A 57,671-nucleotide genomic window follows, 5' to 3' on the forward strand; every position below is an offset into this window, starting at 1 on the left:
AAGCCTTGAACTGTACTACAGATAAATTCATAAATAGATTTGAGTTTGTAGAAAAAAGTGCAATGAATTTAAATAGAAAATTAGAAGACATGACACTTGAAGAGATGGATGAATTTTGGAATCAGGCTAAAAAACAATAAAATTGTGGAAGGAAATTTGTCAAAAATCTAGAACTTTTATCAGAAAGATAGGAGTCTATATTATAAACATTTTTAGGAGGTAAATATCGTGAATAAAGCTGAATTAGTATCAAAGATGGCAGAAAAAAGTGGATTAACAAAGAAGGAAGCAGAGGCTGCGTTAAACGCATTTATGAGTTCTGTTCAAGATGCACTAGTAAATAATGAAAAAGTTCAATTAGTTGGATTTGGAACATTTGAGACAAGAGAAAGAGCTGCTAGACAAGGAAGAAATCCAAGAGATCCAGAGCAAATTATAGATATACCAGCTTCTAAAGCACCAGTTTTCAAAGCTGGAAAAGGATTAAAGGATACAATAAATGGATAATTAGAAATCTTGTGAAAAAGTGTGGATAAATTTACCACACTTTTTCTATAGAGCTAAGGAAGGTGATAATTATGAGATTAGATAAGTTTTTAAAAGTATCTAGGATTATAAAGAGAAGAACTGTTGCTAAAGATGCATGTGATAAAGGAATTGTCACTATAAATGGAAAAGTCGCTAAATCTTCTTCAGAAGTGAATATTGGAGATACACTAGAAATACAATTTGGAGAGAAGAAGATGAAGTTTAAGATAAATGAAGTAAGAGAGCATGTATTAAAAAATGATGCAAAAGAAATGTACGAAATTTTAGAATAAAATTAATAGTCCTCTAGTATATTAATAGTAGTATTAGTGAAATATTTACTGGGGGGATATTATGGAACAGAACATAACTTTGAAAGATAGATCAAAGCTGGTTATTTCAGGAGTCGAGCACATATATTCTTTTAATGATAAAAGAGTAGAGCTTAAAACTTCTGTAGGCGAGATGGTAATTGAAGGCGAAAACCTAGATATGAGCAAGCTAAGTATAGACGAAAATATAATTAGCATAGATGGAACTATAAATTCTATGGTATATGCAAAGCCTAAAAAGCCACAAGAAAGTTTTTTGAAAAAGGTATTTAGATAGATGATACCTTTTACTCAAGATGTAAGTATTTTCTACGCTACTATTTATGGTGGAATACTCATAGGAGTGTTGTTTGATTTTTATAGAGGCCTGAGAGGGAGTTTTAAATTCATCAATTATTTTGCAATAATTTTTGATGTATTGTTTTGGTTTCTGGCAACCATTATAATATTTATAACAATAAACCTTACAGAGTTTTTTAATTTAAGATATTACCATTTTGTGGCTTTGTTTATTGGTTTTATTTTATACTATAACACCATAAGTAAAATTGTTTTATCAATTATCAATAAAATAATTCGTTTTGTGAGGAATTCTTTTAAAAAAGTTACACACTACATAGTCAGTTTTTTAAACAATTTGTATTACGTTATAATCTATTCACTACACCTACTATTTGATATTATATTTTATATACCAAACATATTTATGGCAACAAAAAAAAGTATAAAGAGAAAATCAAATAAAAAATCAAAAAACAAGAAAAAATCAAAATCTAAGAAAAAAACTAAAACTAAAAAAAGGGTGTAGGAAAAATGAACTTAAGAAAAAAATTTTCAGGACAAATTATTGTTATCAGTTTATTTTTAGGAATATCAATTTTTAGTATAATGACAGGATTTGTGTTTGAGTACGAAAAAGCTAAAGAATATAAAACAGAAATAGCAAGTCTAAATAAACAATTAAAAAAGACTGAAATACAAATAAACAGCTTAAAGAAAGATGAAAAATCATATGAAGGAGACTTAGAAGAAATAGCTAGAAAAAGGTTAAACATGGTAAAGCCTAATGAAACCGTTTATGTAGATATAAATCGCTGATTAAAACTGGCTAATAAGTCTACAAGAATATTGATTTTAAAATTTAAGATTAAATAAAAAAGTCATTCAGTTTAAGGATGACTTTTTATTTTGATTAAGGAGGAATTTTATAATGAAAATAGGAGCTATTGATATTGGGACAAACTCAATGAGATTGTTGATAGTAGATTATGTAGATGGAAAACTTATAAATAGAAAAAAATTTGTTAATACAACTAGAATTGGGCAAGGCGTAGATAGCGAAGGATATATAAAGGAAGATGCGATTCAAAGAAATATAAAAGCATTAAAAGAATTCTCTGACAAGTGTAATGATGAAAAATGTGAAAATATTTATTGCATGGGGACATCTGCCCTTAGAGATAGTAAAAATGGAGATTACTTTGTTAAACTAGCAAAAGAAGAAGTTGGTATAGATGTTGATATAGTTACGGGTATAGAAGAATCAAATTTGGGCTTTAAAGGTGTTTTAGAAGGTATACAAGAGGATAATGATATTATTGTTATAGATATTGGAGGAGGTTCAACAGAGTTTATTGTAGGTGATTCAGATGGAATTAAATTTAATAAAAGTGAAAATGTAGGAGCTCTTAGAATGACAGAGAAATTTTTAAAACACGATATCATTGAAAATGAAGAGTTTGAAGCTATGAGTTCATTTATATATAATGAAATTAGTGAGACTTTAAATTACATAAAAGAAAAGGGATTAAAAACTCTTATAGGTATAGGAGGTACAATCACATCATTGTCAGCAATGAATCAAGAATTAGAAATTTACTCTATGGAAAAAATACATAACAGTAAAATATGCAAAAAAGAAATAGAAGAAATTCTACAAAAATTAATAAAGATGACATTAAGTGATAAAAAGAACTTAAAAGGGCTACAAGAAAAACGTGCGGATATTATAACTGCTGGTGTAAAAATATTGAATATAATAATGGAAAAATTAGAAATAGAAGAAATAACCGTAAGTGAATACGATAATTTGGAAGGCCTAATATGTCAAAAGTCAAAAAAAATGTATTAATATTTTTTGATATTTGGAACCGATTATGACAAAAAAAATTACTCCTCTTTGTTACAATTCTTAATATAAACAAAAGAGGAGGTTTTTTTATGCAAAGAAGTGTAGCAGTTGTAAAGAACAAAACTGTAAAACCAAATGTCATAAAATTAATAAGCGGATATATTGATTTTACTACGGTGGCATTCGCCGTAATGGGATTTTTACTTAGTAGGTCTATTATAGTAGACTCTGTAGCTCCTTTAGGAATTGCCTTTTTTATATGTGCATCAAAGATTGATAAGTATAAGATACCTGTATTTATATCAACATTAATAGGAATATTGTTATCATTCAATGATTTTGGAAATGTAGCAAAATATGCTGTGTGCCTTACAATATTTATGGCATTAAATAAGAAACTAAAACTATTAGATTCAATTGCCAAAATGGCGTTTATAGGTGCAGTAGTATTACTTCCAATTTCCATGGGACAAGCTTTCTTTTCAGATAGGTGTGTATATAATCTGCTTGTTGCAGGTGTAGAAGCAATAATAATGTTTATATCTATATATGTATTTTCTTATGGTATAGGTTTAATGGCCAATGTCAACAATAGGATGTCTGTACGGACAGAAGAAGCCATATCAATAAGTTTACTGCTAACCTTTAGTATAATGGGGATAGGAGATATATCTTTGTTTGGAATATCGATAAGGACCATTTTGTCAACTGTATTGATATTACTGACCTCAATAGTAGGTGGAGCTACTATGGGAGCATCTAGTGGTGTAATTATTGGTGTGGCATCTATTTTAAATAATATGACATCAGCTATTTATATGGGTATATATTCTTTTTCAGGATTAATAAGTGGTGCATTTAATAAGATAAACAAATATTTCTGTATATTAGGATATATTCTAAGTTGGACAATAATATACCTATATACTTCTGGTATTACTTCAAACATGATGCAACTAAGAGATATATTGTTAGGGTGTTTGATAGTGCTTGTGTTGCCAGAAAGATTATTCAATAAGATTGAAAAATTAATAAAAAGTAATGTAGCTTCAAATGAAATTGTATACGATTATATTATGAGAAGCAAAAACTTAACGAATAGTCGATTAAATAGTATATATAAAACTTATGATGACCTTGCAGATACATTTGATAAGATAAGAGAAAAGGATAAAGTGTTAGACCAAAGAGACATAGCGAATGTAATAGATATGATTCATAATGATGAATGTAAAAGTTGTAGTATGAGAAGAATGTGTTGGGAATCAAGATTTAATCATACATACACTATGATATATAATATTCTTGAAAAAATTGAAGAGAAAGGAGAATTAAGTGTAAACGATATACCTAAAAATTTTAGAAAGGAATGTATGAAGCCAGAATCAATAGTGAAAATATCAAATCACTATTATAAAATGTTTGTATTAGATTATGATTGGAGTGTGAAGTTTTCAGAAAGTAGAAAATTAATAGCAAACCAGATAAGAAGTATTTCAAAATCAATTAAATCGCTGTCTCAGGACTTAGAGGGCGATATAATGTTGGATATAGAGAAAGAAAAAAATATATATGAACAATTAGAGAGATATGATATAACTGTTGATAAAGTAAGTTACTTAACAAAGAGTAACAGCGAATTTGAAATATCAATAGAAAAGAAGACTTGTAACGATGGTTGCATGTGTGAAAATAAAATTGTAGATATAATTTCAGACCTAGTAGGAGAGAATATGTCTGTTAGAAAAATAGGATGTCACTGTTTAGGAGGTAAATGTAAAGCAACATTTGTTAAGTCTCAAAAATATAAGGCTGTTACAGAAGTTTCAGCAATGTCTAGGGATGGACATATCCTTTGTGGAGATAATTACACATATATGGAGATAAATGATGGTAAATATATGATGGCTATAAGCGACGGTATGGGAAAGGGTAAAAAAGCTTATGAAGAGTCTTCTGCTACTATTGATATACTAGAAAAAATGATAGATGCAAAGATTAAAGATGAAATAGTCATAGATACTATAAATAATATGTTGTTATTAAAGTCTTCAGAAGAAATGTTTTCAACTCTCGATTTAGGTATTTTAGATTTAAAACGAGGTTGTTTAGAAACTATAAAGATGGGAGCATGTTCTACCTATATAAAAAGAGAGGATGGAGAAGTTGATTTAATATCATCATCATCTTTACCTGTTGGTATATTATCAGATGTAAAGATTGATAGAAAAAATGTAAAAGTTAAGGAAGGTGACTATGTTATAATGGTTTCTGATGGAATTGTAGATGCAGGAAGAAATAACAATTTAGGCGATAATTGGTTAATATATTTCTTAAAAAACATAGAAACTACTAATCCAAAGGAAATTTCAAATTTAATATTAGATAGAGCATTGGAGTTACAAGCGTTACAAATCGAAGATGACATGACTGTTCTAGTTACAAAAATATGTACAAAATAAAATTTATAAATTTCTGTGTATAATATGTGGATAACTTGTGTATAATATGTTAATAGACTTTTGAAAAAAGTAAAGTTATTAACAAAAAAAACGTATAAATCAACAAAATTTGTTGATAAGTATGGCATAAATGTTAATAAAATGTAAAAAAATAAAAAATAAAAGCTATTATCAAAAGAGATTCATGTTGAAATAACTAAATTTCTAAGCAAGTAAAGCCTGTGAATATGTTGATTATTATGTGGATAACTATTAATTCGATATTTATTTATATAGTATGAATAATTGAATAATATATCTAAAAAAAGCCATCCTATTATTAAGTAAACTTATTGAAAGGATGGCTTTTTATGAATAGGAAATTGTGCAAAGCAATAATACCTTTATTTATCTCTATTTTTTGCATGTTAATAATAAGTATAAAAGCTGACCAAGGATATCAAAAAAATAATGATAGAGCAATTACTGTCATGAATAATGATACTGAAGATGATGCTGAAAAAAAACAAGAAATAGATTATGAAAAAACATGTTGGAATTTACAGTCTCTATTTAAAAGTGATGACCAATGGAAAAAAGAACTTAAGAGTTTTAATAAAGATACAAAAGAACTTAAAAATTACATAGGTAAAGTTACAAAGTCACCAACGCATTTGTCTTTTGCGTTAGATATCAAAGAGAAACTTGATATAAGATTAAATAAACTTTCTGCCTATGTAAAATTAAAACAAGATACTAATAAAAATTCATATAAATATTTAGATATGAGTGATAGTATGGGTAAATCTTATGGAGACTATATGGGGATTTGCTCAGATTTAGAGTTAGAGATATTAAAATTATCAAATAGAGATTATAAGAAGATTATTTCAAATAAAAATATAAATAGAAAATATGGTGTATATTTAAGAGATATAAGAAGAAATAAAGTACATTATTTGGATGATAAATCAGAAGATATTCTAAGTAAAGTGTCTTCAATAAGTAGTCTTCCAAGTCAAGTATATGAATTATTTAGAAATATGGATAGAAAAACTAATCTGACACCAGCTCAATATGCAAGTGAATTGGAATCTCCAGATAGAGAAAATAGAAAAAAAGCTTATCAAGATGAACTCATTACTTATAATGATAATATAAATACAATTGCGGGCTTGATTACTGGCCAAGTTAAAAAGAATATATTTTATTCTCAGGAAAGAGGTTATGAGTCGTCTTTAGAAATGTATTTAGAATCTGATAATGTAGATGAAAAAGTATACAATAATTTAATAAGAACTGTAAACAGTAATATGGATAGTTTACACAAATATATAGACTTAAGAAAAAAAGTCTTAAAGTTGGATAAGGTTCACTCATATGATATGTCTGTACCTATAGTTAAAGCTGTTGATAGTAATATCAACTATGAAAAGGCACAAAGTATAGTATATTCAGCATTATCACCTTTGGGAAAAGAATACAATGATGTGGTATACAAAGCGTTTAATGAAAAATGGATAGATGTTTATTCACATGAAAATAAAGTAAGTGGTGGATATTGCTTATCTGTCTATGAAAATCATCCATATATACTTTTAAATTATAATAATTCATTAGGCTCAGTTTCAACTTTATCACATGAATTAGGTCATGCTGTATATGAATATTTAAGTTCTAAGAATCAAAATTATTTTAATTCAAATCCATCTATATTTACTCATGAAGTTGCGTCTACTACTAATGAGGCATTGCTTTATGAGATGCTTATAAGAGAATCTAAAAGTAATGGAGAGAAAGCCTATTATATAACACAATATCTAGACTTAATAAAGGATACTCTTTATACACAAACTATGTATGCTGAATTTGAAAAAACTATACATGAATTAGTAGAAAAAGGAAAAAGTGTAAATGCATTAGTGTTAAACGATGCTTGGGGACAACTTCTTAAGAAGTATTATGGGCAAAACTATGAATTAGACCAATTATCTAAGGTCGGATGGGCAAGAATCCCACATTTTTATAATAGTTTTTATGTCTATAAATATGCTACAGGTTGTAGTGCAGGAGTGAGTTTCGCCCAAGATATACTAAAAAATGGCTCAGATAATTATATAAATTTTCTTAAAAAAGGAAGCTCAGATTATCCAATAGACTTATTAAAAGGAAGTGGGATAAATTTAACTAATACAAAACCTATAGAAAATACAATAAAAAAATTTGACAGCTTAGTAGCAGAACTTGAAAAGCTATTATAAAAGATTTATTATAATCCACATGGAAAATATATCGAATTAATGTTAAAATATACTAAAAGTTTAAAGTCCTATTATATAATAGGACTTTTTATCTATTAATTAGTGGGAGATGATTCTATGCAAGTTAAAGTTAAAAAAGCTGTAATACCAGCAGCAGGTTTAGGTACTAGATTTTTGCCAGCGACAAAGGCACAACCAAAAGAAATGTTACCAATAGTTGATAAACCAACTCTACAATACATAATAGAAGAGGCTGTAGCTTCAGGAATAGAGGAAATACTAATAATAACAGGCAGAAATAAAAAATCTATTGAAGACCACTTTGATAAATCTGTAGAATTAGAACTTGATTTAGAAAAAAAAGGTAAAAAAGAGTTGTTAGAAATAGTACAAAACATATCTAACATGATTAATATACATTATATAAGACAGAAAGAACCAAAAGGACTGGGAGATGCGATTTATTGTGCTAGACACTTTATAGGTGATGAGCCTTTTGCTGTAATGCTAGGAGATGACATTGTAGACAATGATGTGCCTTGTTTAAAACAATTAACAGACGCATATGAAGAGTATAGAACTACAATATTAGGTGTGCAAAAAGTGAATCCAGAAGATACTAATAAATATGGTATAATAGAAGCTAAAAATATAGAGGGCAGGGTTTATAAAGTAAAAGATATGGTAGAAAAACCAGAATCAGGGAAGGCACCTTCAAATATAGCTATTTTAGGTAGGTATATAATAACTCCCGAAATATTTGATATCCTTAAGGATTTACCTCCAGGCAAAGGTGGAGAAGTACAACTTACAGATGCTTTAAAAGTATTATCTAAAAAGGAAGCCATGTATGCATATAACTTTGAGGGTAAGAGATATGATGTTGGTGATAAATTAGGATTTTTAGAAGCGACTGTCGATTTTGCTCTAAAGAAAGAAGACCTTAAGGAAGATTTTATTAAGTATCTAAGACATGTTTGTAATGAATTTGATAAAGATGTCAATGTGTTATACAATAATACAAATGAAGAAATAGATTCAAATAAGATTTGTGAAATTAAGGAACTCGAAATTCAAAAATAATTAGGAAAGGTGATGTAGTGTGGCAAAATCAGGTCAAAAAAAGATTAATAGAATAATAGCTGTTGGGATTGTGGGTGTTCTTGTATTAACAAGTATAACAGCTGTTTTAAGTATGATTGCAGCTATGTTATAGAAATAAATAACTACTGTGGTATACATAAATATAAAAACCATATATAACTTGATGTAGTCAAAAATTTACAGAATTCTAGTTATATATGGTTTTTAGAATTTATAAAGATAAAAAATAATTTTTATAACAGTTGCATATTTTAAGGGAAAATATTATTATAAGATATAAATATAGTGATAAATTTATAGAAGCGTGCTAAGATTGGACTTGAGATATAATAAATATAATGGATAATAATGTTTTAAATTTTATTTATTGACCATAATGTATAAATAGTGATATTATTAGACTTAACTGTTTGAATAAAACTTTTCTTTTTCATGCCTTCAATTTCCAAAAAAAGTATATATATAAATGAATATATAGATGAGGAGGATTTTTTTGATTTTAGATGATAAAGTATTAGAAGGATTGGGTAGTAAAACATTAGTTGAACTACGAGAAATAGCAAAAGAATTAAAAATAAAATCAATTACTACATATAAGAAAAATGAGCTAATTGAGATTATAAATTCTAAGAGCAAGAATGAAGTAAAAACAAATGAGATAAAAGCAAATGAAGAAATTAAAGATAAAGATAAAAATGAAAATATAAAAGAAGACATGAAAAATAGAAAAGAAAATATAGAGAACGAAAGCATAGAAAAAGAAGTTGAATATAAGAGCCCTGCCAAATCATATAACAAAAAAGAAATAGATAATCAGAATATTTCCCAAAGCCAAGATAACAGAAACCAAAAAAATGATTATAATAAGACATCAAGTACAAATGATTACAATAAGACATCAAGTACAAATGATTACAATAAGGCATCAAATACATGTAATAGAATGGTCAGAAATAATAATAAAAACTATTATATGCCTAAACAAGTAGATGAATCTAAGATAGTAGATGAATTTAACACATCAAAGGAAGATGAAGTAGTCGGTGTACTTGAGATTTTACCAGATGGATTTGGTTTTTTAAGAGGCTCAAATTATTTATCTACTGAAGGAGATGTATATGTTTCACCATCTCAAATAAGAAGATTTAATATGAAAACAGGAGATAAGATTAAGGGTATAACTAGACATCCAAAAAGTGGAGAAAAGTTTAGAGCACTTTTATATGTTCAAAAGATAAATGATGAGAACCCTGATACAGCTATACAAAGAAATGCATTTGAGACATTGACACCAATCTTTCCAGAAGAACGACTTACACTGGAAACAAATAGAAATGAGATAGCTACAAGAATTATAGATTTAATTTCTCCTATAGGTAAAGGACAAAGAGGATTGATAGTTGCACCTCCAAAAGCTGGGAAAACAATTCTTTTAAAAAGTGTCGCAAACAGTATAGCTAAAAACCATCCAAATGTTGAACTTATAGTCCTTCTTATAGATGAAAGACCAGAGGAAGTTACTGATATGAAGGAGTCTATTGAAGGAGATGTTATATATTCTACTTTTGACCAAGTATCAAGTCATCATGTTAAGGTTGCAGAAATGGTATTAAATAGAGCTCAAAGACTAGTTGAACACGGTAAAGATGTAGTAATCTTACTAGACAGTATAACTAGACTTGCAAGAGCATATAACCTTACAATATCTCCTACAGGTAGAACTTTATCTGGAGGTATTGACCCTGGTGCACTTCATGGACCTAAAAAATTCTTTGGAGCTGCCAGAAATATAAGACAAGGTGGTTCTTTGACAATACTAGGAACAGCACTAGTTGAAACTGGCTCTAGAATGGATGATGTAATTTTCGAGGAATTTAAAGGTACAGGAAATATGGAATTACATTTAGATAGAAAATTAGCTGAAAAAAGGATATTCCCTGCAATTGATATTTATAAGTCTGGGACAAGAAGAGATGACTTATTGCTTGATGATGAAGAAAAAACAGCTCTTTGGAGATTAAGAAGAGAAATGAGTAATAATTCAGTGATGGAAATTACAGATAAAGTCATTGAACTTATAAAAAGAACTAAAGACAATAAAGAATTTGTAAAATCGATAAAGAGTTTGTAAAATCAAGGAATAATTGTAAAAATAGATTATATAAAGTAATAGAAAAATCACTTGAATGGCATAATAAGTTGTGCTATAATAATGTAGTTGATAATGTAAAAAGAAAGTTAATATAATTAATTTTTTTAAATAAAGAGAAGAGGTGACTATAATGCAAAAGGAAATACAACCAAAATACAATCCAGTTGAAGTGCGTTGTGCTTGTGGGAACACATTTGTTGCTGGTTCAACTAAGGACGAAATAAAAGTTGAAATATGTTCAGAGTGCCATCCATTCTATACAGGAAAACAAAAGAACATAGAAAAAGGTGGAAGAATCGACAAATTCAAAAAAAGATTCAAAATGGACTAATTTTTATAAAAATGGAGTTGGAGGAAGCCAACTCCTATTTTATTACAAAAAAAGATTCATATTCTACTTTAAATTGTCTTTTTGTATTATAATAATAAATATGTTAAATCAAGTATTTAAAATGCAATTGAATGAGGTGAGTGGATGGGAAAACAATCTGTAGGTGGTCAAGCTGTTATTGAAGGTGTAATGATGCAATCAAAAGATAAAAGAGCTGTAGCTGTTAGAAAAAGTGACGGAGAAATAGCCTTAAAAGAAGATAGAATAAAAAGTTGGGTAAGAGATAAGAATATAGATAAGATACCTTTTATTAGAGGTTCTTTTGTTATGATAGATACAATGATTCAAGGAATAAAGAGTTTGAACTTTTCTTCAGAGTTCTTTATGGAAGAAGCTGAAGAGGACAAATTTGATTTATTTATGAAGAAGATTTTTAAAGACAAGGCAAATGATATACTTATAGTCTTTTCCTTGGTTATAGCGATGATACTTTCTGCTGGTTTATTTATTTTTATACCTACACTAGTAGGAGGGGCTTTTTCTAAGGTAATACCTAGTGATTTTATGCTCAATTTAATAGAAGGTATTATAAGGATAGTTATATTATTTGCATATATAGTATTAATTTCTAGAAGTAAGGATATAGAAAGAGTATTTCAATATCATGGTGCAGAGCATAAATCTATATATTGTTATGAAAATAATTTGGAACTTACAGTAGAAAATGCTAGAAAATTTAAAAGGCTTCATCCTAGATGTGGTACAAATTTTTTATTTATAGTTATGGCTGTATCAATAATATTGTTTGCATTTTTTGGTTGGCCAAATCCAATACTTAGGATATTTATGAGAATCATATGTGTTCCTATAGTAGCAGGATTATCTTATGAAGTAATTAGAATTCTTGGAAGATATGACAATGGATTCACTAAGATTATTGCATATCCAGGTATGATGTTGCAATACTTTACAACTAAAGAGCCTGATGATGAGCAGTTAGAAGTAGCTTTAGAAGCATTAAAGGCAGTAGTAGATTAAAGAAAAGGGTATTTATTATGACGATAAAAGATATAATTATTAAATATTCAGAGGAATTTAAAGATATAAGTGATACTCCAAGACTAGATACAGAATTGTTATTACAAAAAGCATTAGGTGATGTTGATAGATTGTATATTCACTTAAATCTAAATAAGGAATTAGCTGAAGAACAGAAAACAAAATTTATAGGTTTTGCAGAAGAAAGAATAAATGGAAGACCAATAGCATATATAGTTGAAAAGAGAGAGTTTATGGGGCTAGATTTCTTTGTTAAGGAAGGAGTATTAATCCCAAGACCAGATACAGAAACTTTAGTAGAAGAAATAATTGAAATATGTAAAGATGGAAAAAATGTAAGCATACTAGATATAGGTACTGGTTCAGGTGCTATTACAGTCAGTTTAGCAAAATACATTGAAAATTCCAATGTGACATCTTTTGATATATCAGAAATAGCTCTAGAAATAGGAAAGAAAAATGCTATTATAAATGAAGTTGATGAAAAAATAGAGTACATCAAATCAGATTTATTTACAGCATTAAATGATAGTAATATAAAATTTGATATTATAGTTTCAAATCCACCATATATAAAAAAGCAAGATATAGAAACATTACACACACAAGTTAAGGATTATGAGCCATATAATGCGCTTGAGGGTGGAGAAGATGGATTGGATTTTTATAGAAAAATAACAGAACAAGGAAAGAAATATTTAAATGAATGTGGAATATTAGCATATGAAGTTGGTCATAATCAAGCTGAAGATGTAATTAATATTATGAAAAGTAATGGATATAAACAAATATATACAAAGAAGGATATACAAGGCATTGATAGAGTTGTTATAGGCTACAATATATGATATAATCAACAATTGATATGTTACATTTAATCGAGGTGAAAGTATGTTAAAAAAATTAGAGGTATTGGAAGATACATATAAAGACTTAAGTGAAAAAATAGGTGATCCTGATGTAATAAATGATCAAAAAGTTTGGCAAAAGTATATAAAAGAACATGCTGACTTAGAGCCTATTGTCATGAAATACAGAGAGTATAAAAGTGTTTTAGATAGTATAAAGGAATCAAAAGAAATTTTACAAGAAGAGTCAGACGAAGAGTTAAGAGAATTAGCAAAAATGGAGTTATCTGAAATGGAAGAAAAAGTAACTCCAATAGAAGAAGAAATAAAAATACTACTATTACCTAAAGACCCTAACGATGATAAGAACGTTATAGTTGAAATTAGAGGTGGAGCTGGAGGAGATGAAGCAGCTCTATTTGCAGGTGATTTATTTAGAATGTATTCGAGATATGCTGAGAGAAGAAGATGGAAAATAGAATTATTAAGTGCTAGTGATACTGGAGTGGGTGGATATAAAGAAGTATCTTTTATGATAAAAGGTAAAGGAGCTTACTCAAGATTAAAGTATGAATCTGGAGTTCATAGAGTTCAAAGGATACCATCAACTGAATCTGGTGGAAGAATACACACATCAACTTCTACTGTTGCAGTATTACCAGAAGTTGAAGATGTAGAAGTTGACATAAATCCAAATGACTTAAGAATAGACGTTTTCCGTTCTTCAGGTAATGGAGGGCAAAGTGTCAATACTACTGACTCTGCTGTTAGGGTAACACACATACCTACAGGTGAAGTAGTATCTTGCCAAGATGGAAAATCACAATTAAAAAATAAAGAGCAAGCTTTAAAAATATTAAAAGCTAGACTTTACGATAAAGCATTGGCAGAACAACACAAAGATATAGCAGCAGAAAGAAAAAGCCAAGTCGGAACTGGTGACAGATCAGAAAGAATAAGAACATATAATTTCCCTCAAGGTAGAATAAGTGACCATAGAATAAATTTAACTTTATATAAGCTAGATGCATTCTTAGATGGGGATATAGATGAAATGATAGACGCTTTAATTACTGTTGACCAAACAGAAAAAATGACTGCAATATAAGGAATGTTTTAAAAGAGCTGTTTCTTTCTAGAAATTATTTTCTATTTTGAAACAGCTATTTTGCATTTTAGGTCATGTTATCATATTCTACTGTATATAATTGTTATATACAAGTACAGGAGGGTTATATGATACTAAAAGTAACGATGATTGGACTTTTGGCAGGTGTTATAGGGACAGGATTAGGGGGAGTCATATCAGCTATCTTCAAAAGAGAAGTTGATAAATACCTAAATTTCTTTATGGGATTATCTGGCGGAATAATGTTGGCTGTAGTAGTATTTGATTTGATGAAAGAATCTATGGATAAAATGGGAGTAATCAATACAGTTATATTTACATTTGTTGGAGCTCTCATAACTATGTACATAAAAACAAGATTGGATGTATCTGGAAGCATGGCATCTGGATATCTTATATTCATAAGTATATTACTACATAATTTACCAGAAGGATTAGCTATTGGTTCTTCTTTTATGTCAACTGAAAGTTTAGGTATCACTCTTGCTATAGTAATAGGTCTACATAATATACCAGAAGGGTTAGCTATGGCATTGGGTCTGGTATGTAATAAAATGAGGATGAGTAAAGTTATTTTATTTACAATAATAGCTGGATTACCTATGGGTCTAGGAAGTTTTTTAGGTGTTTATTTTGGAGGAGTGTTTACTTCTCTTATAGGTGTATTTCTTGCTACAGCAGGAGGTACAATGATGTATGTTGTATTGGAAGAAATTTTTCCACATTCAAAAAGTGTGTATTGTATAGTTGGTTTTTTGTTAGGTACAATAATTGTAAACTATATCTAAAATTAAAATGAAAGCAGGCATACGAAAGATGAAGACTATTATAAGTAATATTGATATAAATAATATTGATTATGAGGAAATAAAAATACAATCAAAACTTCTTAGAGAAGGTAAAACGGTTATTTTTCCAACTGAGACAGTGTATGGATTAGGTGCAAATGCATTAGATGAAAGTGCAGTAAAGAAGATTTATGAAGCTAAAGGAAGACCTAGTGATAATCCGCTTATAGTCCATATTTATGAAAAAGAAGAAGTTTGTGATTTAGCTAAAGATATAAGTAATAAAGCTAAGCTTGTTATGGAAAAGCTTTGGCCAGGGCCTATAACCATAATACTAAATAAAAAAGATATAATTCCATATAGAACTAGTGGAGGGCTTGATACAGTTGCAATAAGAATGCCTTCTCATATTATTGCCAGGGCAATAATAAAAGAAGCAGGTGTACCTATTGCAGCTCCTTCTGCAAATATATCAGGGAGACCATCTCCAACAAAAGCGAAACATGTATATGAAGAAATGAATGGAAGAGTTGATGGAATAGTTTTAGGAGGAGATAGTAACTTTGGATTGGAATCGACTGTATTAGACCTTACAGGTGAGATTCCTATGATATTAAGACCTGGAAGTATAACTAAAGAAGTTTTAGAAGAACTTCTTGGCGAAGTAAGGCTTGACCCATCATTAAGTAAAAAAGAAGATAATCAAAAAGCCAAGGCTCCAGGAATGAAATACAAGCATTATTCACCAAATGCAGATGTATATATTATATCTGGAAAAAGAGAAAATGTAGCAACAAAGATTAATGATATGATAAAATCTAATAAAGAAAAAGGTCTAAAAACAGGTGTAATGTGTATTAGTAGAAATAAAGAGTTTTATAATGGAGAAGTAATAGATTTGGGAAGTACTCTTGAGGAAGTAGCAAGTAATTTGTTTGATGCTCTAATAGAAATGGATAAAAAAGGTATAGATGTCATATATTCAGAGGAATTTCCTAAGAGTGGTGTTGGACAAGCAATTATGAATAGATTACTTAAGTCAGCAGGATATAAAGTAATAAAAGCTTAAAAGGGAGTTGTGAAATATGAATATACTTATTGTATGCACAGGAAATACTTGTAGAAGTCCCATGGCTGAAGTTATATTAAAGAAAGTTATTGAAGAGTCTGGAAAAAATATTGAAGAATATTGTATATCTTCAGCAGGTATATCTACAGTGAATGGTATGGATGCTTCTAAAAACTCTATAGAAGCTTTAAAAGAACTTGGAATAGATTTATCAAAGCATAAAAGTAGAGTAATCACTAAAGATTTAATAGATAAATCAGATATTATACTAACAATGACTAAATCTCATAAAGAAATTTTAGTCCAAGCAGTTCCAAAATGCAAAGAAAAAGTGTATACTTTTAAAGGGTTCGCAAATCAGGATGAGTCAGATATATCTGACCCATTTGGTGGAAGTTTGGATACTTATAGAGATACTATGAAAGAAATAATATATTCTGTCAACAAAATAGTAAAAAATATATAAAATGGAGGATAAAGAAATGAAAATAGGATTAGGCTGTGACCATGGAGGATATAATTTAAAAAAAGAGATAATAAACTATTTAGAAAGAAAAGGTATTGAATGTGTAGATTATGGAACTAATAATGCTACAGATTCTGTTGATTATCCTGCTTATGGAGAAATAGTTGCAAATGCAGTTATAGATAAAGAGGTAGATTATGGAATATTATGCTGTGGTACAGGGATAGGTATATCTCTAGCTGCCAATAAAGTTCCTGGAATAAGATGTGCAGTTGTGTCAGATGTATTTTCTGCAAAAATGTCAAAAGCACATAATGATGCAAATATGTTGTCATTAGGTGAAAGAGTTTTAGGTAAAGGTTTAGCACTTGAAATAGTTGAGGCTTGGATTAGCACAGATTTTGAAGGTGATAGACATGCTAGAAGAGTAAATATGATTAAAGCAATAGAAGAAAAACACAATAAATAATAAAAATTACAGTTTTATCAGGAGGAATTATCAAAATGAGTAAAGTGGTAGAGACAAACCATCCATTAATACAACATAAATTAACTTTAATGAGAGATAAAAATACTGGTTCTAAGGATTTCAGAGAACTTTTAACTGAAATTGCAATGTTAATGGGATACGAAATAACAAAAGATATACCATTAAAAGATATAGAAATAGAGACGCCTATTCAAAAAACATCATCTAAAGTTGTTGCAGGTAAAAAATTAGCTATAATTCCAATTTTAAGAGCAGGGCTTGGAATGGTAGATGGATTAGTAAGTTTAATGCCAGCAGCAAAAGTTGGTCATGTAGGATTATATAGAGACCCAGAAACATTAAAACCAGTTGAATATTATTGTAAACTTCCTCAAGACATAGGAGAAAGAGATATAATAGTAGTTGACCCTATGCTTGCTACAGGAGGTTCTGCTGTTGCAGCAATAGATTTACTTAAATCTAAAGGAGCTAAAAGTATAAAATTAGCTAATTTAGTAGCTGCTCCAGAAGGAATACAAGAAGTACAAAAATATCATGATGATGTTGATATATATGTTGCATCAATTGATGAAAAATTAAATGAACATGGATATATAATTCCTGGTCTTGGTGATGCTGGAGACAGATTATTTGGAACTAAATAAAAATTAATAACTATAAATATTTATTGGGAACTTTCTTATATAGTAAAAATTATTTAATATAAGGAAGTTCCTTTTTATATGTATTTTCTCAGAATAAGAATTCTTGAATTGATAAATTTCTCGAATTGAGAATAAAAAGCTTTTACCAATTAAAAAAGAATGGCTATTTTACACGAGTTTATAACTTATTAATAACTTAAAATATGGCATGTTAGTTGCTTACGATTAAATTGATATGTATTAATTGAGTTTAAATTAAAATATTAATGATATTATTGGGAGTGATAATACATGACAAATTGTATAGTAGTAAGAGGAGCTGGAGATTTAGCAACAGCAGTTATATATAAATTACACAATAGTGGTTTTAAAGTGGTTGCATTAGAAATAGAAGAGCCTTTAGCTATACGAAGACAGGTTTCTTTTTGTGAGGCTGTCTATGAAAAAGAAGTTACTATTGAAGGTGTAGAGTGTAAACTTTGTAAAAACGAAGACGAAATCGAAAAAACGTTATCTCAAGATAAAGTAGCACTTATTGTAGACCCAAAAGGGGAAAAATTATCTAAGATAAATCCAGTTGTTTTGATTGACGGAATATTAGCCAAAAAAAATTTGGGTACAACTAAAGATATGGCTCCACTTACAATAGCTTTAGGGCCTGGATTTTGTGCAGGAGAAGATGTTGATGTGGTCATAGAGACAATGAGAGGTCATAATCTAGGAAGAATAATAACTAGTGGTAGAGCTGAAAAAAATACAGGAATACCAGGTGCAATAAAAGGGATTTCCAAAGAAAGAGTAATGCACTCAGAACATAGTGGAATAATAGAAAATGTATGTAAGATAGGCGATATAGTTGAAAAGGGTGATTTACTTTGTTATATTAATGATTATGGAAAAAAATATGAAATTAGAGCAACAATATCTGGAGTTCTTAGAGGATTACTAAAAGATGGAGCGAAAGTAAATAAAAATTTAAAAATATTAGACATAGACCCTAGAAAAGAGGAAGTCAAGAATGCTTTTACGATATCAGATAAAGCTAGATGTATAGCTGGAGGAGTTTTAGAAGCCATATTAAAAAATGGAATCTATCCAATAAATTAATTTATAATAAATAAGACTATTAATATTTCATTAAGGTGATATAATAAATTTAATAGATTAAGGAGAGCATATAACGGGTATTTAAAATTTAAATGGTAAAAATGCTCTTTTTTTATTGGACATTCAATTGACATGTGTATATAATATAAAAATAAGTATTTATTTAGGAAGAAATCTAATAAATATATATGAGACCAGTACATAAACAAAGAGGAGAAAAGTAAATTATGAGACCATCATGGGATGAATACTTTATGGAAATTGCAGAAGTGGTAAAAAAGCGTTCAACTTGTATTAGGAGACAAGTCGGAGCTGTTATTGTAAGAGATAAACAAATTCTAACAACTGGATATAATGGTTCTCCAAGAAATCTTGAACATTGTGAAAATATTGGGTGTAAAAGACAGGAACTAAATATTCCTTCAGGAGAAAGACATGAACTGTGTAGGGCATTGCATGCTGAGCAAAATGCTATAATACAAGCTGCTCATAATGGTATTAGTGTGGCTGGAGCAACTTTATATGTTACTACAAGACCTTGTGTTTTGTGTGCAAAAATGTGCATAAATGCAGGGATATTGAAAATTGTTTATGAAGGTGATTATCCAGATGATATGTCTACAGAATTGTTAAAAGAAGCAGGAATAGAACTTATAAAATTCTAGTAGATAAATTTTTTAGTGAATAATTTTAGGGTGACAATAAATGATAAAATTTGACACTGAAATACATGCTCATGAAATGATTAAAAGAAAGTGTTTGAAAAATAATCAGATTAGTAGTAAGATATATTTTATAATTAAATAAATTTATTATATAGATTAATTACATGTTATTTATTTTGTAATAATGAGGGATACTATTTATGAGTAAAAAAAATACACATATGGAAATTGCAAAGCTGTTTAGTTTAATAAGTCAAATAGGATTGATGATTGTAATATCAATATTAGGATGTACTTTCTTAGGAAAATTTTTAGATAGTAAATTAAATACAAGTCCAGTTCTAACAATAATATTTTTACTGTTAGGGGTTGGAGGTGCTTTTAGTGGTGTTTATAAAACTCTAATAGTATATACACGAAGGAAGTGATATATTGGATATAAAATTACTTAACCAAGTAAGGTCAGTAACAAAGGGTATAGTAATATTTGATGTAATTTTAATTGTGCTAATGTTGATAACATCAACATTAAGTAAGCCAGTATTTTTAGGACTTATATTTGGCTCTATAATAGCTATGTTAAATTTTAGATTATTAGCAATATCACTAGAAAAAACAGTGTCATTGCCAGCTGGAAAAGCACAAGCTTATGCATCAGCACAATATACCATTAGGCTATTTATAATGGCAGTTGTTCTATTTGCTTCAGCTAAGGTTCCACATTTAAATATAATCGGAACAGCACTAGGATTATTGAGTACAAAGTTTGTCATATTATCAAAAAACTTTATAAATAAATTAAAGAGGAAGGAGGCGTAAGTATGAGTCAAGCGCATTATTATCTCATAGGAAATTTTAAAATTAGTGAAACAATACTAGTGAGTTGGGGAATAATGGCCTTTTTAGCGATAGCATCTTATTTTTTAACTAGAAATTTGAAAAAAGTTCCAACTAGTAAAGTTCAAATATTTTTGGAATTTGCAATAGGTGGTCTTGCTAAAATGGTTACAAATGTTATGGGTAAAAACACAGTAAAAAGAATGCCATATATGATACCATACATAGGAAGTTTGTTTTTATTTTTCGCGTGCTCAAATTTAAGCCCATTACTTGGATTAAGATCACCAACAACCGACCTAGATACAACTGCTGCATGGGCAATGATTACATTTTTTATGATTTATTTTGCAGGAGTTAAATTTAAAGGAGTATCATACTTTAAAGAATTGGCTCAACCACTTGCCATAATGTTACCAATTAATATTATAGGTGAGTTAGCTAGACCAATATCATTAAGTTTCCGTCCATTTGGAAATATTTTAGGTGGAACAATTATAATGGGTCTATTTTATCAACTTTTAGGTTTTATATCTAGTCTAATACCAGGATTATCAATACCGATTGGACAGATATTAATACCAGTTCCATTACACTTGTACTTCGATTTATTTGCAGGATTGTTACAAGCATATATATTCATAATGCTAACAATGGTGTTTATATCAAGTGCAGGGGAATTAGATTAAGAAATCAACTTATATTAAGATAAAAAATAAAAAACAATTTAAATTTTTAAATTTTAAGGAGGAAATAATTATGGAAACAGCAATAGTAGCGGCAGCATCAGCAATAGGAGCAGGAATAGCAGTTGCAACAGGTATAGGTGCAGGAATTGGTCAAGGTGTAGCAGCAGGTAAGGCAGCAGAAGCAGTAGGAAATCAACCAGAAGCTAAAGGTGATATAACTTCAACTTTATTACTAGGTGTTGCTATAGCAGAGTCTTCAGCAATATATGGCTTGGTTGTATCAATAATACTTCTATTCGTAAATCCATTCTTCAAATACTTAGGAATGTAGATTTAGTCCTTAAATATTTTGAGATAGGTTTTATAGATAAATCATCTCAAACTTATAATCATGAGATGAATTTTATCATCTCGTGATTATAAGTAGTTATGATTTATGGAAAGGAGGATAATTATGGAAAAAGCACTAGTAGGTATAACATGGGAATTTGTATTCCAAATTGTTAATACTTTTATAATATTTTTACTTCTAAGAAAGCTTTTATTTAAGCCAGTTTTAAATATAATCCAATCAAGAGAAAATGATATTAAAAATGACTTAGCAGAAGGCGAAAAAGCAAAAACTGAAGGATTGGCGCTAAAAAAAGAATATGAGTCAAAAATCAATTTTGCTAAAGATGAAGGTCAAGAAATCATAAAACAAGCAACTATAAGAGCAGAGAAAAAATCAGATGACATAATAAGTACTGCAAAACAAGATGCTCTTGATATAAAAGATAAAGCAAGCAAAGATATAGAACAAGAAAAACAAAAGGTTATGAATGAAATTAAAAGTGATATATCAAATATAGCACTACTTGCGGCATCTAAAGTTATTGAAAAAGATTTAGATAAATCTAAACATGAAGAATTGATAGAAAACTTTATAAAAGAGGTAGGGGAGGCTAAATGATAAACGTAGTAGCAAATAGATATGCCGAAGCCCTATTTCAATTAGGAGAAGAAGAAAATTCAACTGATATATTATTTAAAGAATTAGAAAAAGTAGTAGATATGATGACTAAAGTTAGCAAAGATTTCTACAAAGTTTTAAAATCACCATTAGTTTCAAAATCAGAAAAGAAAAACTTGGTAGAAATCATTTTTGATAAGGAAGTAAGTTCTAACATAAAAAACTTCTTAAAAGTTTTAGTAGATAAAGACAGAATAGCGTTTTTGGAAGACATAGAGTTAGCTTATAAAGACTTATTAAATAAGAAAAATAATATAACTGATGGTGTTGCAATAAGTGCGATTCCAATGAGTGAAACAGATATTAAAGAACTTGAAGTTAAACTTTCAAACAAATACAACAAAAATGTTACTATAGAAAATGTAGTTGACAAGACTATACTAGGGGGAGTTCTAGTTAGAATTGGAAATGAGCAAATAGATGGCACTGTAAAAACTCGTCTAGATAAGATGAAAGAAAAGCTATCTGAAGTAATATCTTAAGAATGGCGGTGAACCCATGAACTTAAAACCTGAAGAAATAAGTTCTATAATTAAACAGCAAATAAAGAATTATGAGAATAAAGTTGAATTGACAGATACAGGTAGTGTTTTAACAGTTGGGGATGGTATAGCTAGTGTATATGGATTAGAGAAAGCTATGTCTGGTGAGTTACTAGAGTTCCCAGGTGAAGTATATGGTATGGCACTTAACTTAGAAGAAGAAGTAGTTGGAGCTGTTATACTTGGAGATGACAGTGGAATAAAAGAAGGCGATATAGTTAAGAGAACTGGAAGAATAGTTGAAGTTCCAGTTGGAGAAGCTTTAATAGGTAGAGTTGTAAACTCTCTAGGTCAGCCAATAGATGGAAAAGGACCTATAGCTTGTACAAAAACTAGACCAGTTGAATCTGAAGCACCTGGTATAATAGATAGAAGATCTGTTTATGAGCCATTACAAACAGGTATAAAATCAATAGATTCAATGATACCAATTGGTAGAGGTCAGAGAGAGTTAATAATAGGTGACAGACAAACTGGTAAAACATCTATAGTTGTTGACACTATATTAAATCAAAAAGGAAAAGATGTTATCTGTATATATGTAGCAATTGGGCAAAAACGTTCTACTATAGCTCAATTAGTTAGTTCATTAGAAAAAGGTGGAGCTTTAGACTATACAATAATAGTTTCAGCAACAGCATCTGAATCAGCACCACTTCAATATATAGCACCATACGCTGGAGCAGCTATGGGTGAAGAATTTATGTACAATGGAAAACATGTGCTTATAGTATATGATGATTTAAGTAAACAAGCCGTTGCATATAGAGAAATGTCATTATTACTTAGAAGACCACCAGGACGTGAGGCATATCCTGGAGATGTATTCTACTTACATTCAAGATTACTTGAAAGAGCAGCTAAGTTATCTGATGAATTAGGAGGAGGCTCAATGACTGCCTTACCTATAATAGAAACTCAAGCTGGAGACGTTTCTGCATATATACCAACAAATGTTATATCTATAACAGATGGTCAAATATACTTACAACCAGAATTATTCTATTCAGGTGTAAGACCAGCAGTTGACCCTGGTATATCAGTATCAAGGGTTGGTGGTTCTGCGCAAATTAAGGCAATGAAAAAAGTTGCAGGTACATTAAAACTTGCATATTCACAATATAGAGAGCTTGCAGCATTCTCACAATTTGGTTCTGACTTAGATGAAGATACTAAAAAGAGACTTGCTCAAGGTGAAAGAATCGTTGAGATATTAAAACAAGGTGAGCATCAACCAATAAAAGTTGAAAATCAAGTTATGATAATATATGCTGTTATAAATAATCATTTGGAAGATATTCCAATAGATAATATAGCTAGATTTGAATCAGAATTGTATGCATTTGTAGATAATAATTATCCAGAAATATCAAGAAAAATATTAGATGGAGAAGACTTCACTCATGATTTAACAGATGCAATAAATGAATTTAAAGAAAAGTTTGTTGTTGAAGTATAATCCTTTTTAAAAAAGGAGGTAAATTAATTGGCAGGAGCTGGAATTAAAGCGATTAAAACACGTATGGGGAGTGTTGAAAGTACAAAACAAATAACTAAAGCAATGGAACTTGTTGCATCTTCTAAGCTTAGAAAAGCAAAAGAAAAAGCTGAAGATTCAAGGGAATACTTTAATACTTTGTACGATACAGTAAAGGATATTGCCCAAACAACACGTGGAGTTAGAAATGAATTTTTAAAAGTAAGAGAAGTAAAAAATAAATGCTATATAGTAGTGGCTGGAGATAGAGGTCTTGCAGGTGGATACAATTCCAATGTATTAAAGGAATCTGTATCTCACATGGAAGGAAAAAAAGAAACAGTTATCACAGTAGGAAAGAAGGCTCACGAGTTTTTTTCTAAGAGAAATTACAATATAGCAAAAGATATAAATAGTGTTGAAGCTTGTGGATATGAAGAAGCGATAGAAATTTCACAAACTGTTATTGACCTGTATAAAAAAGGTGAAGTAGATGAAGTTTATATAGCTTATACAAAATTTAAATCAGCTTTATTACAAGAAGTTGAAGTTTTAAAATTGCTTCCATTGGTGTTTGAAAAAGATACAGATGACCAAGCCATTGTAATAAAAGAAGAAAAACAAAATAAATCGAAAGTACAATATATACCATCAGCAGAAGCAGTCTTAAGTTATATTGTGCCTCAGTTTGTATCAGGTACAATATATGGTGGGATTTTAGAATCTTTTGCATCAGAGCAAGGAGCTAGAAGAACTGCGATGGAATCAGCCACAGATAATGCGAATGAAATGCTATCTAATTTAGAGTTAAGTTATAACAGAGCAAGACAGTCAGCTGTAACTCAAGAAATAACAGAGATAGTTGGTGGAGTTGAAGCTCTAAAATAGGGAGGTTAGGAAATGGCAAATGTAGGTGAAATAGTACAGATTGTAGGAGCTGTACTAGATGTTAAGTTTGATAATGAACAAAGCCTACCTAACTTATTAAATGCGTTAGTAATAAAGTTAGGAGATAAAGAAATAGTTGCAGAAGTTGCTCAACATATAGGTGATGATACAGTAAGATGTATCTCTATGAGTGCAACAGATGGACTTGTAAGAGGTATGGAAGTTGTAGATACAGGAGGACCAATAAGTGTTCCTGTTGGAGATGAAACTCTAGGTAGAATATTCAATGTTCTTGGAAAACCAGTTGATGGAAAGCCAGCTCCAAAGTCTGCGCCTAAGTTACCTATACATAGACCAGCACCAGCATATGACGAACTAGAAACTACAGCTGAAATACTAGAAACAGGTATTAAGGTAGTTGACTTGCTAGCACCATATCTAAAAGGTGGAAAAATAGGTCTATTTGGAGGAGCAGGAGTAGGAAAAACAGTTTTAATACAAGAACTTATAAACAATATTGCCAAGCAACATGGTGGTATTTCTGTATTCTCAGGTGTAGGAGAAAGAACAAGAGAAGGTAATGACCTTTATGGAGAAATGAGTGAGTCTGGAGTTATAAACAAGACAGCTCTAGTATTTGGTCAGATGAACGAGCCACCTGGAGCAAGAATGAGAGTTGCTTTAACTGGACTTACAATGGCAGAACATTTTAGAGATGAGCAAGGACAAGACGTCTTACTTTTCGTTGATAATATATTCCGTTTCACACAAGCTGGTTCAGAAGTTTCAGCACTTCTAGGACGTATGCCATCAGCCGTTGGTTACCAACCAACATTAGCTACTGAAATGGGTGCACTTCAAGAGAGAATAACATCAACTAAGAAAGGTTCAATAACATCTGTTCAAGCAGTATATGTACCAGCAGATGACTTAACTGACCCAGCACCAGCTACAACATTCTCTCACTTAGATGCAAAAACAGTTTTATCTAGACAAATATCATCACTTGGTATATACCCAGCGGTTGACCCTCTTGAATCTACATCAAGAATTCTTGACCCTAGTATAGTAGGAAAAGAACATTATGAAATAGCCAGAGGAGTTCAATCAATACTTCAAAGATATAAAGAACTACAAGATATAATTGCCATACTTGGTATGGATGAATTATCTGATGAAGATAAGTTAATAGTTGCACGTGCTAGAAAAATACAAAGATTCTTATCTCAATCATTTACAGTTGCAGAGCAATTTACAGGAAACCCAGGTCAATATGTTCCTGTTAAAGAAACTGTAAGAGGATTCAAAGAGATACTTGAAGGTAAACATGATGACTTACCAGAGTCAGCATTCCTGTTTGTAGGTACAATAGAAGATGCTGTTAAAAAAGCGAAGGGAAGTATGTAGTCATGGCTAGTGAATTTTCATTGAAAGTTGTAACTCCAAATGATACGTTTTATGATGGAGAAGTTGAAATGATAGTAGTTAGAACTACAAAGGGAGACAAAGGGGTATTGAAAGGTCATATACCGTTTGTTTCAGGCATACCTGTAGGAACTTTGAAGATAAAAAAAGATGGAAATTTTAAAGAAGCAAAAATATCAGAAGGATTTGTTAATGTAGACCAAAATAAAACTGTCATATTGACAGAATCTGCTGAATGGATTTAATAATTTAATATAAAACATGAAAAGTCATTTTTACTAAAATTATTTTTGGTCAAAATGACTTTTTTTATAATTTTGGTGTTAATAAAATAACAAAAAATAAAGTATAAAATATAGTGGAAGTGTAGTGATAGTAAATTCACAAAGTGTTTAAATTTACTGCAAAATTATGTTGCAATTAATAAGATAAAGAAGGTTTAGATAGATTATATAGAAGTGAAAAAATATTCATATAAGAAATCTATATAAAATTTTTATAAAATTTAAAAAATTTGCTTAGTTGTGTAGTATAATAAATAATATAATAGATTTACATAGATTATTTATTATAAATAATTTTAAAAGTTACAATTCTATTATAATGATTATTAAATTGGGATAAGTAACATAAACTAAACAATAATAGGTATTATCAATAGTAAATTTATAAATTCATTATTAAATGAAAAGAGCTATTATAAATTTTCTGGAGGAAAAATGGATATATTTGATATTGGAGTAGACATAGTTGAAATTGACAGAATAAAAAAAGCTGTAGAAAAAAATAATCGGTTTTTAAAGAAAATATTTACAGATAAAGAAATTGAATATTTTAATTCTAAAAATTTTAAGGCAGAAAGTATAGCTGGTAATTTTGCGGCTAAGGAAGCTATAAGTAAATCTATGGGTACAGGAATCAGAATGTTTAACTTTAAAGATATAGAGGTTCTCAGAAATGAAATGGGAAAACCAATAGTAAAAACTTATAATAATCTGGCAAAAATGTGCATAGATTATAATGTTTTAGAAATAAAAGTTTCAATATCACATTCAAAAGATTATGCTATAGCAAATGCGATAACTATAATTAAGGACTAAGGAGTGATTACATTATGATGGATAAAACAGCAAAAGAAATAATGACAACAGATGTAATAGTAGCAAAACAAGATGATAGTATAGCAGATGTAGCTAATATGCTAATTGCGGAGAAAATAGGAGGATTGCCAGTTGTAGATTCAGAAAATAAAGTTGTTGGAATAATTTCTGAAACAGACATTCTTAAAAAAGAAAAGTATATAGAAGCACCTCTATATATAAATTTATTACAAGGGCTGATTTTTTTAGATGATTTAAAAAAGGTAGAAAAAGACATAAAGCAAGTAGCAGCTTATAAAGTCGGAGAACTGATGTCTAAGGACATAATAAAAGTTCATGAAGATGATAAGTTTGACGATGTGGCTAATATAATGATTAAAAAATCAATAAACAGAGTTCCTGTAGTAGATGATGACAATAAACTTAAAGGTATAATTTGTAGATATGATATAATAAAAGCTTTATATAATGAATAGACTAAAGTAGGAGGTGTGATGTGAGAAAAAAGTGGACTATAGTATGTATTATGTTCTTGGCACTGGTTATAATTGTAATAGGATGCCAAAAACGACAGTCCACAAAAGAAGAAGTATACAAAGATTTTCAAAAGCAGATTTCTGATATGAATTCTTACAGTTGTAAAGCTGAAGTAGAAGTAGTTGGAAATAAGAGCCCACACAATTATGTTTTAATTCATACTTATAAAAAAACTGATAACTATAAATTAGAAGTAATTTCCCCAAAACACTTAAAGGGGAAAAGTATAGAGTATCAAGGTGATAAAATATTAGTTAAAAATCCAAATATCAGTGATATAGTGGAATTGCCTAATACAGGAAAAAATAATCAATATCTTTTTATAGGAGACTTTATAAAAAATTATCTTCAAAACGAAGAGATGAAAATAAAGTTATCCAAAGGAAACTTGGTTTTAGAGACTTTTATTCCTGGGGATAATAAATATTTTAATAAGCAAGTATTATATGTAAATACTGACACAAAGAACCCTGAAAAGATGGAAGTATTAGATAATGAAGGAGTGCCAAGATTTACAGTAAAATACAGAGATTTTGAATACAGAAACTAAGGGGGACTAAAGAAATGCAAAAAATAACAGTGCCTACATGGGCAGAGATAAATCTAGATAACTTAAGATTTAACTTAAAAAATATTAAAAATTTATTAGAAGAAGATATTAAAGTTTGTGGAGTAATAAAAGCTGATGCATATGGACATGGTGCAGTAGAAGTTGCAAAATTATTACAAAAGGAAAAAGTAGATTATTTAGCAGTAGCAAGAACTGCTGAAGGAATTGAGCTTAGACAAAATGGTATAACACTTCCTATTTTGAACTTAGGATATACTCCAGATGAAGCTTTTGAAGATTCTATAAAAAATAAAATAACTATGACAGTTTATTCTTTAGAAACAGCACAAAAGATAAACGAAATTGCAAAATCTTTAGGAGAAAAAGCCTGTGTTCACATTAAAATAGACTCAGGAATGACTAGAATAGGTTTCCAACCTAATGAAGAGTCAGTACAGGATATAGTAAAATTAAATAAATTAGAATATATAAATTTAGAAGGTATGTTTACTCATTTTGCTACAGCTGATGAAGTAAGTAAAGAGTACACTTATAAACAAGCTAATAATTATAAATTTATGTCTGATAAGTTAGATGAAGCTGGTGTAGAAATAGCTATAAAGCATGTATCAAATAGTGCAGCTATTATGGATTGCCCTGATTTAAGATTAAATATGGTAAGAGCAGGAATAATATTATATGGTCATTATCCATCTGATGATGTATTTAAAGAAAGACTAGAACTAAAACCAGCCATGAAATTAAAATCAAAAATCGGACATATAAAACAAGTTGAACCAGGTGTAGGAATAAGTTATGGACTAAAATATACAACTACTAGTATGGAAACAATAGCTACAATTCCAATAGGATATGCGGATGGATTCACTAGAATTCAAAAGAATCCAAAAGTTCTTATTAAAGGAGAAGTATTTGATGTAGTTGGTAGAATTTGTATGGATCAAATAATGGTTAGAATTGACAAAGATATAGACATAAAAGTTGGAGATGAGGTTATACTATTTGGAGAAGGTGAAGTTACAGCTGAACGTATAGCCAAAGACTTAGGAACTATAAACTATGAAGTGTTATGCATGATATCAAGAAGAGTTGACCGTGTTTATATGGAAAATAATGAGCTTGTACAAATAAACAGTTATTTGCTAAAATAAAACCATGATATTATAATCTGGGAGGCGATTTTGTGTACGATAAGAGTAAAGAAAAAATAGAAGTTACTTTACCAGACTCTCTGATTTCTGAAGTTGATAGTATTGTTCAGATGGAGAACAGTAACAGAGAAGATTTTGCAAAAGCTGCTTTTCAGTTCTATATAACTCAGAAAAAGAGAATTCATATTAAAGAATCTATGAAAACGGGTTATAGAGAAATGGGTCAAATTAATCTGTCATTAGCTGAACTAGGCATGACAGTTGACGAAGTATCTTCTGATGATAAAAATGAAGGGAAGATTGCCCAAGGTGAGTACTAATTGTGAAATAAAGCGTGGTGATTTATATTACGCTGATTTAAGTCCAGTTGTTGGTTCAGAACAGGGAGGAGTTAGGCCTGTTCTGATAATACAAAATGATGTAGGTAATAAATATAGTCCTACAGTTATAGTATCAGCTATAACATCTCAGATTAATAAAGCCAAATTACCTACTCATGTAGAGATAAGTTCCAATGAATATGGTCTTAATAAAGACTCAGTGATTCTTTTAGAACAAATCAGAACTATTGATAAAAAGAGACTGAGGGAAAAAATTGGTTGTCTAGATGAAAATATGATGATAAAAGTAGATGATGGGCTTCAAATAAGTTTAGGATTGTTTACTTTTTAAAGAGGGGTTTGTCTTTTGTTAGACAATCCCTTTTTTCTTTAAAAATATTTCATAGAGTTTAATTTTAGTGGCCTAAGCTAATAAAATCAAAAATAACGCAAAAAAATAGCATAAAAGTGATATAATAAGATGGAATTGATATAAAATTACAAACTCAAGGGAGGTAATTACATGAGAGACCATAAAGGATTAAATGAGATTGCGCGTATCATAAGAAGAGATATAGTCTCTATGATACATAGAGCCAAATCTGGACATCCAGGAGGGTCATTATCGGTAGTTGAAATACTTACTGCGTTATACTTTGATGAAATGAATGTGGATTCTTCAAAACCTAAAATGGAGGATAGAGATAGATTTGTATTATCAAAAGGACATGCTGCACCAGCATTATATGCAACATTGGCTGAAAAAGGTTATTTTGATAAGGAAGAATTAAATGGACTGAGGAAAATAGGAAGAATGTTACAAGGACATCCAGATATGAAAGGAACACCTGGCGTGGAGATATCCACAGGTTCTTTAGGGCAAGGTTTTTCGGCTGCATGTGGGATGGCTATGGCATCAAAATTAGATAATGCACCATGGAATGTATACACTTTACTTGGTGATGGAGAAGTTCAAGAAGGGATAGTTTGGGAAGCTGCTATGAGTGCTGCACATTATAAGCTTGATAATTTAATTGCTTTTTTAGACAATAATGGACTTCAGATAGATGGAAACATAGAAAGTGTAATGAACTTAGGTTCAATCGTTGATAAATTTAAGGCTTTTGGATGGAATGTAATTGAAATAGATGGTCATGATTTTGACCAAATATTTGCTGCTCTTGATATAGCTAAATCAACAGTTAAAAAGCCTACAATGATAATTGCAAAGACTATAAAAGGTAAAGGAATATCTTTTATGGAAAATCAAGCAGGGTGGCATGGGACAGCTCCAAATGATGCAGAACTAGAACAAGCCTTACTTGAATTAGGAGGTGCTGACAATGAATAAAATGGCAACAAGAGAAGCATATGGTAAAGCTTTAGTAAAATTAGGTCAAATAAATGACAATGTTGTAGTGTTAGATGCAGATTTATCAAAGTCTACAAAGACACATGATTTTTATGAAGCATTTCCAGATAGATTTTTTAATATGGGTATAGCTGAACAAAATCTAATAGGTGCTGCTTGCGGATTATCAACTGCTGGAAAAATACCTTTTGCTAGTACTTTTGCTATGTTCGCTACAGGGAGAGCCTTTGAGATTATAAGAAATTCAGTTTGTTATCCAAAGTTAAATGTAAAAATTTGTGCTACTCATGCAGGACTTACTGTTGGAGAAGATGGAGCATCTCATGAAAGTGTAGAGGATATTGCAATAATGAGAGCTATACCAAATATGACAGTTCTTGTTCCAGCTGATGGAGTAGAGACAGAGAAGATGATTTTTGAAATAGCTAAATACAATGGACCTGTTTATGTTAGATTAGGAAGAAGTTCAGTTCCAGTTTTATTTGATGAGGATTATCATTTTGAAATAGGAAAAGGTGTAGTACTAAGAGATGGCAATGATGTCACAATTATAGCTTGTGGGATTATGGTGAATGATGCTATAATGGCACAAGAAAAATTGCAAGAAGAAGGCATTAGTGCCAGAGTCATAAATATGTCCACAATAAAACCTATAGATAAGGATTTAATATTAAAAGCAGCAAAAGAAACTAATGCTATTGTAACTGTAGAAGAACATAGTATAATTGGAGGTTTAGGTTCTGCTGTGAGTGAGACAGTTGGAGAATCTTATCCAACTATTGTAAAAAAAGTTGGGATTAAAGATTCATTTGGAGAATCTGGTGCTCCAAATGAATTGTTAAAAAAATATGAATTAACTTGTGATGATATAGTAAAAGCTGTAAAAGAAGCTATTCTTGCAAAAAGAATGTAAGAAATATAAATTATGCATGTTTGTTAATAATATAATATGTGTATAAGAGAGATATAAAGCATTATATGAATTTATATCTCTCTTTTTTATACACTATATCAATTTATCAAAAACCTAACCAAATATTCAAATTTTTACAAAAATAGAGAAAATATTCAAATATATATTGACTATTCAGAAAAATATGACTAATATATAGTTTATAGGGAAATTAATTTTATACATATAATAACTACTTAAACAAAAATAATTTAAAGAATTGTATGAAGGGAGGTATACTGTATAAAAAGTATATTATAAGTTTTAAGTTATTATACAAAAAGTTTTAAAACAGTTATCATGGATTTTATGTTAAAGGAAATTGTAAGTAGTTTATCGAAGTAATTAAGCAGATGAAAAAATTTCACGTGGGGAGGTAACTGAGATATGTCAGAAAAAGTAAATGTTAAAACAGTCATCAGTTTCGCAGGAGCTTATGTAGCAACAGTAATCGGTTCTGGATTTGCAACAGGACAAGAAATAATGCAATTCTTCACTTTTTATGGGTTTGCAGGTATTATTGGTGGGATAATTTCAATGGTATTATTCTCATGGATGGGTGCTTCAGTAATGTCAAAAGGTAAAGAACTTCAACTTAAGGAACCTATCAAAATTTATCGTGTTTATTGTGGTAAGTATTTAGGAATATTCTTTGAGTGGTTTGGACCTTTATTCTTATTTGGTGTTTTCGTAGTAATGATTTCAGGAGCGGGAGCAACTTTAACTGAATACTATGGATTAAATCCATTTGTAGGTAGAATAGGTATGGCAGTAGTAGCATTATTAACTGTTTCATTAGGTCTTGATAAATTATCAAAGATACTAGGTGGAATAGGACCTGTAATAATAATATTTACACTTTTAGTTGGAGCTATAAGTTTAAGCAGTAATATAGGTAATTTATCTCAAGCAGGAGAGATTCTTAAAACTGTAGAGGTATCTAGACCAGTTCCAAACGCATATCTATCTGGTGTAATATACACTACTTATAATACAATCGTTGTCATGGCGTTCTTAACAGGATTAGGAGCAAGTGCTGCTAATAAAAAAGAAGCTGTTTGCGGTGGGATACTAGGTGGGGTAGCACTTATGGCAGCAGCTATAATGATGAACTTAGCAATGCTTTCTGATGTAGGAAACTTATATTCAAAAGCAATACCTTCATTATTCTTAGCTGATAAGATTTCACCAGTAGTTGGAGTTTTATTCTCAGTAGTTCTTATATTAGGAATATATACAACAGCTGTACCTTTATTATGGTCAGTAACTAATAGATTTGTAGATGATAATCATCCTAAATTTAAATTAATAACAGTAATAACAGCTATATTAGGTCTTATAGGTGGATTCTTACCATTTGATAAGCTGGTTGGTATCTTATATCCATATACCGGATATATGGGCGTCATAATACTGGTTTGTGTTCTTTATAGACAGATTACAAAAACATCTGGCTATCAAGAAGGAGTTAATGGTAAATAAATAATTTAGAACTGTAAAATAGAGAGTTATATAAAAACAATTAAATTGTTTTTATATAACTCTTTTTTATTTTATAATTTATTTGTCATAAAATCCTTTTTTTATTATTTCATATTTAAGGGTAACTATAATAAACACTTTATTATTGATAATTTAAAGTCTAAGACAAAATTATAAATCATATATTTAAATAGATGGAAGGAGTGATAAAATTGAATGTAAAGTTTAATATTAAAGGTATAATTTATGGAGTTATAGCTCTTATATTTGTGATAGGAGGGTTTATATTCATACCAAGTATGTTTATAGAAAAAACTAAGCCAATAGATTATACAGTATTGCAAAGGAATTCAATACCAGAAAAGATACTAGATGTTATGGACAAATACACAAATGAAGAAAGGGCATTAGCAGCTAAAATTGATAATAAAATATACATCATAGTAACTAGGGGAAATAATAAATATGGTATTGAGATGGATAACATAGAAAGTGTAAGTGAAGAAGGAAAAGAAGTTTTGAGAGTTAAGATAAAGTATAAGGATAAGGAGGATTCTCTTCCATACATAGTGGTTGAAACAAATATAAGTGAACTTCCAGATAGAATAGAATTGAATTCTACTAAATAAATATATATTTTGTAATTAGATAACTATTTATTTGTATAGTAAAATAAAGTCATGGTTTTTATTAATGTAAATAAATCATGTCGAGGCTTTATTGATGTAAAAGCCATGACTTAAAATACTTATTGAATAATATAAAAATTAAATATTAAACAGAGTGTTATATTAATAGTATTGAGAGTGTTAATTATTTGGTGTAAGAATTCTGGTTTCAGTAACTATATAGTTTAATTGTGCATCATGAGTTTCTTTTGGAATAGAATCAAATACCTGAAAGTCAAATGCTATTCCTATAGTTATTGCGTCTTTTCTTAAGTTCTCTAAAAATCTATCATAAAATCCTCCACCATATCCTAATCTATAGCAATGTATGTCATATGCAACAGCTGGAACAATTACAACATCTAAAGATTTAATATCAATTGTAGGTGATTTTTCGTTAGGTTCCCTTATTCCATATGCACCAATTTTTAGTCCATTATCTAAATCTGTTATTTGAGTAGGAATTAATGTATGATTTTCTTTTATTGTAATAGGGCTTGAGACTATTTTCTTTAGAGATAAAAGCTTTTTGATTAAATTATCTGTGTTAACTTCATTATTAAAATCTAGATAAAGCATTATATTAGTTGCGTTTTTTATATCCTCCATTTGAAGTAATTTTTCTGTTATCAAATTTGAATTATTTAGTACAAACTCAGCACTTTTATTTTTTCTATGTTCAATAACTTTTTTTCTAAATTCTTTTTTCATAAAATATTCCTCCTTTAATATGTTATAATGTGAACAGAATTTGTATTCTAATATAAATTTTAGTATAGTTTATTGTAATAAGGCAATATATTTGGGTAAATGTAATAAAAATAACAGCTAGTCATATAATATATAATAGTTTATGTAAAAGGAGATGTATCTTGTGATTTCAAAAAAGAAAGCTATTTTTTTAGGGGTGATTTTAGTAATTATAACAGCTATGGCCACATCAGCGTTTCAACTTACATTAGGGAACAAAGTTGTAGTATCAAAAGAACTCTATGAAGGCTATAAAAAATATGATAAGTTGTTAGGATTAGAATCTATTATAAAACAAGATTTTTATAAAAAAGTCTCTGATAAAGATTTAGTGGATGGAGCATCAAAGGGGTTATTTCTAGGAACAAATGACAAATATTCTGGTTATTACACTAAAGATGAAATGGAAAAGCTAATAGAAGATAGTGAGGGCTCTTATGTTGGTGTAGGAATGTATATAGGAGCATCAAAAGATGGAGGACTAGTAGTAGTTCCTATGAAAGATTCTCCAGCAGAAAAAGCAGGAGTAAAAGCAGGAGATAAATTAATAAAAGTCAACGGAAAATCTGTATCATATAAAAATTCGGATGAAGCTGTGAGTATGATGAAAGGTAAAAAAGGTAAAAAAGTAGAGCTAGTAGTATTGAGAGAAGATAAACAACTAAGCTTTGAGTTGAAAACAGAACAGATAGTTGAGAAAAGTATAGAAAGTAAAGTAATTGATAATGATTTAGGATATATAGAAATTACCCAATTTATATCAAGTACATATACTGATTTTGACAAAGCTTTAAAAGGATTGAAAGAAAAAAATATTAAGGGATTAGTAATAGACCTTAGAAACAATCCTGGAGGTATGTTGGATATATGTAAAGAAGTTGCTGATGAATTAATTGGTGAAGGAACTATAGTATATACTAAAGACAATAAAGGAAATACAGAATACTTAAAATCTGATAAAGAAAAATTGGGACTTCCAATAGTAGTTTTAACCAATGGAGAAAGTGCCTCTGCTGCTGAGATATTAACAGCTGCAATTGTTGATAATAAAGAAGGTATTTCTGTAGGGACTACGACTTATGGTAAAGGGCTGGTACAGTCAGTTGTAAGGTTGAAAGATGGAACAGGATATAAATTAACTACTGCTCAATACTTTACACCTAATGGAGATTATATCAATGAAAAAGGGATAAAACCTACAATTGAAGAAAAAGATGAGAAAAAACAATTGGATGTAGCAACTGAATGGCTTAGAGAGCAGATTAATAAATAGAATTTAAAGTTTGTAGATGTAATAGAAAATAAAAAAATTGTTATAAGTAAAAATATAGAGTGGATAAAACTAACTTTTGGTATTGTTTCAACATTTTACTATATAGTTTTATTGTTAAAAGTTTTAACTTAGCTTTTAAAATATGGGTAATTAAACATTTTAAAATACATGTAAAAATATTACTGGAAATTTAGCAGTCCAGTAATATTTTTTTGATTTAAGGAATATTAATATTAATAATTCTATTTTCTAATACTATACCTACTCTTATTTAAAAGTACTATCATTTCAGCACTATAGAAACTTATTTGTTTTATACTGATTATATGAATATTTAGGGTATTTTCTATTTTGAGCTACATTAATATTTTGTAAAAACACAAACATGTAAATTAAATTTTTTATCTAATGTATGTCTATACTATAAGAAGCTGTAAAAACTTTTCCTTTACCTAATTTGTTTATAAATTTCTTATCTGTGTAAATTTTATTAGAATGTATACTATCAGCAAGACCGTACCATGGTTCTATACATAAAAATGGAGCAGTAGAATTAGTTTCGCTATAATAAGGAGTCCAAATGCCAACTAGAGGAAAATTCTTCATAGATATAGTTAGGCATTCACTATCTTTATCATTATATATAGATACTTCGTCTATGTTAGTGTATATTAAAGCATCATTTTTAAATAATTCTGGATTTAATTGTAACCTTTTTAAGTCTCCAATAAATTTTGTATCATCAGTAAAGGACCCATTTAAATTAATTTTTTCCACATTATTTCTTCCTTTAAACTCAAGATAGTACTTAGAAAAGTCATCTTGTTCATAAAAAGGAAGATTAAATGCAGGATGTCCTCCTATAGAAAAGAATATATCTTTAGAGTCAGTATTTTTTACAATCCATTCTATATTTATGCTATCATCATTTAATGTATAATTTATAAGTAGCTCAAAATAGTAGGGATATTTTTTTAGAGTAGATTCATTGGATGTTAAACTATAAGATATGAATGCATCTCCTTTATTTGCAATTTCAAAATCCATATCTCTAGCAAATCCATGTTGAGTCATATTATATAAATTTTCTTCTATTATGGTTTCATTATCAAGAAGTTTACCAACTATAGGGAATAATATAGGTGATTGTCTACCCCAATGTTTTTTATTACCATCCCAAAGAATATTTCTGTTATGTTTTTTAGAAAATATCCTAGTAAGTTCAGCACCAGAGCTACTTGATTCAATAATTAAGTTTTCATTTTGTAATATATTCATTTAAAATCTCCTTTATTATACTTTATTAGTATATTATACTATAAAGTATAACAAGTATTAAATCGTATTTGATATTATATTTGAAAGGTAGATTTTAGTATATTTTGAAAATTTTGTTTTGAAAATTTGGGATTATTTAAGAAATTTTGTATTATAAATAGAAGGAAATAGATAAATTGTATAGAATTAAATATATTAAGATAAGTTAATAATGTTAAATGGGAAGTGAGTTTATGGAAAAACCAAATACAAAAGTTGTTAACTTTCAAGAGTATAAAGACAGAAAAAAACAAAGAGAAGTAAACCGAGACGAACTTTTAAAGCTTATTAAAAAAATTGTGACTTCAAAATAGGGAGTTGTTAAACTCCCTATTTTAATGGGTTCCCAAAGAATTAAGACATTCTAAGTCCATCTATATAATCTTTAAATTGTGAAAAATCTGATTCACTACTTAACTCTACAGTTTCTGTACCTTCCGTATAAAAATTCTTAAGATAGATAGTATAATTATTATCAACACAATTATGATAAATACATCTATATCCATCTTCATATAAATTTTTTAATTTAGAAAAATCATCCACAATATCAACTCCTTAAAGTTCTTTTAATTATATTTTTACAAAAAGTATGTGATTGTATGCAAATTAGAAATGTAAAATAAAGGAAATTAAGATAAAATGTAGAATAATCTTTATATGTATGTAAAAATAAAAAGAAAAAGTTGAAATTTTTAGAAAATAAGAGTATTTTTTATCTAAAAAGATAATTAAAAAAAATAATATTGGGAGGATAGAAAATGAGTTTATTAGAAAGTATATCAAGGAATATATATTCTCTAGATAAGTCTTCTATTGAAAAAGCAAAACAGAGGTTGGACAGGCTTATACATCCAACTGGAAGCTTAGGAAAGATAGAAGATATTTGCATGCAATTAGCAGGGATATTTGGTAATGAAAATTTTGATACAACTAAAAAAGTTATAATTGCTTTTGCTGGAGATCATGGAGTATATGAAGAAGGAGTTGCGCCTGACCCTCAGGACATAACAAAGTTACAATTTCCAAATTTCTCAAAAGGGCTATGTGGCGTTGGAGTAATAAGTAAATTTGTAGGAGCAGATGTTGTAGCTGTAGATGTAGGAATAAATTGTGATGAAAAACTAGATGGAGTATTAGATTATAAGATAAGAAAAGGTACTTCAAATATGGCAAAGGGACCAGCCATGAGCAAACAAGAGGCTATAAGATGCTTAGAAATAGGAATTGAAATAGCAGAGCAATGTATAGAAAGAGATTATAAAGTAATTGGTATTGGAGAGATGGGTATAGCAAATACTACTCCAAGTACTGCAATAATATCTGTAATTTCAGGATGTGACCCATCAGAAGTGACAGGTATAGGTGCAGGTCTTAAAAAAGAAAGATTAAAACATAAAGCTGATGTAATTAGAAAAGCTATTGAAATTAACAATCCAAATCCAACTGATGGTGTAGATATTTTATCTAAAGTAGGTGGATTTGAAATAGGTTCAATGGCAGGTGTTATATTAGGATGTAGTGCTAATAGAATTCCAGTTGTTATAGATGGATTTATTTCTTATGCTGCTGCTTTAATTGCTTATAAAATAAATCCAAAAACTAGAGAATATATGATAGCATCACATTTATCAGCAGAATCAGGAACTAAAAGAGCATTAGATATATTGAAATTAGACCCTATACTAAATATGGATATGAGATTAGGTGAAGGAAGTGGAGCTGCTTTGGCATTTAATATAGTGGAAGCTTCAAATTATACTTACAAAAATATGGCGACTTTTGATGAGATAGATATGGGTCGATAAAAAATTTAATATATTTAGGAGTGTTTTGATGAGTCAAATTATTCTGGTAACAGGAGGAGCTAGGTCAGGAAAGAGTAATTTTGCAGAAAAATTATGTTTAGATAGGAATAATAACACAGCTTACATAGCGACATCTATTCCATTTGATGATGAGATGAAAGATAGAGTAAGGAAGCATCAAGAGAGTAGACCTAAAAGTTGGAAGACATATGAAATATATGAAGACATATATTCTATAATTAAAAATATATATGAAGAACATGAAACTGTTATACTAGACTGTGTAACACTATTAGTAAATAATTTAATGTTTTCACATAATTTAAACATAGAAGAATCTACTCAAGAAGAAATAAATAAATTGGAAGAGTACATAAAAGAACAAATTAGTAAACTTATTAAAGAAATAGAAAAAACAAATCTATATTTTGTATTTGTGACAAATGAATTAGGTATGGGAATTGTTCCTGGAAATAAACTTAGTAGAATATATACTGATATTGTAGGTCGTATAAATCAATATATAGCATCAAAAAGCAATGAAGTTTATTTTGTAGTTAGTGGCATACCTATGAAAATAAAGGAGTAGTATGTGACTATGAAAAGATTTATTTTGATACTACAGTTTTTGACAAGAATACCTATAAAATTAGATGTAGGGTTTGATGATGAATTTTACAAATCTATAGTATATTTTCCGCTTGTAGGTCTTGTTATTGGTATATTAACTTACTTAATAGGATGGGTTTCTATACTTTTGTTTCAGCCATTTATATGTGCAATTATAATAACACTTGCTGGTGTTTTGATTACTGGAGGGCTTCATATAGATGGATTAGGGGATACATTTGATGCAATATACAGTTATAGAGATAAAGAGAAAATGCTTGAAATAATGAAAGATTCTCGATTAGGTACAAATTCGCTTTTAGCAATTATGTTTGTACTTTTATTAAAGATTGGATTTGTATATAGTATTATAAGTAATAATTCACTATGGGTTATAATATTCATGCCAATGATTGCAAGGTTAGGAGTAATGTTATTGACATATAAAACAGTAACACCAAGAGCAAAAGGAATGGGGAATTTATTTATAGGAAAATTGACTACAAGTATGTTAATAACAGCTATAATATACACATTATTGATAGTTAGTATTATTGCTAAATTAATATTTTTAGTGCCTAATATAGTATTGATTAAAGTATTATGTTCAGCTATAGTAGTTTTTATATTTATAATATTGTTTAAAAATCATATTTACAAAAAAATTGATGGAGTAACAGGAGATATATTGGGTTGTGGAATAGAACTTTCAGAACTTGTATATTTGATTTATATATATTTGTTAATTTTTATGTTTATTTAAAACTAAAAAGTGGTGATAATGTGATAAGATTAATATTAATAAGACATGCTTTGACAACTGATAATGAAAAAGGAAGATTATCAGGTCATATAAATAGTTATATTAGTGAAGAAGGTAAATTACAAATAAATAAAATTACAAAATATATGAGTAGTGAAAGTATAGATAAGATTTACACAACTCCATCTTCACGTACTAAAGATACAATAGAGAAAATATCAAAGCTGAAATCAATAGAAATAGAAGAAAGAGAAAATCTAAGAGAAATTAGCTTTGGAGACTTTGAAGGAATAACTTTTGAAGAGATAAAAGTTAAATATCCAAAAGAATTTGAAAAAATGATAGAAGAAGGTAGCAATTATAGATACCCAAATGGGGAAAGCTTGATAGATTCATATGAAAGAATAGCAAAAGAGATTGACAATATAATTTTAGAAAATGATGATTATTTAAATAGAAAAACAATACTTATATGTTCTCATGCAGGTACAATAAGAAATATAATAACATATTTGATTTCTGGTAGTTATAAATATCATTGGAACTTTAAAATTGATAATGCATCTATTACAATTTTGGAAGTTGATAATGGATTTACTGTAATAAATAAAATGAATTTTACTGAATTTATATAATTCAATATAAATTAAATATTAAATATTAAACGATATGTGCTTATAAAATTACTAACAAAAATAGAATACTAGATTAAAATTAGGTTCTCAATGAGATGTAAAAAGGGAAAAAGGTTAGATGCCTTTGCAGCCCCCGCTACTGTGAAACCAACGAAACTATAAATACCACTGTCAATTTGATGGGAAGGTTATGGAAGTAGGATGAAGTTAAGCCAGGATACCTGCCTAATTTAATTTAAAACATGAGGTCTTCGGGGTGAAAGATTTTTAATTAATATATATAAAAGTCCTAGCTTTAGAAGCACTAGGACTTTTTTTAGTTTATTTATAGGTAAAATTTAACTTTAAGGAGGGGAGAAAGTGGGTAAAAAAGTAATGCTACAGGGAACTGCATCAAATGTAGGTAAGAGTATTTTATCAGCAGGATTGTGTAGAATATTTAAACAAGATGGTTATACTGTTGCTCCTTTTAAGTCGCAAAATATGGCTTTAAATTCTTTTATAACTAAAGAAGGATTAGAAATGGGAAGAGCACAAGTATTTCAAGCAGAAGCTGCAAAAATAGAGCCGATAGCAGATATGAATCCAGTTTTATTAAAACCTTCTGGAAATCATAAAAGTCAAGTGATTGTAAGAGGAAAAGTTGTAGGAGAGATGCCTTCATCTGAATATCATGATTATAAGCTAGAATTGGTAGATGTATTAAAAGAAACCTTTAATAATTTAAGTTCAATGTATGACATTGTGGTTATGGAAGGTGCAGGGAGTACTGCGGAGATAAATTTAAAAGATAGAGATATATCCAATATGGGTATGGCAAAAATAGCAGATGCACCAGTAATAATAGTTGGGGATATTGATAGAGGTGGAGTATTTGCATCATTAGCAGGTACAATGCTTTTATTAGATGATGATGAGAGAAAAAGAGTCAAAGGAGTAATAATCAATAAATTTAGAGGAAAAAAGGAACTCCTACAAGATGGTTTAAAGATGCTTGAAGATATTATAAAAGTACCTGTTTTAGGTGTGGTTCCTTATATGGATATAAAAATAGAAGATGAAGATAGTGTAACAACTAGATTTAAGAAAAAAATGGATAAAAATGATATACATATAGAAATAATTAGAACTCCACATATGTCAAATTTTACAGATTTTAATATATTTGAAACACAAGAAGATGTAAGCCTTAGATATGTAGACTATGGAGAAGCTATAGGAAATCCAGATATATTGATAATACCTGGAACTAAAAGTACTATAGATGATTTAAAGTACATAAGAGAAAGTGGTCTTGAGTCACAAATTAAAAACTTACATAGTCAGGGTAAATTGATATTTGGAATATGTGGTGGGTATCAAATGTTAGGTAAAAAATTAAAAGACCCTTATCATGTTGAAAGTGAAATTGAAGAATTAGATGGAATTGGTCTTTTAGATACAGAAACAATATTTGAAGAGGAAAAGACTACAACTCAAGTAGAAGCTACCATTATTGAATGTGCTGGTGAATATATGAACGACCTTAAAGGTAAGAAAGTAAAAGGTTATGAAATACATATGGGAATTACAAATCGTAGTAATAAAGTAAGTAGTTTAGATTTGATAACAAAAAAACTAGATAAAGAAGTCAATTATACTGAAGGAAGTGTAAATAAAGAAGGTAATGTAATTGGTACTTATCTTCATGGAATATTTGATGAAATAGATTTTACAAGAGCAATTTTAAATAATATAAGGAAGAAAAAGGGATTAAAAGTATTAGAAAGTACTGTAAGTTCTTTTGATGAGTTTAAAGATAAAGAGTATGATAAATTGGCAGATTTCTTAAGAGAACATTTAGACATAGAGAAGATATATGAAATTATGAAATAAGAATGACTTTATATTTATACTTTAGGTAGGAGGTGTATTATGAAAAAGATTTTGATTGCAGGTACTAGCAGTGGAGTTGGGAAAACTACAATATCATTAGGAATAATGCAGGCTTTAGTTAAGAGAAATATGAAAGTACAGCCGTATAAAGTAGGGCCAGACTATATAGACCCTTCATATCACACATTTATAACTGGAAGACATTCTAGAAATCTGGATTCTTATATGTTAGATGATGAAAAGATAAAGTATATAGTAAATAAATCTTCAAAGGATGCAGATATTTCAGTAGTAGAAGGAGTTATGGGATTATATGATGGTTTTGGGATAGATTTAGATAACTGCACAAGTTCACATACTTCTAAGGTATTAAAAGCTCCAGTTATACTAGTTATAAATGGAAAATCTATGGCAGCATCTAGTGCAGCTATGGTACTAGGATATAGGGAACTAGATAAAGATGTGGATATAAAAGGTGTTATAGTAAATAATGTAAAAACTAAGAGCCATTATCAAATAATTAAGAGCTCTATAGAGAAATATTGTAATATCGAAGTGTTGGGATATTTTCCTCCAAATAATAAATTTTCATTGGAATCTAGACATCTAGGTCTAATTCCTAGTGTGGAGATGAAATCTTTAAGAGAAAAGTTTTATACTTTAGCTGATGAGATTGAAAACTACATAGATATTGATAGAATAATCGAAATCTCAGAAAGTGATGAATTTGAGAGTAGTTTTGATTTTCAAAATTTAATAGAAAATAATAAGATAAAAGAACAGATTAAGGATAAATCAATAGCCATAGCATATGATAAGGCATTCAATTTTTATTATAGGGAAAACATAGAACTTTTAGAGGAACTTGGATTAGAAGTAAACTATTTTAGTCCTCTTGAAGATACATCAGTACCAAATTCAGATTATATTTATATTGGAGGAGGTTTTCCAGAGATATTTGGGAAAGAACTAGAAGCAAATGAATCAATGAGAGCCTCTATATTAGAAGCACATAATAATAATATTCCTATTTATGCAGAATGTGGTGGATTAATGTACTTAGGTGAGAAGTTACTTAATCAAGAAGAACAAGAATTTAATATGGTTGGTATATTTAATGGAACTAGTAAGATGACAGCTTCTCTAAAGAGGTTTGGATATTGCCTTGGTGTAGCTAAAGAAAATACAATTTTATCTAAAGCAGGAGAAATTATTAAAGGGCATGAGTTTCATCATTCAATATTTGAAAGTGATGAAAAATGTGCATATTCAATGAAAAAAGAAAGAGATGGAAATTTAATAGAAGAATGGGATGGAGGTTATAGCAAAGGAAATACACTGGCAACATACCTTCACACACATTTTTATAATAATTTAAACTGCATAGAAAATTTTTTGGAAAAGGGAAATGAGTAAATGAATATTTTATCTATTTATATAGGGTATATAACAGATTTAATTGTAGGAGACCCATATTCTTTTCCTCATCCAGTAAGATTTATTGGAAAACTTATAAATTTTATCCAAGGAATAATAAGAAAGGTCTCTAAAAATGGAAAGCAGTTAAAAATTGGTGGATTTATATTATGGTTTGTAACTGTTGGAATAACCTACTTAGTAACCTATGTTATAGTGAAGCTATGTAGTTTTAATGTATTATTAAGTATCATAGTAAATGGGTTCATAATTTATACGACGTTAGCAACAAAGTGTTTAAAAGATGAAGCTATAAAAATTTATAATGTATTAAAGACTGGAGACATAGAGAAATCCAGAATGCAGCTATCTTATATAGTGGGTAGAGATACAACTAATTTAAGTGAACCTGAAATAATAAGAGCAACTGTAGAAACTGTGGCAGAAAATACTGTAGATGGTATAATTGCACCTATGCTTTATGCATTTATTGGAGGAGCACCACTTGCTATGGCGTATAAAGCTATAAACACCCTTGACTCAACTGTTGGATATAAGAATGAAAAATACAAAGATATTGGCTTTGCTTCTGCTAAAATTGATGATATAGCTAATTATATACCAGCAAGAATATCTGTTATTCTTATGACTATAGGGAGTTTTTTTCTTGGTTATAACTATAAGAGTTGTTTTAAAATTTCTATTAGAGATAGAAAAAATCATAAAAGTCCAAATTGTGCTTTTTCAGAAGGTGCAATATCAGGAGCCTTAGGAATTCAACTAGGAGGAACCAATGTTTATTCTGGGCAAAAAGTATATAAGCCAACAATAGGAGATAAAATTAGAGTGATAGATAGAGAAGATATAATTAAAACAAATAAAATTATGTATGCCTCTTCATTGACTTCTATATTAGCATTTACGCTGATATCTGTGGCATGTAGGATGATTTTTATTAACTTAATTATATAACTTAATTGTGTACTAATTTAAGGGGGATGTAGATGAAGGATTTGGGGCATGGTGCTAATGTAGACGAAATGGCAAAATTGTATGGGAAAGACCCAAAAGAAATAATAGATTTTAGTTCAAATATAAATCCAAAGGTTTTGCCAAATTTAGAAAAATATATTTTAAGAGGGTTAGATGAATGTAGGAATTATCCAGATATAAATTATACAAACTTGAGAAAAAATATCTCAAAATATATAAATATAAATCCAAACTTTATAATACCTGGAAATGGAGCAACAGAGATAATTTATTTGCTTATGAAGAGTATTAAAAAAAGATTGGCTATAATAAACCCCACTTTTTCAGAGTATAGAAGAAGTGCCAAATTAAATAATATAGATATTATAGATTTAGAATTAGATTCAAATAATAATTTTAAACTTGATATAGATACAGTAAAAAATAAAATTGAAAAATTTGATAGTTTATTTATATGTAATCCTAATAATCCTAGTGGGAATGTTCAAGATTTAAAGGAACTTGTTTGTTTACTAAATGAAAACAATAAGATGCTAATAATTGATGAAACTTTTATGGAATTTGTTGAAAATGAAAATGAATATAGTTTAGTTAAATATATAGAGTCAAATAAAAATATATTTATAATTAAGGCTGTGACTAAATTTTTTGGAATGCCTGGTTTAAGATTAGGATATGGTCTTACAAGTAATAGCAAGATTATGGATAAAATTTATGAGTATAAAGAACCCTGGACTATAAATTCTTTTGCTGATATGCTATCCAATTTTATTTTTGAAGATAAAGATTATATTAGAAATAGTAAAGAGTTCTACATAAAAGAAAGAAAATACATGTTACAAGAGTTAAAAGATATAAGAAACATAAAAGTTTATGATACAGATGCTAATTTTATCCTAATAAAACTTTATAAGAAGATAGCTGATGAGTTAAAAAAAGATTTGTTTAAGCGTGGAAATATATTGGTTAGAGATGCGTCTAACTTTATAGGATTGGATGACAGTTTTATAAGGATAGCTATAAAATCTCATGAAGATAATAAAATTCTTATAGAAAATATAAAAAATTTATTAGGAGATTAAAATGAAATCTTATGGAATATGCCCAGCATCATGTGGAGAGTTTGTTCAAGGGATAATAGATGATGAAGAATATCTATGTTCATATGCTATAAATATGTATTCTAAGGTATGTATTGAAGAGAAATTAAAAGATATAAATTTAGGTAGACATAAATCAAGAATAGCTATAGAAAAGGTATTTGAAAAATTTAATTTGCCTAAAAAAGATACCAAAAACATTTCTTTAAATATAAACAGTAAAATACCTGTTGGAAAAGGAATGGCAAGTTCGACAGCCGATATAGGAGCTACTATAAAAGCAACATTATCGTTGATAGATAAAGATTTAAACAGTGAAGAAATATCGAAATTGGCAGCAGAAATAGAACCAACAGACTCTATATTTATAAATAAAAATAGTATATTTAATCCTCTAAATGGCACTGTTATAAAATACTTAGGAAATATAACTAATGCAAAAGTTATAATTCTTGAACCTAATAAAGTATTAGATACGATGAAAATTAGAATGAGGAAAGATTATAGTAAGTTAAAAATCGAAAATAAGGAAACTATAAAAAAGTCATTTGCTCTTTTAGAAGAAGGTCTGAAGAAAGATGATTTATCCTTAGTTGGAGAGGCTTGTACATTAAGTAGTTTAGCAAATGAAAATATAGAAAAAAAAGAATACTTAAATGAAATAATAAAAATATCCAAGCTATATGGAGCCTATGGAGTAAATATTGCCCATAGTGGTACAGTAATAGGTATTTTAATTGATAAGCTTATGAATGATAAGAAATTAATAGATGTATTATATGAGTCTAATATAAATTCTGTTTATAATAAAATCTATACCTTGGATATAATAGATGGTGGAATTAAGGGGGAAGTAGAATGGAATACATAAAGAATCCTATGAAAATAGAAGAGAGAAGTTTTGAATTAATACAAGGAATAATAGCTGAAATCAGACCAGATTATAAATTTAAAGATGAGATTGAAGAAAAAATAATAAAAAGAGCTATACATACTACTGCTGATTTTGATTACTTGGATATATTAAAAATATCAGAAAAGGCAGTTGATAGTATAATAAATGCACTAAAAAATAATGCAAGTATTTATACAGATACAAATATGGCTCTTAGTGGAATAAATAAAAAGAAGCTGGAAGCATTGGGATGCAAATATAAATGTTTGGTAGCAGATGATGAGACTGCAAAAGTGGCTAAAGAAAAAGGTATTACCCGTTCCATGGCAGCTGTAGAAATTGCAGCAAAAGAAGAAGGAAGAAAGATATTTGTACTTGGGAATGCACCAACAGCTTTATATAAAGTCATGGAAATGAAATCAGAAGGAAAATTGGATGTAGATGCAGTTATAGGAGTTCCAGTAGGTTTTGTAGGAGCACAAGAGTCAAAAGATGAAGTTGAAAAGACAGATATACCATATATAATTTCTAAAGGTAGAAAAGGTGGTAGTAATTTAGCAGCAGCAATAGTAAATGCTATCTTATATGCCATGTAGGTATCTATATGGAAGAATATGTATATATAGATGGGAAAAAGTATCGCAGAGGTTATACTACAGGTTCTTGTGCTACAGGTGCATCTAAGGCTGCTGTATATATGATGATTACAAAAAATAAAATTGATACTATAAACATAGATACTCCTAAGGGAATACCGCTATCATTAAATGTTGATAATGTAAACATTTCTGATGACTTTGTAGAATGCTCTGTAAAAAAAGATGGTGGAGATGATATAGATGCAACACATACTATGGATATCTATGCAAGAGCTGAAATTATATCTAAAACTGATGATAGCAATAATTATCTTACCTTAGAAAATATTGATAACATAAATATTAGTGAAGAGTGTCAAAGTGAACTCTATAAATTTATTAGGGTCTATGGTGGAACTGGTATTGGAGTAGTAACTAAAAAAGGATTAAGTGTAGGTGTTGGTAAACCTGCTATAAATCCAACTCCAATAAGGATGATAAATCAAGAAATAATAAAGCTTATAGAAAGTGATTATGAATCTATGTTTGGGTATGATGATAAAGTTTTAAAAATAACAATCTTTGCTCCACAAGGAGAAGAAATCGCAAAAAAAACATTTAATCCAAGGTTAGGAATAGTTGGAGGAATATCTATAATAGGTACAACTGGGATAGTTGAGCCTATGAGCGATGAGGGATGGAAAAAATCTTTATCTATAGAGCTCCAAATGAAAAAAGAACAAGGTTTAGACAAAATAATATTAGTTCCAGGAAATCATGGAGAACAATTTATAAGGGAGAAACTGAACTTAGATATTAAGTATGTAGTAAGAACCAGTAATTTTATCGGTTATATGATTAAAGAGGCTCAAAGAATAGGATATAAAAAAATATTGATGGCTGGGCATATAGGTAAATTTATAAAAGTATCAGCTGGAATTTTTAATACTCATAGTAAAGTAGCTGATGCTAGAAGTGAGATATTAGTGGCAAATCTAGCTTTAATGGGAGCTACACATGAATTTTTACATAAAATAAATCAGTGTTTAACGGCTGAAGAAGCTGTAGAGTTAATAAATAATAGCGAATATAAACAGGTTTATAATATATTGAGTAATAAATGTAGAGATAGAGTAAAGCAGTATTTAAATGAAGATGTAGATGATATTGATGTAGAAGTAATAATTTTTTCAATGGATAAGTCTTTGTTAGGAAAATCAGATAATACAGATGCTTTAGTGGAGGTTTTTATATGATAAATATAATAGGTTTGGGGCCTGGTAACTTGGACTATATAACAAAAAAAGGTGAAAATTTAATTTCTACTTCAGATGTATTAATTGGTGGCAGAAGAAATTTAGAATCTGTAAAAAACTTTGAAGGAGAAAAAATAATATTAGATTCTAATTTAAGAGAAATTGTAGAGTATATAAATAACAATAGTGAAAAGCAAATATCAATAATAGCTTCAGGTGACCCATTGATATATGGTATAGGTAAGTATTTATCTAAAAATATTGATAATAAGATGTTAAATATGGTTTCTGGAATTAGTTCTTTACAATATATATTTTCAAGGATATATGTTGATATGAATGATTTATATATTACCAGTAGTCATGGTAAAATACCAGATTTCGATTATATACTATCACATAAAAAAGTATGTATGGTTACAGATTCTAAGATAGGGCCAAAGCAAATAAGTAAAGAAATAATAGATAGAAATTTAAATAAAATTATTGTTGTAGGTGAGAATTTATCATACAACAATGAAAAAATAACAATAGCAAAGCCAGAAGAAATAATAAGAATGGACAATTTCGGAATGAATGTTGTGGTGATTTTAGATGAAGAATAGTGAATTTATAACAGGTAAGGTTCCAATTACTAAAGAAGAAGTTAGAGCAATATCAATAAGCAAACTAAATTTAGTAAATGCTAAGAATTTCATAGATATAGGTGCTGGTACAGGAAGTGTAAGCATTGAAGCTGCATATAACTATCCCAATTTAAATGTTATATCTATAGAGAAAAATGATGATGCTGTAGAGCTTATAGAAAAAAATATCAAAAAATTTAATTTAAAAAATGTAGAAGTAATAAATGGCTATGCTCCGATAAATATAAATTTAAATACTAAAGTTGACTCTATTTTTCTTGGGGGTACTGGAAATAACTTAGAAGAAATAATAGCGTGGTCTAAAAAAACTTTAATTACAGGAGGAAGACTTGTAGCTAATTTTATAATCATAGAAACATTTAATCAAACTCTAAAGTTACTTAGAAAATATGGATTTAAAGAAATAGATGTATGTGTTTTAAATGTTTCTAAACTAGAGAAACTGGGAAAAGGTGAATATTTTAAACCACTAAATCCTATATATATAATATCTTGTGAAAAAGGGGAAAATGATGATGAATAAAGTACATTTTGTAGGAGCAGGACCTGGAGACAAAGAACTAATAACTTTGAAAGGGTATAAACTATTAAGTAATGCAGATGTAGTAATATATGCAGGGTCACTTGTCAATCCTGAGCTTTTAGAATACTGTAAAGAAGATTGTCAAATACATAATAGTGCACATATGGATTTACAAGAAATAATAGATGTTATGAGAGATGGTATAGAAAATAACAAGTCTGTTGTGAGATTACAAACAGGAGATTTTTCTATATACGGTTCAATTAGAGAACAAGTGGAAGATTTAAATAAATTGAATATAGACTATGATTGTACACCAGGAGTGAGTTCTTTTTTAGGAGCAGCTTCATCTCTAGGAGTGGAATATACAGTTCCTGAAATTTCTCAAAGTGTCATTATAACGAGAATGGAAGGAAGGACTCCAGTTCCTGAAAAGGAATCAATACAATCTTATGCTAAGCATCAGACATCTATGGTAATATTTTTATCTGTTCAAGAGATTGAAAAGGTTGTGTCTAAATTATTAGAAGGCGGTTATCCAAAGGACACACCTATAGCAGTTATATATAAAGCTACGTGGGCGGATGAAAAAATAGTTAAAGGAACTTTAAATGATATAACTGTAAAAGTTAAAGAAAATAACATAAATAAAACGGCTTTAATAATGGTAGGTAGATTTTTAGGAGAAGAATATAATAATTCAAAGTTATATGATAAGGATTTTAAACATGAGTATAGAGGGTAATATCGCTATAATTTGTATTACAGAAAACGGAAAAAATTTAGCTATAAAGATAGAATCTTTAGTAGACAATTGTGTTGTATATCAAATAAAAAATAAAAAAGGTACTTTAGTTATCAGTCAGGGAGATTCTGTACAAATAATACAAAAGAAACTAAGTGATTTTGTAGGAGAGGTATTTAATAAATTTGAGTACATAATATTTATAATGGCGACAGGGATAGTTGTACGGAGTATAGCACCATATATAATAAGCAAGTTTAGTGACCCTGCCATTCTAGTGATAGATGAGAAAGGACAAAATGTAATAAGTTTATTGAGTGGACATGTTGGAGGAGCAAATAGTTTAACACATTATATAAGTAGTCTTATCAATGCGAATCCAGTAATAACAACAGCTACTGATGTAAACCAAAAAGCTTCTTTAGATATGATAGCAAAAAAATTAAATGCTTATATTGATAACTTTAGAGAAAATGTAAAAGAAGTAAATTCTATGTTAGTAAATGGTAAATGTGTTGGTTTGTATGTTGAGGAAGGCTATCAAGTTGACACTAGAGGATTTAAGCTTATAAAAAGTAGTAAAGAATTAAAAGGTAGTTGTTTAAATAACTATATAGAAAGAATAGTTATAGTAAGCAACAAGATAAATTTTACTAAAGATATTGAAAGTTTAGAGATAGATAATTTAGAGATGGATAATAACTTTACGCATAATTATTACAGAGAAAAAATAATAAAAGTGATTCCAAAAGATATAGTTATAGGAATTGGGTGTAGAAAAGACACAGATAGTAAGTTGATGTTTGATTCTTTACTAGAATTTTTTGAGGAACAAAATATAGATATTAAAGCTGTGAAAATAATTGGGAGTATAGAACTAAAAAAAGATGAAAAGGCAATCATTGATTTAGCAAAAAAACTAAAAGTGCCATTTAAGACATTTTCAAGGGATGAAATATCCAAGGTTGATGATATGTTTGATAAATCTGATTTTGTGAAAAAAAATGTAGGTGTATATTCAGTAGCAGAACCTGTAGCATATCTTTTAAGTAAAGGGAACTTAATAGTTGAAAAACATAAATGTAAAGGAATAACTTTTTCAGTAGGGAGAATAAAAATATGATATATGTTGTAGGAATTGGACCAGGCAGTAAAGATACAATGACTTTGGAGGCGATAAAAGCAATAGAGGACTCTGAGGCTATTGTTGGATATAAGACTTATATAAATTTAATAGAAGAATTTATAAGTGATAAAGAAGTAATTCAAAATGGTATGAGACAAGAAGTTGATAGATGTAAACAAGCAGTAGAGGAAGCAAAAAAAGGGAAAAAAGTAGCAGTTATAAGTAGTGGAGATGCTGGTATATACGGAATGGCAGGACTTATTTTAGAATTAATATCTAAGGAAAGTGAAGATATAAAAGTTAAAGTAATTCCAGGTGTTACTGCTAGTATTGGTGCAGCGGCTATACTTGGAGCACCTATTATGCATGATTTCTGCCATATAAGTTTAAGTGATTTAATGACTCCATGGGAAGTAATTGAAAAAAGATTAAAGTTAGCTGCAGAAGCTGATTTTGTAATATGTCTATATAATCCAAGAAGTAAGGGAAGAAGTGAACATCTAAGTAAAGCATTTAAAATAATGGGAGAGTTTAAAGATGGAAATACACCTGTTGGAGTCGTCAAAGATGTAGGTAGAGAAAAAGAAACTAAGTTTATATGTACTTTTGAGAATATGGATTTTGAAAAAGTTGATATGACTACTATGGTTATAATCGGAAATAAATCTACTTATATTGATGGTGAACTGATGATAACTCCAAGAGGTTATACAGTATGATTTTGATTTTAGGAGGAACTTCAGATAGTTTAGCCATATGTGATAGAATAAATGAATTGGGAAATCATCCCTATGTACTTTCAGTAACTACAGAATATGGAAAAGAACTTGCACAAAAACATGCAAATAATATAGTTTTAGGTAAGCTTGGAAAAGAAGAGATGCTAAGGTTTATAAAGGATAATCATATAGTTAGAATAATAGATGCTACTCATCCTTATGCAGTTGAAGTATCTAAAAATGCTATTACTTGTGCAAATTTATCAAACATAGAATATATAAGATTTGAAAGAAAATCCTTAATAGAAGAAATAAATTATGACAATAAGTTTATAGTAAATACAATTGAAGAAGCTTGTAAAATTGCAAATAAAATAGGAAAAAATATATTTATAGGAACAGGAAGTAAAAACTTAAACAGATTTGTAGAAGAAATAAGTAATAAAAATTTAGTGGTTAGAGTTCTTCCAACAAGTGAAGTTATCTTAAGTTGTGAAAAATTAGGTTTAAATGCAGACAATATAATAGCAATGAAGGGTCCGTTTAGCCAGTGTATAAACGAAGAAACATATAAACATTATGATGTAGATTTAGTTATAACAAAAGAAAGTGGGGTAGCAGGAGGTTTTTTAGAAAAAGTAAATGCATGTAAAAATCTCAATATACCAGTAGTAATTATTAAACGAGAATCGATTAACTATGAAAATGTAATTAATGACATAAATAAAATTAAAGACGTAATTGTGTGATTTTTAGGAGGAGAAGATATGAAGAAAGCCTTATTAGTAGTAAGTTTTGGGACAAGCTATCATGAAACAAGAGAAAAGACAATAGATGCATGTGAAAATAAAATAAAAAATTCATTAAAAAATTATGATTTTTTTAGAGCTTATACATCAAACATGATAATAAACAAAATAAAGAAAAGAGATGGCATAGAAATAGACAACCCTATACAAGCTTTAGATAAAATATATGAGCAAGGGTATGAAGAAGTAATAATTCAAACGCTTCATATTATATGTGGAGAAGAATTTAATAAGCTAAAAGAACAAGTAGAAAGCTATTCTTCTAAATTTAAAAAACTTGTATTAGGTAGACCTTTACTTACTCACATAGAGGACTATCAAGAATCAGTAGAGGCAATTAAACATCAAATTCCTCATATGGAAAGTGATGAAGCAGTAGTATTTATGGGACATGGAACAGTTCATGAGTCTCATTCAGCATACCCAGCCTTAGAATATATGCTTAGAGATAATGGAGTAAATGCTTATGTTGGTACAGTTGAAGGTTATCCAGAAATAGAACATGTAATGAGAAGATTAAAAGAAGGAAATATAAAAACTATAAATTTAATGCCATTTATGCTAGTTGCAGGTGACCATGCTATAAATGATATGGCAGGAGATGAAGAGGATTCTTGGAAGACAATACTTGAAGATAATGGATTTAATGTGAAAATTCATTTAAAAGGGCTAGGAGAAAATCCTTATATACAAGATAAATTTGTTCGTCATGCTCTTAAATGTGCAGAAACTGCTAAGTTTTATGGTATAGGAACAGGACCAGGAGATAGCTCTTTACTTACAATAAAAGCAGTTAATACTCTAAAAGAACTAGATATTTTATACACTCCAGAGTCAAAAAGGGGTGGAGAAAGTTTGGCATTATCAATAGTTAATGAATATTTACCAGAATCATTAGAGATAAAATCTAGACATTTCCCAATGAGTTTTGACGGAAATGAAAAAGAACTAGCTTGGGACAATGTAGCAGAGGAAATTATCTTAGATGTTAATAATGGAAAAAATGTAGGATTTGTAACACTGGGTGACCCTATGCTTTATAGTACATATGTGTATATAATGAACAGAATAGTAGATGAGATAGAAGTAGAAACTATACCAGGAATTTCTTCATTTTCGAATATAGCATCTAATCAAAATTTTCCATTGGTTATGGATAGAGAAGCATTAGTAGTAGTTCCTTGTACTATGGAAGATGATAAGATAGAGAATGCTCTACAAAATTATAATTCCATAGTGTTAATGAAAGTGTATAAGAATTTTAAAGAAATAATAAAAAAATTAGAAAAATATAATCTGATAGAACATGCTATTTTAGTTAGTAATTCGTCTCAAGATAGTGAAACTGTATTTAAGGATTTAAGAGAAGCACACCTTGAAGATAAGATATCTTATTTTTCTACAATACTAGTAAATAAAGATAACAAAATAAAATAGACGAATGTAATACTTAAAGGAGATTTAATATGAATATTGTGGTTGGAACTAGGGGTAGTAATCTAGCACTTATACAAACTGAATGGGTAATAAATGAGCTAAAAAAGAAATATCCTCATATTAATTTTGAAATCAAAATTATAAAAACAAAAGGAGATATAATTCAAAATGTTTCCTTAGATAAGATAGGCGATAAAGGATTATTTGTAAAAGAAATAGAGCAACAATTATTGGATGGACAGATAGATATAGCCGTACATAGTATGAAAGATATGCCATCTTATTTAGCAGATGGACTAAAATTTGCTCATACACCTAAAAGAGAAGACCCAAGAGATGTGTTAATACTTAGAGATGAATATAAAAGCTTAGATGATTTACCTCATGGAGCAGTAATCGGAACAGGGAGTAAAAGAAGAAAGTTTCAATTATTAAAGCAAAGACCTGATTTAAACATAGTTCAAGTTAGAGGGAATGTAGAGACTAGAATACGAAAAATCAAAGATGAAAATCTACATGGAATAGTATTAGCTGCATCAGGAATAATAAGAGCTAATTTACAAGATAAAATAAGTTCTTATTTACCTGTTGATGTTGTTATTCCAGCACCTGCTCAAGGGGCTTTAGCTATAGAGATAAGAAGTAATGATAGTGATGTTGAGGAAATAGTGAACTCGCTAAAAGATAATGATACAGAAATCCAAATATTAGCTGAAAGAGGATTTTTAGATGGTGTGAATGGAAGTTGTCATATCCCAATGGCGGCTTATTGTGAAATAAATCAAGATAAAATACATCTTACTGGTTTATATGGTGATTCAGATGGAAATAAAATAGTAATTAAGTCCATAGAAGGAGATATTTCTTCTCCTAGAGAGTTAGGTTTAAAGTTAGCTAAACTTGTATTGAAGGAGTATGAAAATTATGAAGGGTAAGGTTTACTTAGTAGGTGCAGGACCAGGTGATTATAAACTCATGACTATAAAAGGTTTAGAGTGTATAAGAAAATCAGATGTAATAGTATATGATAGATTAGCAAATAGTAGTTACTTAAGAGAAGCTAAACCAGATTGTGAATTTATATATGTAGGAAAGGCATCAAGCAATCATATTTTACCACAAGAGGATATAAATAGAGTTATATCAGAAAAAGCTAAAGAAGGAAAACTTGTGACTCGTTTGAAAGGTGGAGACCCTTATGTATTTGGTAGAGGTGGAGAGGAAGCAGAGACTCTAGTGGATGAAGATATAGAGTTTGAAGTAGTTCCAGGGATAACTTCTGCAATAGGAGGCTTATGCTATGCGGGTATTCCTATAACACACAGAGACCATGCTTCATCATTTCATGTAATAACAGGTCATTTGAAAGGTGATGATAGTGGAGAATTAAATTGGAATGCTCTTGCAAACAATAAAGGTACTCTTGTGTTTTTGATGGGGATTTCTAACTTGAAGAAAATAAGTGAAAACTTGATGAAAGAGGGAAAAAGCAAAGATACACTAGTTGCTCTTATAAGTTGGGCAACTAGATATAATCAAAGGGTTGTTACATCTACACTTGAAAATGTATATGAAGTTGCTATCAAAGAAGAAGTAAAACCACCAACTCTTATAGTAGTTGGAAGTGTTGTAGGACTTAGAGAAAAACTGAATTTCTTTGAAGGTAAACCTTTATTTGGAAAAAGTATAGCTGTAACTAGGTCTAGAAATCAAAATAGTGTATTAGTCGAAAAGATAATGGATTTAGGTGGGAATCCAATAGAGATACCTACTATTAAGATAGAAAAAATACAAGATAATACTAAATTGGAAAAGGAAATAAAAAATAT

General features: G+C 29.1%; 66 protein-coding genes and 1 riboswitch (2 of these 67 cut by a window edge). Of the genes, 63 read left to right on the plus strand and 3 right to left on the minus strand.

What is annotated here, in order from left to right; translation table 11 throughout:
- From mazG to KGF41_RS16885, 42 genes are all read left to right on the plus strand, one after another.
- Positions 1–140 carry the 3' portion of a nucleoside triphosphate pyrophosphohydrolase gene (mazG, locus tag KGF41_RS16680; RefSeq protein ID WP_227850623.1) on the plus strand. Its footprint begins 1,309 nt before the window's first position, so only the last 140 of its 1,449 coding nucleotides appear in the window; the start codon falls outside the window, past its left edge; it ends in the stop codon at positions 138–140.
- Positions 141–228: 88 nt separating this feature from the next.
- Positions 229–507 (plus strand): HU family DNA-binding protein, encoded by a 279-nt coding sequence (locus tag KGF41_RS16685; protein ID WP_227436295.1) that lies wholly within the window; start codon positions 229–231, stop codon positions 505–507.
- 71 nt (positions 508–578) lie between these two features.
- Positions 579–821, plus strand: coding sequence for an RNA-binding S4 domain-containing protein (locus tag KGF41_RS16690; RefSeq protein WP_227436285.1), 243 nt, complete (start codon positions 579–581; stop codon positions 819–821).
- Between the two features lie 61 nt (positions 822–882).
- Positions 883–1,137, plus strand: a complete 255-nt coding sequence (locus tag KGF41_RS16695; RefSeq protein WP_003421411.1) for a YabP/YqfC family sporulation protein — start codon at positions 883–885, stop codon at positions 1,135–1,137.
- The gene (gene yabQ / locus KGF41_RS16700; RefSeq protein WP_227829095.1) at positions 1,138–1,668 is read left to right on the plus strand and encodes a spore cortex biosynthesis protein YabQ; all 531 of its coding nucleotides are present in this window, start codon (positions 1,138–1,140) and stop codon (positions 1,666–1,668) included.
- A 5-nt stretch (positions 1,669–1,673) separates the two neighbouring features.
- The gene (locus KGF41_RS16705; protein ID WP_227436281.1) at positions 1,674–1,958 is read left to right on the plus strand and encodes an FtsB family cell division protein; all 285 of its coding nucleotides are present in this window, start codon (positions 1,674–1,676) and stop codon (positions 1,956–1,958) included.
- A 112-nt stretch (positions 1,959–2,070) separates the two neighbouring features.
- Positions 2,071–2,991 (plus strand): Ppx/GppA phosphatase family protein, encoded by a 921-nt coding sequence (locus KGF41_RS16710; protein ID WP_227856999.1) that lies wholly within the window; start codon positions 2,071–2,073, stop codon positions 2,989–2,991.
- Between the two features lie 89 nt (positions 2,992–3,080).
- Positions 3,081–5,453, plus strand: a complete 2,373-nt coding sequence (spoIIE, locus tag KGF41_RS16715) for a stage II sporulation protein E (protein ID WP_227842871.1) — start codon at positions 3,081–3,083, stop codon at positions 5,451–5,453.
- A gap of 350 nt (positions 5,454–5,803) precedes the next feature.
- Entirely contained in the window at positions 5,804–7,693 is a 1,890-nt protein-coding gene (gene pepF, locus KGF41_RS16720; protein WP_227829092.1) for an oligoendopeptidase F, read from the plus strand.
- 117 nt (positions 7,694–7,810) lie between these two features.
- Positions 7,811–8,776, plus strand: coding sequence for a UTP--glucose-1-phosphate uridylyltransferase GalU (gene galU, locus KGF41_RS16725; RefSeq protein WP_227829091.1), 966 nt, complete (start codon positions 7,811–7,813; stop codon positions 8,774–8,776).
- Positions 8,777–9,275: 499 nt separating this feature from the next.
- Positions 9,276–10,928, plus strand: a complete 1,653-nt coding sequence (gene rho / locus KGF41_RS16730; RefSeq protein ID WP_227850622.1) for a transcription termination factor Rho — start codon at positions 9,276–9,278, stop codon at positions 10,926–10,928.
- Between the two features lie 151 nt (positions 10,929–11,079).
- Positions 11,080–11,280 carry a 50S ribosomal protein L31 gene (rpmE, locus tag KGF41_RS16735; protein ID WP_003421397.1) on the plus strand — a complete coding sequence of 67 codons (201 nt, stop codon included), beginning with the start codon at positions 11,080–11,082 and terminating at the stop codon, positions 11,278–11,280.
- A 144-nt stretch (positions 11,281–11,424) separates the two neighbouring features.
- Entirely contained in the window at positions 11,425–12,318 is an 894-nt protein-coding gene (locus KGF41_RS16740; protein WP_227842868.1) for a DUF1385 domain-containing protein, read from the plus strand.
- Positions 12,319–12,335: 17 nt separating this feature from the next.
- The gene (gene prmC, locus KGF41_RS16745) at positions 12,336–13,187 is read left to right on the plus strand and encodes a peptide chain release factor N(5)-glutamine methyltransferase (RefSeq protein ID WP_227829088.1); all 852 of its coding nucleotides are present in this window, start codon (positions 12,336–12,338) and stop codon (positions 13,185–13,187) included.
- Positions 13,188–13,230: 43 nt separating this feature from the next.
- Positions 13,231–14,295: a peptide chain release factor 1 gene (prfA, locus tag KGF41_RS16750; protein WP_227829087.1), complete on the plus strand. Its 1,065-nt coding sequence runs from the start codon at positions 13,231–13,233 to the stop codon at positions 14,293–14,295.
- Positions 14,296–14,423: 128 nt separating this feature from the next.
- On the plus strand, positions 14,424–15,104 hold the full coding sequence (locus tag KGF41_RS16755; RefSeq protein WP_227829086.1) for a ZIP family metal transporter: 681 nt from the start codon (positions 14,424–14,426) through the stop codon (positions 15,102–15,104).
- 28 nt (positions 15,105–15,132) lie between these two features.
- Entirely contained in the window at positions 15,133–16,173 is a 1,041-nt protein-coding gene (locus KGF41_RS16760) for an L-threonylcarbamoyladenylate synthase (protein WP_227857000.1), read from the plus strand.
- 16 nt (positions 16,174–16,189) lie between these two features.
- On the plus strand, positions 16,190–16,639 hold the full coding sequence (locus KGF41_RS16765; protein ID WP_227829084.1) for a low molecular weight protein arginine phosphatase: 450 nt from the start codon (positions 16,190–16,192) through the stop codon (positions 16,637–16,639).
- A gap of 16 nt (positions 16,640–16,655) precedes the next feature.
- Positions 16,656–17,108 (plus strand): ribose 5-phosphate isomerase B, encoded by a 453-nt coding sequence (gene rpiB, locus KGF41_RS16770; protein WP_227829083.1) that lies wholly within the window; start codon positions 16,656–16,658, stop codon positions 17,106–17,108.
- A 35-nt stretch (positions 17,109–17,143) separates the two neighbouring features.
- Complete coding sequence (gene upp, locus KGF41_RS16775) at positions 17,144–17,773, plus strand: uracil phosphoribosyltransferase (RefSeq protein ID WP_227829082.1); 630 nt, start codon at positions 17,144–17,146, stop codon at positions 17,771–17,773.
- A gap of 291 nt (positions 17,774–18,064) precedes the next feature.
- Positions 18,065–18,880: a selenium-dependent molybdenum cofactor biosynthesis protein YqeB gene (gene yqeB, locus KGF41_RS16780; RefSeq protein WP_227842866.1), complete on the plus strand. Its 816-nt coding sequence runs from the start codon at positions 18,065–18,067 to the stop codon at positions 18,878–18,880.
- A 227-nt stretch (positions 18,881–19,107) separates the two neighbouring features.
- Entirely contained in the window at positions 19,108–19,545 is a 438-nt protein-coding gene (locus KGF41_RS16785) for a deoxycytidylate deaminase (protein ID WP_227829080.1), read from the plus strand.
- 200 nt (positions 19,546–19,745) lie between these two features.
- Positions 19,746–19,973 carry an AtpZ/AtpI family protein gene (locus KGF41_RS16790; RefSeq protein ID WP_227436243.1) on the plus strand — a complete coding sequence of 76 codons (228 nt, stop codon included), beginning with the start codon at positions 19,746–19,748 and terminating at the stop codon, positions 19,971–19,973.
- Positions 19,974–19,977: 4 nt separating this feature from the next.
- Positions 19,978–20,364 (plus strand): ATP synthase subunit I, encoded by a 387-nt coding sequence (locus tag KGF41_RS16795; RefSeq protein ID WP_227436241.1) that lies wholly within the window; start codon positions 19,978–19,980, stop codon positions 20,362–20,364.
- Positions 20,365–20,366: 2 nt separating this feature from the next.
- Positions 20,367–21,071 carry a F0F1 ATP synthase subunit A gene (locus KGF41_RS16800; protein WP_227436239.1) on the plus strand — a complete coding sequence of 235 codons (705 nt, stop codon included), beginning with the start codon at positions 20,367–20,369 and terminating at the stop codon, positions 21,069–21,071.
- 70 nt (positions 21,072–21,141) lie between these two features.
- Positions 21,142–21,402 carry an ATP synthase F0 subunit C gene (gene atpE / locus KGF41_RS16805; protein WP_021386434.1) on the plus strand — a complete coding sequence of 87 codons (261 nt, stop codon included), beginning with the start codon at positions 21,142–21,144 and terminating at the stop codon, positions 21,400–21,402.
- 123 nt (positions 21,403–21,525) lie between these two features.
- Positions 21,526–22,023 carry a F0F1 ATP synthase subunit B gene (gene atpF, locus KGF41_RS16810; RefSeq protein ID WP_227829079.1) on the plus strand — a complete coding sequence of 166 codons (498 nt, stop codon included), beginning with the start codon at positions 21,526–21,528 and terminating at the stop codon, positions 22,021–22,023.
- Positions 22,020–22,565 carry a F0F1 ATP synthase subunit delta gene (locus tag KGF41_RS16815; RefSeq protein WP_227829078.1) on the plus strand — a complete coding sequence of 182 codons (546 nt, stop codon included), beginning with the start codon at positions 22,020–22,022 and terminating at the stop codon, positions 22,563–22,565. The genes atpF and KGF41_RS16815 overlap by 4 nt, the downstream gene beginning before the upstream one ends.
- Positions 22,566–22,581: 16 nt before the next feature.
- Positions 22,582–24,084, plus strand: coding sequence for a F0F1 ATP synthase subunit alpha (atpA, locus tag KGF41_RS16820; RefSeq protein WP_227829077.1), 1,503 nt, complete (start codon positions 22,582–22,584; stop codon positions 24,082–24,084).
- A 27-nt stretch (positions 24,085–24,111) separates the two neighbouring features.
- Positions 24,112–24,990, plus strand: coding sequence for an ATP synthase F1 subunit gamma (gene atpG, locus KGF41_RS16825; RefSeq protein ID WP_227829076.1), 879 nt, complete (start codon positions 24,112–24,114; stop codon positions 24,988–24,990).
- Positions 24,991–25,002: 12 nt separating this feature from the next.
- A complete protein-coding gene (gene atpD, locus KGF41_RS16830; RefSeq protein ID WP_227829075.1) occupies positions 25,003–26,397 on the plus strand; it encodes a F0F1 ATP synthase subunit beta in 1,395 nt (464 codons plus the stop codon).
- 2 nt (positions 26,398–26,399) lie between these two features.
- On the plus strand, positions 26,400–26,660 hold the full coding sequence (atpC, locus tag KGF41_RS16835) for an ATP synthase F1 subunit epsilon (protein ID WP_227436229.1): 261 nt from the start codon (positions 26,400–26,402) through the stop codon (positions 26,658–26,660).
- A 474-nt stretch (positions 26,661–27,134) separates the two neighbouring features.
- Positions 27,135–27,515, plus strand: a complete 381-nt coding sequence (gene acpS, locus KGF41_RS16840; protein ID WP_227829074.1) for a holo-ACP synthase — start codon at positions 27,135–27,137, stop codon at positions 27,513–27,515.
- Between the two features lie 14 nt (positions 27,516–27,529).
- Positions 27,530–27,991: a CBS domain-containing protein gene (locus KGF41_RS16845; protein WP_227829073.1), complete on the plus strand. Its 462-nt coding sequence runs from the start codon at positions 27,530–27,532 to the stop codon at positions 27,989–27,991.
- 20 nt (positions 27,992–28,011) lie between these two features.
- The gene (gene gerS / locus KGF41_RS16850; RefSeq protein ID WP_227829072.1) at positions 28,012–28,602 is read left to right on the plus strand and encodes a germination lipoprotein GerS; all 591 of its coding nucleotides are present in this window, start codon (positions 28,012–28,014) and stop codon (positions 28,600–28,602) included.
- Between the two features lie 14 nt (positions 28,603–28,616).
- On the plus strand, positions 28,617–29,774 hold the full coding sequence (gene alr, locus KGF41_RS16855; RefSeq protein ID WP_227841392.1) for an alanine racemase: 1,158 nt from the start codon (positions 28,617–28,619) through the stop codon (positions 29,772–29,774).
- Positions 29,775–29,806: 32 nt separating this feature from the next.
- Positions 29,807–30,094, plus strand: coding sequence for an antitoxin (locus KGF41_RS16860; RefSeq protein WP_227436214.1), 288 nt, complete (start codon positions 29,807–29,809; stop codon positions 30,092–30,094).
- Positions 30,063–30,446 carry a type II toxin-antitoxin system PemK/MazF family toxin gene (locus KGF41_RS16865; RefSeq protein WP_003421356.1) on the plus strand — a complete coding sequence of 128 codons (384 nt, stop codon included), beginning with the start codon at positions 30,063–30,065 and terminating at the stop codon, positions 30,444–30,446. Before KGF41_RS16860 ends, KGF41_RS16865 begins: the two co-directional genes overlap by 32 nt.
- A gap of 171 nt (positions 30,447–30,617) precedes the next feature.
- Entirely contained in the window at positions 30,618–31,445 is an 828-nt protein-coding gene (locus KGF41_RS16870) for a transketolase (protein ID WP_227841393.1), read from the plus strand.
- The gene (locus tag KGF41_RS16875) at positions 31,438–32,379 is read left to right on the plus strand and encodes a transketolase family protein (protein ID WP_227841394.1); all 942 of its coding nucleotides are present in this window, start codon (positions 31,438–31,440) and stop codon (positions 32,377–32,379) included. The genes KGF41_RS16870 and KGF41_RS16875 overlap by 8 nt, the downstream gene beginning before the upstream one ends.
- Positions 32,380–32,805: 426 nt before the next feature.
- Positions 32,806–33,900 carry a hypothetical protein gene (locus tag KGF41_RS16880; protein WP_227829068.1) on the plus strand — a complete coding sequence of 365 codons (1,095 nt, stop codon included), beginning with the start codon at positions 32,806–32,808 and terminating at the stop codon, positions 33,898–33,900.
- A 212-nt stretch (positions 33,901–34,112) separates the two neighbouring features.
- The gene (locus KGF41_RS16885) at positions 34,113–34,529 is read left to right on the plus strand and encodes a hypothetical protein (protein WP_255287847.1); all 417 of its coding nucleotides are present in this window, start codon (positions 34,113–34,115) and stop codon (positions 34,527–34,529) included.
- 180 nt (positions 34,530–34,709) lie between these two features.
- On the opposite strand, the gene KGF41_RS16890 is transcribed toward KGF41_RS16885, so the two are convergent.
- Positions 34,710–35,279 carry a 5-formyltetrahydrofolate cyclo-ligase gene (locus tag KGF41_RS16890; RefSeq protein ID WP_227829066.1) on the minus strand — a complete coding sequence of 190 codons (570 nt, stop codon included), beginning with the start codon at positions 35,277–35,279 and terminating at the stop codon, positions 34,710–34,712.
- A gap of 154 nt (positions 35,280–35,433) precedes the next feature.
- Here KGF41_RS16890 and KGF41_RS16895 point away from each other — a divergent pair, with 154 nt between their 5' ends.
- Complete coding sequence (locus tag KGF41_RS16895) at positions 35,434–36,591, plus strand: S41 family peptidase (RefSeq protein ID WP_227841457.1); 1,158 nt, start codon at positions 35,434–35,436, stop codon at positions 36,589–36,591.
- 405 nt (positions 36,592–36,996) lie between these two features.
- Here the strand turns inward: KGF41_RS16895 and KGF41_RS16900 are convergent, their stop codons facing one another.
- Together KGF41_RS16900 and KGF41_RS16905 are read right to left on the minus strand one after the other, a co-directional pair.
- Positions 36,997–37,869 (minus strand): aldose 1-epimerase family protein, encoded by an 873-nt coding sequence (locus KGF41_RS16900; RefSeq protein WP_227829064.1) that lies wholly within the window; start codon positions 37,867–37,869, stop codon positions 36,997–36,999.
- A gap of 393 nt (positions 37,870–38,262) precedes the next feature.
- On the minus strand, positions 38,263–38,454 hold the full coding sequence (locus KGF41_RS16905; protein WP_227436177.1) for a hypothetical protein: 192 nt from the start codon (positions 38,452–38,454) through the stop codon (positions 38,263–38,265).
- A gap of 215 nt (positions 38,455–38,669) precedes the next feature.
- On the opposite strand from KGF41_RS16905, the gene cobT reads away from it, so the two are divergent.
- From cobT to cobA, 20 genes are all read left to right on the plus strand, one after another.
- The gene (cobT, locus tag KGF41_RS16910) at positions 38,670–39,716 is read left to right on the plus strand and encodes a nicotinate-nucleotide--dimethylbenzimidazole phosphoribosyltransferase (protein ID WP_227436176.1); all 1,047 of its coding nucleotides are present in this window, start codon (positions 38,670–38,672) and stop codon (positions 39,714–39,716) included.
- A 28-nt stretch (positions 39,717–39,744) separates the two neighbouring features.
- Positions 39,745–40,305 (plus strand): bifunctional adenosylcobinamide kinase/adenosylcobinamide-phosphate guanylyltransferase, encoded by a 561-nt coding sequence (cobU, locus tag KGF41_RS16915; RefSeq protein ID WP_227829063.1) that lies wholly within the window; start codon positions 39,745–39,747, stop codon positions 40,303–40,305.
- A gap of 9 nt (positions 40,306–40,314) precedes the next feature.
- Complete coding sequence (gene cobS, locus KGF41_RS16920) at positions 40,315–41,088, plus strand: adenosylcobinamide-GDP ribazoletransferase (RefSeq protein WP_227829062.1); 774 nt, start codon at positions 40,315–40,317, stop codon at positions 41,086–41,088.
- 20 nt (positions 41,089–41,108) lie between these two features.
- Positions 41,109–41,723 carry a histidine phosphatase family protein gene (locus KGF41_RS16925; protein ID WP_227842862.1) on the plus strand — a complete coding sequence of 205 codons (615 nt, stop codon included), beginning with the start codon at positions 41,109–41,111 and terminating at the stop codon, positions 41,721–41,723.
- Between the two features lie 64 nt (positions 41,724–41,787).
- Positions 41,788–41,967: riboswitch (cobalamin riboswitch) on the plus strand.
- Between the two features lie 116 nt (positions 41,968–42,083).
- On the plus strand, positions 42,084–43,598 hold the full coding sequence (locus KGF41_RS16930; protein ID WP_227829060.1) for a cobyric acid synthase: 1,515 nt from the start codon (positions 42,084–42,086) through the stop codon (positions 43,596–43,598).
- Between the two features lie 39 nt (positions 43,599–43,637).
- Complete coding sequence (locus KGF41_RS16935) at positions 43,638–45,014, plus strand: cobyrinate a,c-diamide synthase (protein WP_227829059.1); 1,377 nt, start codon at positions 43,638–43,640, stop codon at positions 45,012–45,014.
- Complete coding sequence (cbiB, locus tag KGF41_RS16940; RefSeq protein WP_227829058.1) at positions 45,015–45,986, plus strand: adenosylcobinamide-phosphate synthase CbiB; 972 nt, start codon at positions 45,015–45,017, stop codon at positions 45,984–45,986. It begins immediately after the preceding gene.
- Positions 45,987–46,018: 32 nt separating this feature from the next.
- Positions 46,019–47,089, plus strand: a complete 1,071-nt coding sequence (locus tag KGF41_RS16945; protein WP_227829057.1) for an aminotransferase class I/II-fold pyridoxal phosphate-dependent enzyme — start codon at positions 46,019–46,021, stop codon at positions 47,087–47,089.
- 1 nt (position 47,090) lies between these two features.
- On the plus strand, positions 47,091–47,978 hold the full coding sequence (locus KGF41_RS16950; RefSeq protein ID WP_227857001.1) for a cobalamin biosynthesis protein: 888 nt from the start codon (positions 47,091–47,093) through the stop codon (positions 47,976–47,978).
- On the plus strand, positions 47,966–48,598 hold the full coding sequence (locus tag KGF41_RS16955; RefSeq protein WP_227857002.1) for a cobalt-precorrin-8 methylmutase: 633 nt from the start codon (positions 47,966–47,968) through the stop codon (positions 48,596–48,598). The genes KGF41_RS16950 and KGF41_RS16955 overlap by 13 nt, the downstream gene beginning before the upstream one ends.
- Positions 48,599–48,606: 8 nt before the next feature.
- A complete protein-coding gene (cbiD, locus tag KGF41_RS16960; protein ID WP_227857003.1) occupies positions 48,607–49,836 on the plus strand; it encodes a cobalt-precorrin-5B (C(1))-methyltransferase CbiD in 1,230 nt (409 codons plus the stop codon).
- Complete coding sequence (locus tag KGF41_RS16965; RefSeq protein ID WP_227829053.1) at positions 49,833–50,441, plus strand: cobalt-precorrin-7 (C(5))-methyltransferase; 609 nt, start codon at positions 49,833–49,835, stop codon at positions 50,439–50,441. Before cbiD ends, KGF41_RS16965 begins: the two co-directional genes overlap by 4 nt.
- Entirely contained in the window at positions 50,431–51,006 is a 576-nt protein-coding gene (locus tag KGF41_RS16970; protein ID WP_227840578.1) for a decarboxylating cobalt-precorrin-6B (C(15))-methyltransferase, read from the plus strand. The genes KGF41_RS16965 and KGF41_RS16970 overlap by 11 nt, the downstream gene beginning before the upstream one ends.
- Complete coding sequence (locus KGF41_RS16975) at positions 50,999–51,751, plus strand: cobalt-precorrin-4 methyltransferase (protein ID WP_227857004.1); 753 nt, start codon at positions 50,999–51,001, stop codon at positions 51,749–51,751. Before KGF41_RS16970 ends, KGF41_RS16975 begins: the two co-directional genes overlap by 8 nt.
- Positions 51,735–52,874, plus strand: a complete 1,140-nt coding sequence (gene cbiG, locus KGF41_RS16980) for a cobalt-precorrin 5A hydrolase (protein ID WP_227857005.1) — start codon at positions 51,735–51,737, stop codon at positions 52,872–52,874. Before KGF41_RS16975 ends, cbiG begins: the two co-directional genes overlap by 17 nt.
- Positions 52,871–53,596: a precorrin-3B C(17)-methyltransferase gene (gene cobJ, locus KGF41_RS16985; RefSeq protein ID WP_227829050.1), complete on the plus strand. Its 726-nt coding sequence runs from the start codon at positions 52,871–52,873 to the stop codon at positions 53,594–53,596. The genes cbiG and cobJ overlap by 4 nt, the downstream gene beginning before the upstream one ends.
- The gene (gene cobK, locus KGF41_RS16990; protein ID WP_227857006.1) at positions 53,593–54,345 is read left to right on the plus strand and encodes a precorrin-6A reductase; all 753 of its coding nucleotides are present in this window, start codon (positions 53,593–53,595) and stop codon (positions 54,343–54,345) included. Before cobJ ends, cobK begins: the two co-directional genes overlap by 4 nt.
- A gap of 18 nt (positions 54,346–54,363) precedes the next feature.
- On the plus strand, positions 54,364–55,842 hold the full coding sequence (locus KGF41_RS16995; RefSeq protein WP_227829048.1) for a cobalt-factor II C(20)-methyltransferase: 1,479 nt from the start codon (positions 54,364–54,366) through the stop codon (positions 55,840–55,842).
- 29 nt (positions 55,843–55,871) lie between these two features.
- The gene (gene hemC / locus KGF41_RS17000) at positions 55,872–56,777 is read left to right on the plus strand and encodes a hydroxymethylbilane synthase (RefSeq protein WP_227829047.1); all 906 of its coding nucleotides are present in this window, start codon (positions 55,872–55,874) and stop codon (positions 56,775–56,777) included.
- On the plus strand, positions 56,767–57,671 hold the 5' portion of the coding sequence (cobA, locus tag KGF41_RS17005) for a uroporphyrinogen-III C-methyltransferase (protein ID WP_227857007.1). 595 nt of this gene lie beyond the right edge of the window; only the first 905 of its 1,500 coding nucleotides appear in the window; its start codon is at positions 56,767–56,769; its stop codon lies beyond the right edge, outside the window. Before hemC ends, cobA begins: the two co-directional genes overlap by 11 nt.

Origin of the sequence: Clostridioides sp. ZZV14-6150, from assembly GCF_020657875.1 — a bacterium.
Classification (GTDB): Bacteria; Bacillota; Clostridia; order Peptostreptococcales; family Peptostreptococcaceae; genus Clostridioides.

What these genes read in the sequence shown, in the direction of transcription:
- KGF41_RS16690 (WP_227436285.1), top strand. Translation starts at nt 579, where the DNA reads ATGAGATTAGATAAGTTTTTAAAAGTATCTAGGATTATAAAGAGAAGA.
- KGF41_RS16695 (WP_003421411.1), top strand. Translation starts at nt 883, where the DNA reads ATGGAACAGAACATAACTTTGAAAGATAGATCAAAGCTGGTTATTTCA.
- yabQ (WP_227829095.1), top strand. Translation starts at nt 1,138, where the DNA reads ATGATACCTTTTACTCAAGATGTAAGTATTTTCTACGCTACTATTTAT.
- KGF41_RS16705 (WP_227436281.1), top strand. Translation starts at nt 1,674, where the DNA reads ATGAACTTAAGAAAAAAATTTTCAGGACAAATTATTGTTATCAGTTTA.
- KGF41_RS16710 (WP_227856999.1), top strand. Translation starts at nt 2,071, where the DNA reads ATGAAAATAGGAGCTATTGATATTGGGACAAACTCAATGAGATTGTTG.
- spoIIE (WP_227842871.1), top strand. Translation starts at nt 3,081, where the DNA reads ATGCAAAGAAGTGTAGCAGTTGTAAAGAACAAAACTGTAAAACCAAAT.
- pepF (WP_227829092.1), top strand. Translation starts at nt 5,804, where the DNA reads ATGAATAGGAAATTGTGCAAAGCAATAATACCTTTATTTATCTCTATT.
- galU (WP_227829091.1), top strand. Translation starts at nt 7,811, where the DNA reads ATGCAAGTTAAAGTTAAAAAAGCTGTAATACCAGCAGCAGGTTTAGGT.
- rho (WP_227850622.1), top strand. Translation starts at nt 9,276, where the DNA reads ATGAGGAGGATTTTTTTGATTTTAGATGATAAAGTATTAGAAGGATTG.
- rpmE (WP_003421397.1), top strand. Translation starts at nt 11,080, where the DNA reads ATGCAAAAGGAAATACAACCAAAATACAATCCAGTTGAAGTGCGTTGT.
- KGF41_RS16740 (WP_227842868.1), top strand. Translation starts at nt 11,425, where the DNA reads ATGGGAAAACAATCTGTAGGTGGTCAAGCTGTTATTGAAGGTGTAATG.
- prmC (WP_227829088.1), top strand. Translation starts at nt 12,336, where the DNA reads ATGACGATAAAAGATATAATTATTAAATATTCAGAGGAATTTAAAGAT.
- prfA (WP_227829087.1), top strand. Translation starts at nt 13,231, where the DNA reads ATGTTAAAAAAATTAGAGGTATTGGAAGATACATATAAAGACTTAAGT.
- KGF41_RS16755 (WP_227829086.1), top strand. Translation starts at nt 14,424, where the DNA reads ATGATACTAAAAGTAACGATGATTGGACTTTTGGCAGGTGTTATAGGG.
- KGF41_RS16760 (WP_227857000.1), top strand. Translation starts at nt 15,133, where the DNA reads ATGAAGACTATTATAAGTAATATTGATATAAATAATATTGATTATGAG.
- KGF41_RS16765 (WP_227829084.1), top strand. Translation starts at nt 16,190, where the DNA reads ATGAATATACTTATTGTATGCACAGGAAATACTTGTAGAAGTCCCATG.
- rpiB (WP_227829083.1), top strand. Translation starts at nt 16,656, where the DNA reads ATGAAAATAGGATTAGGCTGTGACCATGGAGGATATAATTTAAAAAAA.
- upp (WP_227829082.1), top strand. Translation starts at nt 17,144, where the DNA reads ATGAGTAAAGTGGTAGAGACAAACCATCCATTAATACAACATAAATTA.
- yqeB (WP_227842866.1), top strand. Translation starts at nt 18,065, where the DNA reads ATGACAAATTGTATAGTAGTAAGAGGAGCTGGAGATTTAGCAACAGCA.
- KGF41_RS16785 (WP_227829080.1), top strand. Translation starts at nt 19,108, where the DNA reads ATGAGACCATCATGGGATGAATACTTTATGGAAATTGCAGAAGTGGTA.
- KGF41_RS16790 (WP_227436243.1), top strand. Translation starts at nt 19,746, where the DNA reads ATGAGTAAAAAAAATACACATATGGAAATTGCAAAGCTGTTTAGTTTA.
- KGF41_RS16800 (WP_227436239.1), top strand. Translation starts at nt 20,367, where the DNA reads ATGAGTCAAGCGCATTATTATCTCATAGGAAATTTTAAAATTAGTGAA.
- atpE (WP_021386434.1), top strand. Translation starts at nt 21,142, where the DNA reads ATGGAAACAGCAATAGTAGCGGCAGCATCAGCAATAGGAGCAGGAATA.
- atpF (WP_227829079.1), top strand. Translation starts at nt 21,526, where the DNA reads ATGGAAAAAGCACTAGTAGGTATAACATGGGAATTTGTATTCCAAATT.
- KGF41_RS16815 (WP_227829078.1), top strand. Translation starts at nt 22,020, where the DNA reads ATGATAAACGTAGTAGCAAATAGATATGCCGAAGCCCTATTTCAATTA.
- atpA (WP_227829077.1), top strand. Translation starts at nt 22,582, where the DNA reads ATGAACTTAAAACCTGAAGAAATAAGTTCTATAATTAAACAGCAAATA.
- atpD (WP_227829075.1), top strand. Translation starts at nt 25,003, where the DNA reads ATGGCAAATGTAGGTGAAATAGTACAGATTGTAGGAGCTGTACTAGAT.
- atpC (WP_227436229.1), top strand. Translation starts at nt 26,400, where the DNA reads ATGGCTAGTGAATTTTCATTGAAAGTTGTAACTCCAAATGATACGTTT.
- acpS (WP_227829074.1), top strand. Translation starts at nt 27,135, where the DNA reads ATGGATATATTTGATATTGGAGTAGACATAGTTGAAATTGACAGAATA.
- KGF41_RS16845 (WP_227829073.1), top strand. Translation starts at nt 27,530, where the DNA reads ATGATGGATAAAACAGCAAAAGAAATAATGACAACAGATGTAATAGTA.
- alr (WP_227841392.1), top strand. Translation starts at nt 28,617, where the DNA reads ATGCAAAAAATAACAGTGCCTACATGGGCAGAGATAAATCTAGATAAC.
- KGF41_RS16865 (WP_003421356.1), top strand. Translation starts at nt 30,063, where the DNA reads ATGAAGGGAAGATTGCCCAAGGTGAGTACTAATTGTGAAATAAAGCGT.
- KGF41_RS16870 (WP_227841393.1), top strand. Translation starts at nt 30,618, where the DNA reads ATGAGAGACCATAAAGGATTAAATGAGATTGCGCGTATCATAAGAAGA.
- KGF41_RS16875 (WP_227841394.1), top strand. Translation starts at nt 31,438, where the DNA reads ATGAATAAAATGGCAACAAGAGAAGCATATGGTAAAGCTTTAGTAAAA.
- KGF41_RS16880 (WP_227829068.1), top strand. Translation starts at nt 32,806, where the DNA reads ATGTCAGAAAAAGTAAATGTTAAAACAGTCATCAGTTTCGCAGGAGCT.
- KGF41_RS16890 (WP_227829066.1), bottom strand. Translation starts at nt 35,279, where the DNA reads ATGAAAAAAGAATTTAGAAAAAAAGTTATTGAACATAGAAAAAATAAA.
- KGF41_RS16895 (WP_227841457.1), top strand. Translation starts at nt 35,434, where the DNA reads ATGTATCTTGTGATTTCAAAAAAGAAAGCTATTTTTTTAGGGGTGATT.
- KGF41_RS16900 (WP_227829064.1), bottom strand. Translation starts at nt 37,869, where the DNA reads ATGAATATATTACAAAATGAAAACTTAATTATTGAATCAAGTAGCTCT.
- cobT (WP_227436176.1), top strand. Translation starts at nt 38,670, where the DNA reads ATGAGTTTATTAGAAAGTATATCAAGGAATATATATTCTCTAGATAAG.
- cobU (WP_227829063.1), top strand. Translation starts at nt 39,745, where the DNA reads ATGAGTCAAATTATTCTGGTAACAGGAGGAGCTAGGTCAGGAAAGAGT.
- cobS (WP_227829062.1), top strand. Translation starts at nt 40,315, where the DNA reads ATGAAAAGATTTATTTTGATACTACAGTTTTTGACAAGAATACCTATA.
- KGF41_RS16935 (WP_227829059.1), top strand. Translation starts at nt 43,638, where the DNA reads ATGAAAAAGATTTTGATTGCAGGTACTAGCAGTGGAGTTGGGAAAACT.
- cbiB (WP_227829058.1), top strand. Translation starts at nt 45,015, where the DNA reads ATGAATATTTTATCTATTTATATAGGGTATATAACAGATTTAATTGTA.
- KGF41_RS16945 (WP_227829057.1), top strand. Translation starts at nt 46,019, where the DNA reads ATGAAGGATTTGGGGCATGGTGCTAATGTAGACGAAATGGCAAAATTG.
- KGF41_RS16950 (WP_227857001.1), top strand. Translation starts at nt 47,091, where the DNA reads ATGAAATCTTATGGAATATGCCCAGCATCATGTGGAGAGTTTGTTCAA.
- KGF41_RS16955 (WP_227857002.1), top strand. Translation starts at nt 47,966, where the DNA reads ATGGAATACATAAAGAATCCTATGAAAATAGAAGAGAGAAGTTTTGAA.
- cbiD (WP_227857003.1), top strand. Translation starts at nt 48,607, where the DNA reads ATGGAAGAATATGTATATATAGATGGGAAAAAGTATCGCAGAGGTTAT.
- KGF41_RS16965 (WP_227829053.1), top strand. Translation starts at nt 49,833, where the DNA reads ATGATAAATATAATAGGTTTGGGGCCTGGTAACTTGGACTATATAACA.
- KGF41_RS16970 (WP_227840578.1), top strand. Translation starts at nt 50,431, where the DNA reads ATGAAGAATAGTGAATTTATAACAGGTAAGGTTCCAATTACTAAAGAA.
- KGF41_RS16975 (WP_227857004.1), top strand. Translation starts at nt 50,999, where the DNA reads ATGAATAAAGTACATTTTGTAGGAGCAGGACCTGGAGACAAAGAACTA.
- cbiG (WP_227857005.1), top strand. Translation starts at nt 51,735, where the DNA reads ATGAGTATAGAGGGTAATATCGCTATAATTTGTATTACAGAAAACGGA.
- cobJ (WP_227829050.1), top strand. Translation starts at nt 52,871, where the DNA reads ATGATATATGTTGTAGGAATTGGACCAGGCAGTAAAGATACAATGACT.
- cobK (WP_227857006.1), top strand. Translation starts at nt 53,593, where the DNA reads ATGATTTTGATTTTAGGAGGAACTTCAGATAGTTTAGCCATATGTGAT.
- KGF41_RS16995 (WP_227829048.1), top strand. Translation starts at nt 54,364, where the DNA reads ATGAAGAAAGCCTTATTAGTAGTAAGTTTTGGGACAAGCTATCATGAA.
- hemC (WP_227829047.1), top strand. Translation starts at nt 55,872, where the DNA reads ATGAATATTGTGGTTGGAACTAGGGGTAGTAATCTAGCACTTATACAA.